Source organism: Vagococcus sp. 211 (genome assembly GCF_056322705.1).
Window position 1 is genome coordinate 2,145,001 of the sequence record NZ_CM150475.1, and the last position, 57,671, is coordinate 2,202,671.

The window sequence follows — 57,671 nt, forward strand, 5'->3', positions numbered from 1 at the left end:
GGATCTTATCACTCACTGTCTGACTCCCGGATATAAATGAATGGCATTCGGAGTTTATCTGAATTCGGTAACCCTAGATGGGCCCCTAGTCCAAACAGTGCTCTACCTCCATCATTCTTAATTCCGAGGCTAGCCCTAAAGCTATTTCGGAGAGAACCAGCTATCTCCAAGTTCGTTTGGAATTTCTCCGCTACCCACACCTCATCCCCGCACTTTTCAACGTACGTGGGTTCGGTCCTCCAGTGTGTTTTACCACACCTTCAACCTGGACATGGGTAGGTCACATGGTTTCGGGTCTACGACTACATACTAATTCGCCCTATTCAGACTCGCTTTCGCTACGGCTCCGCTTCTTCAGCTTAACCTCGCATGCAATCGTAACTCGCCGGTTCATTCTGCAAAAGGCACGCCATCACCCATTAACGGGCTTTGACTTCTTGTAGGCACACGGTTTCAGGTTCTATTTCACTCCCCTTCCGGGGTGCTTTTCACCTTTCCCTCACGGTACTGGTTCACTATCGGTCACTAGAGAGTATTTAGCCTTGGGAGATGGTCCTCCCGGATTCCGACGGAATTTCTCGTGTTCCGCCGTACTCAGGATACTCATAGGTGTGTTGTCAATTTCGTCTACAGGGCTTTTACCCTCTTCGGCTGACCTTTCCAGGTCGATTCGACTATTCACAACAGCTACCACAGCTGAGTCCTACAACCCCAACAAGCAAGCTTGTTGGTTTGGGCTGTTTCCGTTTCGCTCGCCGCTACTAAGGAAATCGATTTTTCTTTCTCTTCCTGCAGGTACTTAGATGTTTCAGTTCTCTGCGTCTACCTCTAACAAGCTATGTATTCACTTGAAAGTAACATCCTATTAAAGATGCTGGGTTCCCCCATTCGGAAATCTCTGGATCATAGCTTACTTACAGCTCCCCAAAGCATATCGGTGTTAGTCCCGTCCTTCATCGGCTTCTAGTGCCAAGGCATCCACCGTGCGCCCTTATTCACTTAACCTTTTCTAACCTACGGTTAGATTGTATTACTAATTTTTATCAATAGTTAGATAGCGATATCTAATCTATCGACACATTTCACAGTAGTTTTTAAAAAACAACTGTTCAACGCGGTGTTCTCGGTTTATGTTGATGTCTAACTTCAACTATCCAGTTTTCAATGAACAAATCGTTTGAGAGTAGACCTCTCAAAACTGAACAAAGTAAGTAACGGCCAATGTGTTTCCGTAATATTCCTTAGAAAGGAGGTGATCCAGCCGCACCTTCCGATACGGCTACCTTGTTACGACTTCACCCCAATCATCTATCCCACCTTAGGCGGCTGGCTCCCGAAGGTTACCTCACCGACTTTGGGTGTTACAAACTCTCGTGGTGTGACGGGCGGTGTGTACAAGGCCCGGGAACGTATTCACCGTGGCATGCTGATCCACGATTACTAGCGATTCCGGCTTCATGTAGGCGAGTTGCAGCCTACAATCCGAACTGAGAACAGCTTTAAGAGATTAGCTAAACCTCGCGGTCTCGCAACTCATTGTACTGTCCATTGTAGCACGTGTGTAGCCCAGGTCATAAGGGGCATGATGATTTGACGTCATCCCCACCTTCCTCCGGTTTATCACCGGCAGTCTCGCTAGAGTGCCCAACTGAATGATGGCAACTAACAATAAGGGTTGCGCTCGTTGCGGGACTTAACCCAACATCTCACGACACGAGCTGACGACAACCATGCACCACCTGTCACTTTGTCCCCGAAGGGAAAGCTCTATCTCTAGAGTGGTCAAAGGATGTCAAGACCTGGTAAGGTTCTTCGCGTTGCTTCGAATTAAACCACATGCTCCACCGCTTGTGCGGGCCCCCGTCAATTCCTTTGAGTTTCAACCTTGCGGTCGTACTCCCCAGGCGGAGTGCTTAATGCGTTAACTGCAGCACTGAAGGGCGGAAACCCTCCAACACTTAGCACTCATCGTTTACGGCGTGGACTACCAGGGTATCTAATCCTGTTTGCTCCCCACGCTTTCGAGCCTCAGCGTCAGTTACAGACCAGAGAGTCGCCTTCGCCACTGGTGTTCCTCCATATATCTACGCATTTCACCGCTACACATGGAATTCCACTCTCCTCTTCTGCACTCAAGTCTCCCAGTTTCCAATGACCTTCCTCGGTTGAGCCGAGGGCTTTCACATCAGACTTAAAAGACCGCCTGCGCTCGCTTTACGCCCAATAAATCCGGACAACGCTTGCCACCTACGTATTACCGCGGCTGCTGGCACGTAGTTAGCCGTGGCTTTCTGGTTAGATACCGTCAAGGTGGGAACAGTTACTCTCCCACTTGTTCTTCTCTAACAACAGAGTTTTACGATCCGAAAACCTTCTTCACTCACGCGGCGTTGCTCGGTCAGACTTTCGTCCATTGCCGAAGATTCCCTACTGCTGCCTCCCGTAGGAGTCTGGGCCGTGTCTCAGTCCCAGTGTGGCCGATCACCCTCTCAGGTCGGCTATGCATCACGGTCTTGGTAGGCCATTACCCCACCAACTAACTAATGCAGCGCGGGCCCATCCATCAGTGACACCGAAGCGTCTTTTATCATCTTCTCATGCGAGAAAACGAATTATGCGGTATTAGCACCTGTTTCCAAGTGTTATCCCCCTCTGATGGGCAGGTTGCCCACGTGTTACTCACCCGTCCGCCACTCAACTATCTTCGGTGGAGCAAGCTCCGGTGAAAATAGTTGCGTTCGACTTGCATGTATTAGGCACGCCGCCAGCGTTCGTCCTGAGCCAGGATCAAACTCTCAATAAAAGTTATGATAACATCCGAAGATGTTTAGCTCATTTTAAAACTTGCTAGCGATATTTCTTCACTATAATAATTCTGGTTATTTTTACTTTCGTAAAAACACCTACACATTTGGTTCGTCTTACTTTGTTCAGTTTTCAAAGGTCTAAATCGTTCGTTGCTCTTGCAACTTTTATATCATACCAAGTATTCGACAGAATGTCAACTACTTTTAAAAAATAAATATTTTTGTTTGTTATTTATTTCTTTTGGTACATGCTACAAAAACTTTGATGACAATAGGTTTAAAGTTCAAAGTCAATTTAATGAATGTTCTTTATTTCTGTTATGTCATCAGCGACATTTAATAATATACCAATTAAATCGTCATCCGTCAACACCTCTTCAAAATTCGTCTTTTGCGGTTATATAAATAAAAAAAAGTGTTTTTAGTTCGGGTATAAGAGGATTACGTTGCATGATGTTAACTATTTGAAAACATATAGGCTAATTTGTGAAAAACACTGATATTTTCATGAAAAAATAAATAAAAAAAAAGGAGAAATTTCTCCTTTTTTTGCTTTTTTATCTCATTGTAGGGAATAACAGGATATCTCTGATTGATTGAGAGTTAGTTAATAGCATGACTAAACGATCAATTCCGATACCTAAACCACCAGTTGGCGGCATACCATATTCCAAAGCTTCAATAAAGTCATCATCAATACCATGTGCTTCATCGTTACCTAAGTCTTTTTCTTTCATTTGTGATTCAAAGCGCTCACGTTGATCGATTGGGTCATTTAATTCAGTAAAGGCATTACCATACTCTTTTCCTACTATAAATACTTCAAAACGATCTGTAAAGCGTGGGTCTTCTGCATTTTTCTTCGCTAATGGCGAAATTGATACTGGGTGACCGTAGATAAAGGTTGGTTGAATCAAAGTATCTTCTACATATTTTTCAAAGAATTCATTGACCACGTGACCATAATCCATATGTTCTTCTATATGTACTCCATGTTCTTTAGCGATACTGCGCGCTTCTTCATCTGTCATCTCTGGCCAGAAGTCAACACCTGATACTTCTTTAATCGCTTCTACCATATGAATTCTCTTCCATGGGCCTTCTAAGTTAACTTGGTGCTCACCGTATTCGATTTGTAGTTTACCCAATACTTTTTGTGCCACACTTGTAATAATTCCCTCTGTTAAGTTCATAATATCTAAATAGTCTGTATAAGCTGTATACACTTCTAACATCGTGAACTCTGGATTGTGAGTTGTATCAATCCCTTCATTACGGAACACACGACCAATTTCGTATACTTTTTCCATGCCTCCAACGATTAATCGTTTTAAGTGAAGTTCTAAAGCGATACGTAAATAAAGTTCCATGTCTAACGCATTATGGTGAGTAATGAACGGACGGGCCGCTGCACCACCTGCCATGTTGTGTAATGTTGGTGTTTCTACTTCTAAGTACCCATTATCATTTAAATAATTACGGATTTCTTTAATAATCTCACTGCGTTTAACAAAGGTATCAAAACTATCCTTATTACTAATTAAATCTAAATAGCGTTGACGGTATTTTTGCTCCACATTTGTTAAACCATGATATTTGTCTGGTAATGGACGCAATGCTTTCGTTAAGAAAGTTAACGATGTCGGCTTAATGGTTACTTCACCCATATCCGTTTTCATTACTTCTCCAGTTACTCCAATGAAATCTCCCAAGTCAGCTTGTTTGAATAAATCATAATCTTCTTCTCCAACAGCATCTTTACGTACATAGATTTGGATTTGGCCTTCTCTATCTTGTAAATGAGCGAATCCTACTTTACCTTTACCGCGTTTTGTCATCATACGGCCAGCAATAGTAGCAACAGCTCCTACTTCTTGAAGTTCTTCTTTTGTTTTATCATCATACATGGCATGTAATTCGGCTGAGTTAGTTGTACGTTCAAAACGAGTACCAAAAGGATCTAGCCCCTTTTCGCGTAACTCCATCATTTTCTCTCTTCTAACTATTAACTGATCATTCATCTCAGTTTGTCCTTCTATCTCTTTTGACACGCTACTTCCCCCTATTCTAATTTTAATAACTATTCTTCTCTATAATGCCATATCAAAACAAAAAAAGGCAAGTCTATTTGCCTTTTCTTTCTATAAATTAAACCGCTAAACCCTTCTCTACCAAATTACTCAATAAATCATCTAGTATCTCAACCATCTCTGTTTGAGTTTCTGCTTTATTGATAGCGATTTTAGCTTTAGCAGCTCTTGGTACACCTTTTAAATAATACGCCGCATGTTGTCTAAATTCTAAACAACCAATTTTTTCCCCTTTTAATCGGATCAACCGATCTAAGTGAAGTTTAGCCGTAATCATTTTTTCACCAGGTTGTGGTTCTTCTAGTAATTCACCGGTCTCTAAGTAATGCTGCGTTCTATATATCATCCACGGATTACCTAAAGCGGCTCTTCCTATCATGACACCGTCACATCCTACGTGATCCAGCATGCGTTTCGCATCTTCTGGTGTTCTAACATCCCCATTCCCCATAAACGGAATGGTTAAAGCTTTCTTCACATCTCTTAGTACATCCCAATTAGCTTTGCCTTCGTACATTTGTACTCTGGTTCTCCCGTGCATTGCTACAGCGGCTGCACCTGCACTCTGAGCGGCTAGGGCATTTTCTACAGCGTAGACGTGTTCTTCATCCCAACCAATGCGTTGTTTCACTGTTACAGGGATACTCACAGCACTAGACACTGCTTCTACCATTTCATAGACTTTATCTGGATCCAGTAACCACCTTGCGCCAGCTTCAGCCTTTATAATTTTGTTAACAGGACAGCCCATATTGATATCAATAATGTCCGCTGTGGTATGCTCTTCTACGAATTTGGCTGCTTCTACTAAATTATCTTTATTCCCACCAAATATCTGTAAGCTTAAAGGATGTTCTGTTTCATCGATATACAGCATATCTAATGTTTTCTTATTACGCTGTTGAATGCCTTTATCACTAATCATCTCACATACTACAAGTCCTGCCCCAAATTCTTTCACTGTTACCCGGAAAGCAGAGTTACTAATCCCTGCCATTGGAGCCACAACAACTTTATTCGGAATTCCTACATTACCTATCTTCCACAAAAGTAATAGCCCCCTTTACTTCTTAATCGCTTCATCTCTGATAGCTGTTAATTCTTGTGCATCGTAGTTGTATTTTTCACCACAGAAATGACACACTGCTTCTGCACCTTCGTCTTCTTCAATCATCGCTGTCAGTTCTACTTCACCTAGTGTGGCAATCGCTGATGAGAAACGCTCTTTAGAACAGTCACAATGGAACTGAACTGGCATTTTATCTAAAATGTCTACATTTTCTTTACCAAGTAAACGCTCTAAGATGTTTTCTGGTGTTTCCCCTTGGTCTAATAGCGTGGACACTTGTGGAATATCAGCTAAACGTTTTTCGATTTCTACTAATGTTTCTTCTGTCGCGTTTGGCATCACTTGAATCATGAACCCTCCAGCTGCTTTCACACGGTCATCGTTTTCGTTATCTACTAACACACTTAGTCCAACAGCTGAAGGAACTTGTTCAGAGTTAGCTAAGTAATAAGTGAAATCTTCAGCAAGCTCACCTGATACTAGTGGCACTTGTCCCGTAAAAGCTTCCTTCAATCCTAAGTCCTTAATCACGCTCAATGAACCATTAGTTCCCACTGCCCCACGTACGTCAATTTTACCCACATCATTTGCTGGTAAGTTAACGCTTGGGTTTTGTACGTACCCTTTAACGTTACCTTTAGCATCTGCATCTACAACAATGGCACCTAAAGGACCATCCCCTTGGATCTTAACTGTTAGTTTGTCATTCCCTTTGTGCATTGAGCCTAGGAGTAATGATCCAGTCATTGTACGTCCAAGAGCCGCTGTTGCTGCACGCCATGTGTCATGTCTTCTTTGGGCTTCGTCAACAATGTTCGTTGTACGAACAGCCATCGCTCTAATCTCACCATTAAAACATAGTGCTTTTACTAAATAGTCTTCCATTATCTATCTTCCTTATCTATTAATATAAATGTAAGCATAAAAAAGTGGGTTACACTTTCGTATATCCCACTCATCATAACTTATTTGTAACGATCTTCAAAATTATTTTGCTCATAATCTGAGTCTTTTGCTTCTTTAGAATCCTCCACAACAGAAGTATCTGATTCACTTGATTCTTCTTTTGCTTCAGTGTCTGATTCAGCTTGTTGCTTCTCAGCATCTTTACGTTCTAACGCTTCTTTCGCTGCTTCAAAAGAACCTTCTTTTTCGCTTGGAAATTCTGTTTTTTCTTCGCTAACAGGCATCACACCCGTTTCAAAGATTGACGTAATTTCTTTTGCATTTAATGTTTCGTGTTCTAATAAAGCTTCAGCAATTAGTTTGTGTTGCTCAATGTGGGCGTTGATAATCTCAACAGCCTTAGCATGAGCTGATTTCAAGATACTGCGAACTTCTTCATCGATTTGGTAAGCCACTTGTTCTGAATAAGCTTTTGTTTGACCATAATCACGACCAACAAAGACTTGATGGTTTCCTTCATACTGAACAGGTCCTAATAAATCACTCATTCCGTATTCAGTAACCATTGAACGCGCTAAGCTTGTTGCTTGCTCAAAATCATTGCTTGCTCCTGTTGATTGGACACCAAAGACAATCTCTTCAGCGACACGTCCACCAAGTAAACCAACAATACGTTCAAACATTTCATTTTTAGTGATTAAGAATTGATCTTCTTTTGGAAGAGAAATCATGTAACCACCTGCACGACCACGAGGAACAATTGTTACTTTGTGGACGATGTTCGCATCATCTAATACTAACCCACAAATAGTATGCCCTGCTTCGTGATAGGCAACAAGTTCACGTTGACGTTTACTAATCACACGATCTTTTTTAGCTGGTCCCGCGATAACACGGTCTTGAGCCTCATCAATGTCACTTGCATCAATTTTTTTCTTATTACGACGAGCCGCTACTAAAGCAGCTTCGTTTAAGACGTTTTCTAAATCGGCACCAGCAAAACCTGGTGTTTGTTGTGCGACTACTTTCAAGTCTACATCTTCTGCTAATGGTTTATTACGTGAGTGAACTTTTAAGATTTGCTCACGCCCCTTAACATCAGGGGTACCAACTAGGATTTGACGGTCAAAACGACCTGGACGTAACAACGCTGGGTCTAGTACATCTGAACGGTTCGTTGCTGCAATAACAATAACACCTTCATTGCCCCCAAATCCATCCATCTCAACAAGTAATTGGTTAAGTGTTTGTTCACGTTCATCGTGACCCCCACCCATACCAGCTCCACGCTGACGACCTACTGCATCAATCTCATCAATAAAGATAATGGCAGGTGCTGCTTTTTTCGCATTTTCAAACAAGTCACGGACACGACTTGCCCCGACACCAACGAACATCTCAACGAAATCTGATCCTGAGATAGAGAAGAATGGTACGCCTGCTTCACCAGCAACAGCTTTAGCTAGTAACGTTTTACCCGTTCCTGGAGGTCCCTCTAAAAGGACACCTGCTGGGATACGAGCTCCAAGCTCTACAAAACGACGTGGGTCTTTTAAGAATTCAACCACTTCGACTAATTCCTGTTTCTCTTCTTCTGCACCTGCAACGTCTGAGAACCTTACAGTGATTGATTTTTGATCTGTTTCTTTTGTTTTTGTTTTACCAAAGTTCATGACACGGCCATTACCACCGCTTTGTCCACCTTGTCCCATTACCATGTAGAACAAGAAGACCATTAAGATAATTGGCAAGAAACTAAATAAAAGCGAGAACCACATACCACTATTTGATTGCTCTTTGACAACAAATTTTGTTTTTGTCTCTTTAGCTGCTTGACTGATTGTCTCAATTGTTGAGTCATTTGGTAAGACTGTTGTTGTAAAACGTTTAGATTTTACTTTTGTGTTACCAAACACAGGTAGCCCACCAGAATCTGTGATTTTTTGATCTTCAAAATACTCACCTGTGATTTTATAAACGCCATTGGATGGTTGTACACTAAAATCTTTTACTTGTTCATCTTTTAATTGTTGTTGAAACGTTGAATAGTTAATATTAGGTGATTGATCGCCACCTTGTCCAAAGAAGAAGTACACTACCATTAGCATTGATAAGAAAACAATGACATAATATAGCGAATTTTTCATTCCTGAATTTTTAGTATTCTTATTCTTATTATTCATACAAGTCCTCCTCTACCTAGTCTGTATTTTAATACTTTAAGTCGTTATTATAACATAGGTTAAACATAGGATACACGAGTTAACACAAATTTAATTGTTTTCGTATATTTCAGGTTTTAATACACCGATGTATGGTAAATTACGATAGCTTTCAGCATAATCTAAGCCGTAACCTACAACAAATTCATTCGGTACATCAAAACCGATGTAGTCTGCATTCATTTCTACAACGCGGCCTTCTGGCTTATCTAGCATTGTCACAATTTTAACAGATGCTGCTTTTCTATGTTTCAACATATCTACTAAATATCTCAATGTCCGACCACTATCAATAATATCTTCAACTAGGATAATATGGCGACCTTCAACCACCGTATCTAAATCTTTCAGAATACGGACTTCTCCAGAAGATACCATCGCATTTCCATAACTTGATACATCCATAAAATCCATTTCTAAATGAATATTAATGGCACGTGTTAAGTCTGATAGAAATGGGACAGCTCCTTTTAATACACCTACTACTAATGGGTTTTTACCTTCATAATCTTTACTAATTGCTTGACCTAAAGTGTTTACTCTCTCTTTAATTTGTTCCTCTGAGTAAAAAACTTTTTCTATATCTTTTTCTAACATCGGGATCTCCTTCCAAAATTACCTGTCATTTTTTGCGTAATAGACAAGCTTATACTGTATTTTATCAGTTTCATTAGGAATACTCAAATAAGATTCTCTAAAAGGAAGCAACCAAATGACATTCTCTTCACCATCTGTTACTACCCACGATTTATCACGGTTTGTTTGTGCTATTTTCTCGTCTATAAAATAACGAGAGACTTTCTTCTTCTGACCTTGTTTATTGAAGACGAATCGGTCACCCTCTCGTCTTTTTCTTACTATAATAGGAGTAACGATATCATCTGGCAGTATCATCTCTTTTGTTTCCCAATGACGGACATTTTTAGGAATAGTCAGTTCAGAAGGAATACCATAACCTAGCCATTCCTGTTCTGACAAAAATATCCCTTGATTGCGTTCTATTTGGTAAAGCGCATTGACCTTCTCCAACGATTCTTTTTTTACAATCCTTAGAACGTGATACTCTCTCATCATTACCCAAGGTTTTTTTAACATAGTTTCATGGGAAGGCTCACTCGACAATAACCGTTTTTCAATCTCTTTTAGTTGTCCTTGCCCAATCACTTCCTCCTCTTGTTGATTAAATCGGGTCATAAATTGCTGCAAAATAAAAAATTGTAGTTCTTCTGGTTGCTCTAAAAAGCGGTCACGCTGAATACACCACTGACTTTCTCTATAATGAACGCAAGTATCATAAACAGGCGCAATCATTTGTCGAAGTAACCTTTCGCTGTACTGAATTTCCTGACTCAATTCAGATAAGGACGTAGAAAATTGAGGGTTTTCTTTTTCTAACAAAGGAATAACACTTAGGCGTAAACGATTCCTAAGATAGTCCATCTCTTGATTCGTACTATCTTCAAAATAAGGGATGCCCTGCTCCTCAGCATACGCATATAATGCCACCTTCTTAATAGATAAGAGTGGACGCACAAGCCTACCAGAACTAAAGGGACGTTGCTGTTTAATCCCTGATAGATTAAACAAGGATTGTCCTGTGGTCAACCGCATCATGATTGTTTCAGCCTGATCCCCTTCATGATGTGCCGTCACAAGTACGGAATAACACTCTTTCGACATAACATCTGAAAAAAAAGAATACCGTACCTCTCGAGCGCAGGCCTCAACACCACTGGTTATTGTCTTGCCTTCTTCCCAATTTTTAGTATAAAAAGGATAGCCTTTTTCTTGGCAATAGGATTTAAGAAAAGATTGCTCCTTCTCAGAAGCCTTTCGCAACTGATGATTGACATGAGCCACACCTATCAATGGTTTTATCTCATTGGGCAAAGAATCAATTAAAGATAACAACACCATCGAGTCCACACCACCTGACACCGCCACCAAGACCCGTGTCTCTGATGTCCACCACTTATGGTGCCTCACCTCTTGATTAAATACGCCTTCTAAAGACATCTCTTCCCTCCTAAATACCATTAAAAAAAAGGATAAGACTTCTCAGCTTATCCTTTTATCTATTTTAATTACGACGGCCACCACGGCCACCACGCTTACCTTCAGTGTTACGTTTTAATGATGTCAAACGATCATCACTATCTTTCAAGAATGAACTCATCAATGTATCGAAGCTTTCTTTCTTTTGAGCGGCAACTGGCGGTTTACGGTTGTTACTTTGATTATCAGTACGGTTATTACTTGGACGACGTGGTTTGTAGTCACGACGTTCTCTTTGTGGTCGTTCTGGTCTTGCTTCTTCGTTGGCACGTTTGATTGACAAACCAATCTTACCATCGTCACCAACTGACATCACTTTAACTTCTACTTCGTCTCCAACACTTAACACATCGTTAATGTCTTTGACAAAACTGTTGGATACCTCACTAATATGTACCAGACCTGTTTTTCCTTCGCCCAGATCAACGAATGCTCCAAAATTGGTAATACCTGAAACTTTTCCAGATAGCTTTACCCCTACTTCAATTGACATAAAAAAATTTATCCTCCTTGAACCTTCTAAATATTTATTTTATTTCATTGTAACCAAATGATTAATTAGAACCGTTTAATTCAGGAATACTATAGATTTGTTCGCCTTCTTTAGAATAAAAGTATTTGGCACGGGCTACCTTCTCAACATACTCATCATCATTAAGTAAGTTAACTTCACGCTCTAGGACTTTTTTCTCTTTAGCGACCTCTTTATTTTCACTGGTAACGACTGCACGGTCCTCTTGTAAAGACATAAGATGTTGTCCGTTCTTAAATAGATTGATACCAATTAAGGAAAAAACAACAAAAGCGACAGCAAACATAATTGTTAAGCGACGGCGGCGAAAAATAACATGGTTGCTATCATTTTTCAGTTGCATCATTGACTTAGCACTATTGGATTGTTCTGTGTCATATGTGAGTAATTTTTGTTCCTTATCCATTGTTTGTCCAGACTCCATTCATCAAATATATGATTATTATACCAATTCCCCTGCAGCTTGTCTAATACTAATCCAAACTTTCATATACTGTGTCACGGGTCTCACTAATTATCTCGTACATTTTTGCTGCGTCTTCTTTTTTCGTTGAGTCTTTCAGTTGTAGGACTTTAATAACTAATGTCTTATTACCAAATAATAACTTCACTTCATCTCCGACTTTAACACTCGTTGACGATTTTGCTTGGTTACCATTAACTTGGATACGCCCTTTGTCTGCTATTTCTTTAGCTACTGTTCGGCGCTTAATAATTCGCGATACTTTTAAATATTTATCTAATCTCATCTCTTTTACCTGCTTTCTTATTTATCGTTTGTTTTGTTCATTTTTTTTACTATCTTTTTACCAAAAGGAACCATCATCCACTCCGCATCATTAAATAATTGATAATGTATCACACAGAGCAAATAACTGGTGAATCCTAATACCACTCCTAATAAAGTAATTAGTAAGCTCATCACTCTTCCATAAGACATCCAACTTAATTGAGACATTACCCCTCTATAAACGAGTAGTAACACACTCATCACGACCAAACTCTTCATCACCTTCAATAGATAACCTTTTTCAATTTTGAGCCTTGCTTGATGTCTAAATAAATAGAAGCGTAACAGTCCCCAGCATACGGCTAGACCTAATAGTGTGCTGATACTAGAACCAACTGTACCTAAATAAATAGTAAGGATAGGTGACATGATACCTTTGACGCTTAACCCCATTAACGCGGAGATAAATTGCCGTCTCACCAAGTTCTGGCTTTGATAAATCGTTTGATAGGTTTGAATCATTGAGACTAAAAAGACCGATAGTACAAACACGCTCAATGTTACTTCACCACTATTATCTTCAAATAGCGTCACATTAATATAAGGTAAGACAGCTGATAAACCTATGCTTGCAGCACTCCCAATAACCAGTGACACTTTGAAATAAGAATGGACGGTTTGTTCATATGCTTGATCCTCTTTCATGACGTAATACTTCGTTAAGAGAGGTAAAAAAGACGCCGTCATAGCAATTGCCACAACCACTCCTAATTGGACTAATGGTTGCCCGCGGTCAAAAACGCCTTTAGCCATCTTTGCCTCAAGTTCAGTAAGCCCTCCAAATTCCAATGCTTGTTTAACAACAAAGGAATCAATCAATTGGAATAACACAAGATAGGCACTAAAAAAGCAAAGAGTCCCTCCCTCTCTTAACAAGCGACGAGTAAAGGGACGCCAAGATGCTTTTGGCACATGACGCCACGAAACCCTAGGTAATTTAGGCTTTCTACCATATAAGAACAATATACCTAATCCCGCTACACCACCTACCAAGGAACCAGCTGTTGCTAAGCTTCCCATTTGGTACAATGTCAACCCGTAAGAGAGGTACGCACCTCCCGCTGCTAAAATAACAGCCACACGGACGCCTTGTTCAATGAGTTGTGAGATAGCTGTTGGTTTCATTTGTAACTGCCCTTGATAAAAGCCACGGTAAGTCGATAACCCGGGTACTAAAAGAAACATCATTGACACAATTTTTAACAATGGGGCTAATGACGCATCTCCCATCGCTCTACTGATCCCTTTCGCGCCAAAATAAAGCACTAAAAAGGCGATAAGCGATAGGCCTGTGACAACCACAAGGAACATCTTCATTAGCTCACCACGTTTTAGTTCTGATTTTTCAGCTGCAATCATTTTAGAAAAATACACGGGTAAGCCCGTCAAAGCTAAGGTCATTGCAATCCCATAAATAGGGTACACTTGCTGATAAACATAAAACCCCTCATCTCCCACCAAGTTCTGGAATGGGACACGATAAACGGCACTTAATATTTTAACAATGAAAGAGGTAACAGTTAAGATGACCGTCCCTCTCATCATGGTGACTTCTACTTTTGGTTCTGACATCGCCTTCACCTTTGTTTAAGCTTTCTTAGATTTTTGTACGTATTTCTGTTCTCTCAAAGCTCCAACAAATTGAGAGAGTTCTTGTAGCCATATTGCCACGCCTTGTTGTTTGGTTAATTTAAGCGTGACTGACAATTGTTCATCGGAACTGAGTTCTGCTTTAAGGATCGTTTTAGATAATGCTTTAAACAATTGTTCAATAGTGTACGTGTTCGTTCCTTCTTTGCTTAAGAGTACGGTAATTTTGTCTTGACGTTTCGTTATTTTAGAAATCAGAGCAAAATCACTATTCATCTTAATCAAACCAACCGTTAAGAGATTGGCTACTTCGTCCGGATACTCTCCGAAACGATCTAATAAGTCTCCCTCAAGCTCATCAAACATTTCTTGGTTTTCTAATTGACGAATTCGCTTATAAATTTCAATTTTTTGTCGCTCATCTTCTATATAATCCGTTGGAATGTACGCATCAATGCCTAAGTCAATTTCAGTCATCGTCTTAGTATCATTTTGTTCTTTCCCTTGTTTTCGGTTCACTGCCTCTGTCAACATTTGTGTATACATATCAAAACCAACAGAATCGATAAATCCGTGTTGTTGGGCGCCTAATAAATTACCTGCTCCCCTGATGGATAAATCACGCATCGCAATTTTGAAACCCGAACCTAATTCAGTAAAGTCCTTGATGGCTTGTAGGCGTTTCTCACTGACTTCATTCAATACTTTTTGTGGCTCATACATAAAGTAAGCATAAGCAATGCGATTACTTCGTCCTACTCGTCCACGCAATTGATACAACTGAGATAGACCCATATGATCAGCATTTTCGACGAATAATGTGTTCACATTCGGGATGTCTACACCTGTCTCGATAATGGTTGTGGTCACTAATATATCGTACTCCCCATTAATAAACTCTAACAACACATTTTCGAGCTGAACTTCTGTCATTTGGCCATGAGCGTAAGAGATTCTAGCGTCGGGTAACAGTAGTCTAAGCTCGTCTACTTTCTGTTCAATCGTGTCTACACGGTTGTACAAGTAAAAGGCCTGTCCACCACGAGCGATTTCTCTCTCACAAGCTTCTCTAATCGCTCCTGGGTTCTTCTCCATAACATAGGTTTGTACGGGATAACGATTAGCCGGAGGTGTTTCTATAACAGACAAGTCTCTGACACCAAGCATAGACATATGAAGGGTTCTAGGAATAGGTGTTGCCGTTAAAGTTAACACGTCTACTTGAGCCTTTAATTGTTTGAGGCGTTCCTTATGTTTCACACCAAAACGTTGTTCCTCGTCTACTATTAACAAGCCTAAATCCATGAATTCAACATCTTTAGACAAGATTCTATGCGTTCCGATGATAATATCCACTTGCCCTTTTTTTAAGAGCGCTAATGTTTCATCTTGCTGTTTTTTTGTTCTAAAACGGCTTAATAAACCAATATTAACAGGGAAATTAGCCATTCTATCTAGTAAGGTTTCGTAATGTTGTTGCGCTAGTATCGTTGTTGGAACTAGAAATGCAACTTGCTTACCATCTCTTATCGCTTTAAACACAGCTCTAAAAGCAACCTCTGTTTTACCGTAACCAACGTCCCCAACAAGCAACCGGTCCATAGGCCGTTCTCGTTCCATGTCTTTCTTGATTTCTTTGACACTTCTCAGCTGATCTTCTGTCTCAGAATAAGGAAAGGCATTTTCAAATTCCAGCTGGTAATCATCATCTGGCGCAAAAGCGTATCCTTTCTCGGACTCTCTTTGGGCATACAACTTAATGAGATCATCTGCAATGTCTTCTACCTTAGCAGAAACTTTGCTCTTAGTTTTTGTCCATTCCGTTCCACCTAATTTGTTTACTTTAGGTGTTTTGGATTCGGAGGCTACGTATTTTTGTATCAAGTCAAGCTGAGTCACAGGAATGAATAATTTATCGTTATTCTTGTAAACAATGGTCATGTAATCTTGATGGACGCCACCACTTTTCAAGGTTTCCATTCCAACATATTTACCAATCCCGTGATTCGCATGTACCACATAATCGCCAGGTTTTAATTCATTGTAACTCTTCAAGCGCTCTGCATTTGATATCGTTTGACGACGCGCTTTTTTTCTCGTTTTGGTATGAAGGATTTCTTTTTCAACTAAAACAACCAGTCGCTCTTCTGGTAACTCAAATCCTGTGGACAGCATTCCTGGTCTGATTTGTGTCTCTTGTTGTAGCAATTCTGAGCGATAATTAACGACAGCGGGAATCTCAAAATCAATAAATAATTCTTCTATTTTTTTTGTTCGTTCCTCATTTTCAGCTAACACGACCACCGTATATTTTTGTTTGTGCCAACGCGTCATCTCTGTTTTAAGGAGAGGCATTTGCCCAAAAAATTGTTGCATGCTTCGATACTCAAAGGGATGAATGCTTTGAAACCTTAAATTTCCCATACCTTTTTGGAATAAAGAGAAGTAAGTCTTAGACTGAGGGCTATCTTTTAAAATACGTCTGAAATCCCCACCTAATTCTTGTTGTTCAAATACAAGGTTTTCTTCTAACTTAAGCGTTAGCCACTCTGCTTCTTCTCTCAGTAATTCACGTTCTGATTCTATCATGCGACCATAGTCATCAACCATGACCACATCGTCCTCATTCAAATAGTCTAAGATAGAGTACTTATCAGGATATAGTAAGTCCGTGTACATTTTGACTTCTTCTGTTGGGTGTCCTTGTTCCCACTCTCCCACGACATAATCCCTATAAGCAGATGTTGCTCCCTTTTCTTCCCCAGGGGCCATCTTATTCAATTTATCTGTCATCTTTTCATTGAACACACTGGCTCCTTTAACCAAGTCTTCTTGGCGGATAAGCGTGTCAGTTGCTGGGGTGATCATCACCTCATCAACGGAATCCAACGAGCGCTGTGTCTCTACATCAAAATAACGAATAGAGTCCACTTCATCGTCAAATAAATCAATACGGAAAGGATAATCACTCGTCAGTGGATAAATATCAATGATACTACCGCGAACACTAAATTCTCCTGGTTTACCAATCATCTGTTGGCGGTCATATCCTAGTAACACCAATTCTTGTGGTAATGTTTCTAACTCTAAAGAATTCCCAACGGAGACTGTCTTCAAACTCTCTTGCCACACCTTAGGATTTGGGACAAACTTTCGTAACCCCGCTAGAGGAATAACTAAAATACCTGGTCCTTGACTCGTTAAAAAATTTAACGCTTCAATTCGGTCAGCCAGCGCTTCTGGTGACGAAAAAGACATCTCAACAGCAGCCACTTCATCTACTGGATAGAAATGAAGTAGCTCTTCGTTAATAATGTGTTGGAAATCATCTATTAATTTAGTCCCATAGTACAAATTAGGTGCCACAACCACGATTTTTTTTCCCTTTTCAAGCACACTTGCCATCGTTAACACCTTGGCTGAACCTGTTAACCCTGTTAGAAGGTGATTGGTATTGGGACCTAATAAGGATTGCCACTCTTTGATTTTTGAGCTACCTAGCATATGGCTCATTAGCCCTTGCTCTATGTACATCTCTTTTCTCATGTTCTCCTACCTACTTCTTACTATTATATTGGTTCATTGTATCCACAAACGTATGGCCATCTAACCAAAATGACACGGCATCAGCGGCAGTCTGTACAGAAGATAACATATCTTCATGTGTCGCTTTTGGGAACGTACTTAAAACATAGTTAGCAACGGATGCCCCTTTAGCTGGACGATCAATACCAATTTTAATGCGTTTAAAGGCTTGTGTTCCTAAATGGGCTATCAAGCTTTTAATTCCATTATGTCCACCAGCGCTTCCCTTTTCACGTAATCTTAATTTCCCAACTGGTAGATCAAGATCATCGTATATTACTACAATGTCTTCTTCATCTACATTATAGTAATCCATTAAAGGCCCAACGGAACGACCTGATTCATTCATATACGTTAGCGGCTTAACCAGTAGTACTTTTTCACCTTTCACAAAATATTCTGCGATATCCGCTTCACACTGATGCTTGTTGAACTGAATATTTTCTCTATAAGCTATTTCATCCAATGTAATAAAGCCAATATTGTGCTTCGTTTCTCTATATTGAGCGCCAGGATTACCTAGACCAACGATTATTTTCATTTCACTCACTCACTTTCCTCTATCTTAATTGTCTCTATATTTTTCTATCACGCGAAAATATCTGCGCATACAAAGATGCCCAGAATCTACTTTAGTATACCATAATTACTCTTTATTTCTTTTAAATTCACTTATCCCTGAAACAATTAAGCAATTTCTTAAACATCTAAAAGCATCTTTACAGCGAATAAGTGAGCCACAGACAGAAAAGCATTTCGTCCTCTCTTCTCCTCTTTCAGTGGTATACTAGATAAAAATAAATAGGGAGGTTTTTATATGTCACATGCACTAAAAGGTCATCAAAAAATTATCGTTGTAGGAAACGGAGCAGTAGGGTCCAGTTACACTTTTGCTTTAGTCACTCAAAACATCGCCCAAGAAATAGGGATTATCGATGTGGATCATGATAAAGCAGAAGGCGATGCCTTAGATTTATCTCATGCTCTGGCTTTTACCTCACCCAAAAAAATTTACGCTGCTTCTTATGCCGATTGTCATGATGCAGATTTAGTCGTTATTACAGCAGGAGCGGCCCAAAAGCCGGGAGAAACACGCTTAGATTTAGTCAATAAAAACTTGCGTATCTTCAAAGACATTGTACAAAGTGTCGTGGAATCTGGTTTTAATGGTATTTTCCTTGTGGCCTCTAACCCTGTTGATATTTTAACTTATGCTACTTGGAAATTCTCAGGTTTTCCCAAACACAAAGTCATTGGCAGTGGTACATCTCTAGACTCTGCTAGATTTAGACAATCCATTGCAGAACTTGTAGGAGTAGACGCTCGAAATGTTCATGGTTATATTTTAGGTGAACACGGTGATACTGAGTTTCCTGTTTGGTCTCATGCTAATATTGCAGGACTACAAATTTATGAATGGGTAAAAGATCACCCAGAAGTAGACGAAGAAGCTCTTGTTAATCTGTTCTTCAATGTCCGAGATGCCGCTTATACTATTATTGATAAAAAAGGAGCGACCTTCTATGGTATCGCTGTGTCCTTAGCAAGAATCACCACAGCCATTTTAAATGACGAGCATGCGGTGCTGCCGTTGTCTGTTTATCTAGACGGGCAATATGGATTGAATGATGTGTATATCGGGGCCCCAGCTGTAGTCAACAGACAAGGTATCAGTCAGGTGATTGAAATTCCTCTCTCAGATGCCGAAAAAGAAAAGTTTGAAGCCTCTTCTCAAAAATTAAAAGATATCATGGAGACCGCTTTTGATAACCTAGGCTTTAATTAATGAAAATTATAGGGTTTTGACGGGTTTTGGGAACCCCTTTCTTGTATTTTTAGTTGTATATGTTACAATTATGTTACAATTTTTTGATGAAGGAGTTCTGATATGAAGAAAAAACGTTGGTTATTGTTACCTTTACTAGCCGTTCTTGTTGTTGTCGCTTATTACAGTTATGAGGTGCTTCATTTCCAAAAAACTTTTGTTAATAAAACTACAATTGGAAATGTGGACGTGAGTCAGTTATCTAAAAGCGAGGCTAAGGTAAAACTGACAAAGAATGTGGAAGACGAATTTTTCACAATTACTGATAAAGAAAAAGAGTGGAAAAAAATACCAACCAAAGAGTTAGGCCTGTCTTATGACATGGATAAAACCGTGGATAACGCCCTATCTCAACAAAACCCACTACTTTGGTTCACTAGCTTCTTTAAAACTCAAACCCATTCCCTTGTTGCCAATTCCATTAATAGTCAATCTCTTGATGCTTCTATCACCAAACTAGAAAAAGACATGACAGAATCAAATAAAAAGAGAACTAAAACAGAGAATGCTTCCATCCAATCTAAAGACGGAGCCTTTGTGATTGTCCCAGAAGTAATTGGCGATACCTTAGATGTTAAAAAAGCCTCTGCAGAGTTAAAAAAAGATATTTTAGCAGGGAAAAATAGCTTTGATTTAAGTAAACATACGCAAAAACCAACTATTTTAGCCAGTGATGCTTCTTTAAAAAAAGAACTTGATGCGGTAAAAGATATTGCAGAAATTGATGCTTCTTATAGCATTGGTGGTGAAGAGGTTGTGATTCCTAAAGAGGAACTCGCTTCTTGGGTGATGTTCAAAGACGGAGAAGTCACATTAAATGACGACTTGGTCCGTAAATACGTGACAAAACTTGGCGATAAATATAATACCAGTACAAACCCAACGAATTTTAAGAGCACAAAACGCGGAGAAGTATCTGTTCCATCCGGTGCTTATAGTTGGACCATTGCCACTGATTCCGAAGTGGAACAATTAAAAGAAGTTGTGTTACAAGGTGAAAGCTTCAGCGGTCGCGTACCTGCTTTCGTGGGAAGTGGTACTCCTGCTGCTCCTATGGTAGGAAACACCTATATTGAAGTTGATATCCAAGCCCAACATATGTGGTATTACAAGGATGGTAAAGTAGCACTTGAGACACCTGTGATTACAGGGAAGCCAAGTACTCCTACGCCGCCTGGGATGTTTTATGTTTGGAACAAAGTCAGAGACACCGTCTTAACAGGTGGTGAAATTCCATCTCCTGTTGATTTTTGGATGCCTATTGACTGGACCGGTGTTGGTATTCACGATTCAGATTGGCAAGCACCAGGTTCTTATGGTGGAACTTCTTATAAAACAGTCGGTTCTCACGGCTGTATCAATACACCACCATCTGTTTGTAAAGAATTATTCAATATGATTGATGTTGGCGTGCCTGTTGTGATATTTTAAAATAATTCAAAAGGAAGGATGATTAGTAATCATCCTTCCTTTTTTGGTATTCTTTTGAAACATCCATAATGCTTTGAAACGTTGCAAGTAATGCCTCTTCGTACTCTTTATGGGTAATAACCTCTGCTAAACGACTCAGTACAGCTTGTTCACGTTCTGTATCTAAAACGTCTAGATGTGTCTTTCTCTTTATTCTCACCACTTCATCAACTTGTAAGAAACGCTGTTCTAATAGCTTTATCAGCTCTACATCAATCTTGTCTATTTCTTTTCTAGGTTTGTCTAACATTGTCTACCTCACTTAAACATACTATGATTAAAAAAGCGCTCGGCTGATTCTTCTATCATTAGATGATCCCCGTACAAACCGATGGCTTCTTTATTTATCACAAGAATGTCGCTATCTTTATCCCTATATTGAATCAAACCACTGAACGGATACACTTTAAATGTCGTCCCTATGATCATGATTAAATCTGCCTCTTCCATTGCTTCTATAGCACGACGAATATTATCTTCTGATAACCCCTCTTCATACAATACGACATCCGGTCTTACCTGACCTCCACATTGTTGATGTCTGTCAGACTCTAAATACGCTTCTACAGAAATGCTTTGGCCACAAGACATACAGTAACAATTATACAAAGTCCCATGAAAATTGACGACATTACGGCTGCCTACTGCGTCATGTAAGCCATCAATGTTTTGCGAAATCACTGTCACATGATGTTTACTTTCTAATGATTTAATTGCCTCATGAATCACGTTTGGTTTTGCTTCTGGGTGATAGAGTTGTTGAACAAAGGTATAAAACTTATCTGGCTCTTTGATTAAACAACTGTGACTTAACAAATACTCCGGTTCCTCAATTCCATGATAAACACCTGTCATCGAACGATAATCTGGAATACCAGAAGGCACAGACACGCCGGCCCCTGTCATAACGACAATGTTTTTACTATCATGAATCAATTGATACGCTTGTTCTTTCATCTTTGCTCTCCTCCTATACCTCTAGTCTATCATTAGCCATCAAAGAATCCTAGAATAGCAATCGATATAATAATAGCTAGAATCATTAGATATTGTTTACGACTTAATGTTTCTTTTAGAAAAATACGGGACAAGATCACAGACACAATACTATAAGAGGCAATCATAGGAGCCACAACAATCGCATTTTGCGAAATGGCACCAACATAGAAGAATTGACCCAATGTTTCAAAAATAGCTGCTAATCCTTTTGTTTTTTCTCTGAAAATAAAGACTTTTTCTTTTTTTACCCATCTTAAGTAACCCCGCACGATGATACCCACTATAAGGAAGGTTAACTCATAACTCATGTTTGCCTCAGATTCAGGAAGAATTTGAGCATATTCTAAATAATAACCATCTAAAAAGGTTCCTAAACCATCGATCACACAATATAAGATAGGAAATAAGATGGCCAGTGTACTTACACGGTATTTACGTTCTACTTTTGTTCCTTCCCTTACAAGTTCTTGGTCTAATGACTGCTTTTCAAACACAGATAATAAGAAAATGGCCACCGAAATAACGGCTACAGCTACAAACTGAATCCATACCATCTTGCCTCCCAATAAAAGAAAGGTAAGTAAAGCCGAAACAGCACCAGATGAGTTACTTATTGGAGAAGATACAGATAATTCAATGTAACGTAACCCAACATAGCCAATAGCCATAGACAAAATATACATGCTGGAGACAGGTAGATATACTAAGAGATTAGACCAACTAAAAGGAATCCCTTCATACCATCCATAATAAACAATCCCGTGTAACCCCATAACAAGACCAACCATAATGACTGTTTTCTCTGCACTGTGCGGATCTCTTTCGTTATTTCCGATTTTATAAAATAAATCGGCAGTCCCCCACGCTAACAGCACTAATAATCCTTGTAAAAACCACATACACACTCTCTTCTCTCTTTCTTTTTCTGTTCTAAAAATAGCTTAAAATACCTAAGTCGTCAATCTTTTTAAATAGAATAACTCGCCCTATTTTCCCTTTAGAAACTCTTTATGAAAATTAGTCATGACTTTTCAATTTATCTATGATATGATTGTTTGCAAGAAGAAAAAGAACAACTTAATATATAATTTAGAGGTTGCGATGAACTATGACAGTCAGTGGAGTATGAGGATACGTTGATGCTGATGTTGCGGAGTTGTCGCCGAAATGATAAAAAAGGTCCTTACCTACGTTTATTGTTGGGGCTATAGTGAATAACTATAGAACTGTCTCAGTCTATTCTGAGGTGCGCTAATATTTAATAAATAATGTCGATGACTTATCTTATTAAAGAAGCAACCTTCAAAATGGGTTGCTTCTTTTTTTATTTCACAAAGGAGAGAATACATATGACAACACACACAAGACACATTAGACAACTAGTAACAACGTTCATTTTATTTATTGGGAGCTTCATGTTCCTGACATCTACCACTCAAGCAGAAGGAACCTTTACTGTTGGCATGGAAGCTGGATATCCCCCTTTTAACTGGACTCAATACGATGACAGTAACGGGGCGGTCCCAATCAAAAACTCTAGAGACTTTGCTGGTGGGTATGACGTCGAAATTGCTAAAAGAATGGCAGAAGACTTAGGGAAAGAACTGGTTATTTTCAAAACAGAATGGGATGGACTAGCTCCTGCCTTAACATCTGGTAAAGTAGATGCCATTATTGCAGGCATGTCACCAACAGAAGAACGTAAAAAAACCATTGATTTTTCAGATGTCTATTATAACTCCGACTTAGTATTACTTGTTAAAAGTGATGGTGACTATGCCGATGCTACTAGTTTAGAAGATTTCAAAGACGCGAAAGTAACGGCTCAATTAAGCACGCTCCATTACACAGTGATTGATCAAATCGATGGCGTCAACAAACAAACAGCCATGGATAACTTTCCTGCTATGCGTGTGGCTCTAGAATCAGGAAAAATTGATGCCTACGTAACGGAACGACCTGAAGGCATTGTCGCTGAAAAAATTAACCCTAAATTCAAGATGATTGCTTTTGACGAAGGGAAAGGCTTTACAACATCTGAAGATGACACAGCCATCGCTGTGGGTCTAAGAAAAAATGACCCTAATAAAGAAGCAATCAATCAATTACTTGGAACTATTTCTAAAGACGAACGAAATGATATCATGGATAACGTATTAGCTATCCAATTGAAAACAAACATTGCTGAGGATTCAGAAGAAGAAACAACCACAGAGACAACCAATGATACTACTGAAAAACAAGAATTATGGGTAGTAAAAATTATTCGTGAGAATGGCTCTGCTTTTCTTAGAGGCGCTGGTGTCACATTACTTATTTCCTTAGTTGGTACTGTGGTTGGTACAGCGATTGGTTTAGGTATTGGTATTTTCAGAACTGTCCCAACTCCTAAAAAACCATTCCCAAGAATGCTGGTTAAATTGTTAAATGGCTTTTTCTCAGTCTATATTGAAATTTTCCGTGGAACACCAATGATTGTCCAAGCGATGGTTATCTACTATGGCTCTGCTCAAGCTTTTGGCATTGATGTGAACCCACTTGTTGCTGGTTTATTTATTGTTTCGATTAACACTGGGGCATATATGACTGAAATTGTTCGTGGCGGTATTTTCGCTGTTGATAAAGGGCAATTTGAAGCGGCAGCAGCGATTGGAATGACTCACGCTCAAACCATGTGGAACGTGGTTATTCCTCAAGTCTTTAGAAACACATTGCCTGCTATTGGTAATGAGTTTGTTATTAATATTAAAGATACTTCTGTACTAAACGTTATTGCTGTATCCGAGTTATTTTTCCAAGCCAAAACAGTGGCTGGTGGTAACTTACGATTCTTTGATACCTTCTTTGTTGCCTGTGTGCTTTACTTTATCATGACCTTTACTGTCACTCGCATCTTACGTTCTGTTGAAAAACGGTTGGATGGGAATAGACACTACGCACCTTACGCTAATCAAATGCAAACATCAAAATTAGAAAGAAAGGATGACTAAGCATGAGTTCATTCATCGAAATTAATCACTTACAAAAACAATACGGGGATAATCTAGTATTGAAGGATATTAATGTTAGTATCGACAAAGGAGAAATCGTGAGCATTATCGGCCCTTCTGGTTCCGGTAAATCAACTTTTCTAAGATGTATTAATCTCTTGGAAGAACCCACAGCAGGAGAAATACTGTTCCAATCTGATAATGTTTTAGGGGATCACTTTAATCTTCCTAAATACCGAGCAAAGGTCGGTATGGTGTTTCAACAATTCAATCTCTTTGATAACCATGACGTCTTAACGAACTGTGTTGTGGGGCAAGTCAAAGTATTAGGTCGTAGTAAAGAAGAAGCAGAGCAAATTGCCTTAGCAAACTTAGAAAAAGTTGGACTTAGTCAATTCGCACATGCTAGACCTTCCCAATTATCAGGTGGGCAAAAGCAACGTGTCGCTATTGCTAGAGCTATATCTATGGATCCAGATGTGCTACTCTTTGATGAACCAACTTCTGCTTTAGATCCTGAAATGGTTGGTGAAGTATTAAAGATTATGCGTGATTTAACAGAAACAGGCCTAACAATGATTATCGTAACCCACGAAATGACATTTGCTCAAGAAGTATCTGACCGTGTCATCTTTATGGACAAAGGATACGTCGCGGAAGAAGGTCATCCAGATAAAATGTTTAACCATCCATCAAATGAAAGAACCAAAGAATTTTTACAACGTGTGCTAAATAATTAGACTACCAAACCTCTTGTGGATAAGACTCATCTTATCCCGAGAGGTTTTACACATGTTTATAGATTGTCACGACAACCTTTTAAATAGTTATACACACTATCCACAGACTTATCCACAGAATTTCTGGGGATATCCCCTCTTTTAAAGCCCTTTCTTTTTGTATATCCACAGGTTTTCAACAAAGTTATCCCTGATATTATGTCTCTTTTTATTTGTGAATTTTCTATCTAAAGCTTGTCTTATCAAGGTTTTCAATTTACCTACACTTTTTATCTTATTCTCTTTTTCTCTCTCTCTTCTACCTATTCTAGATACTATTCATTAAGTTGTTCTAGAAAGCTCTTCAAATCATAATTCTTTCAATAGATGTCTTTTAAAATAAGTTATCCACTTATCCACATTATGCCTGTGCATAACTTTCCCAGTCATTGTAACGACAAAAAAACCCAAAGTCCAGGGACTTTGAGTTTTATACATCTTTTTATTTAATTAAACGGTAAATCGCATCTGCATAAATGACTGTCGCGTTGATTAAATCATCCACTGCAATAAATTCATTCTTTTGATGCATCGTATCGATACTATCTGGGAACATCGCGCCATAAGCAACACCACGTTCTAATAAACGACCAAATGTACCACCACCGATAACTTGTTCATGCCCTTTTAGACCTGTGTGATCTTCATATACAGCTAACAGTGTTTGAACCAATGGATCTTCTGGTGAGACATAATGAGGCCCTTTTCCACCAGGTACTAAAGTAACTTCTACTTCTTCTTTGTTGATGGTTTCTTTTATCGTCGAAACGATAGTGTCTTCATCCGTTCCTTTTGGATAACGGAAGTTCAAGGTAATGCTATTAGATACGCTATTAGCATCAAAAGAGAACACACCGGCATTCATCGTTACTTCACCCATAATCTCATCAGAATGATACACACCTAATTTTTTACCTTCTGTATCTGCGTGAACAAAATCAGCAATTGTTGTAACAAAATCTTTCGCTGGTCCAGAAAAATCATAATAGCTCAAGAATTCAGCCAGATATGTTCCAGCATTAATACCACTACTTGGTGATGCTCCGTGCGCTGCTTTACCATGTAAAGCTAAAGCCACTTTATTATCTACCACTTTGGCTTCACCTGTCACAGGTTTACCTTCTAAGAACTCAATGTATTCATTTGCAAAAGCTTCTGCATCACCTGTCACGATGACACTTGCTTCTGCCAATTCAGGTACCATATTGGCACGTTGACCTGAAGCAAAAGTAACTAATTGAACCGTTCCTTCATTTTTACCGCCAACTTTTAATAGGATCGTTGCATTCCCTTTTTCACCATTGATAATTGGAAATTCAGCGTCTGGTGAAAAACCAAAATCTGGTGTTTCTTCTACACTTAGGTAGTGATCCATACATTTCCATTCACTTTCTTCATCGGTTCCAATAATTACTCGTGTTCGTTTAGAAACAGGTAATTCTAATTCTTTAATTATTTTTAGAGCATAGTAAGCGGCCATTGTTGGCCCTTTATCATCACTCGCGCCACGAGCGTAGATACGTCCGTCTCTTTCTTCTGGTTCAAAAGGATTTGAATCCCAACCTGGTCCCACTGGCACTACGTCCACGTGACCAAAAATACCTAATGTTTCGTCACCACTACCATATTCGATGTGGCCTGCATAGTTATCAACATTTTTAGTTAGGAAACCATCGCGTTCTCCAACTTCTAAAAATTTCAGTAAGGCTGCTTTAGGGCCAGGTCCTACTGGTGCCTCTTCCGTTGCTTTATCATCTTCACGAACGCTAGGTACTCTTAGTAAATCAAATAAGTCTGTCATCAAGTCTTCACGACGAGCTTCGACTTCTTTTCTCCAATCAATTGTCATATCTTCATCCCTTCCTACATACTTTCTTCTTTAATCATATCATTTATTTCTCATTTTTGTTAAGAAATTCCGATTTATTCTATTAATCTTACCTTTGATTAGTCTGTCCCGTCAAGCTCATTAACTCATCTAATTCTAATTTTGTTAAAGGACGGTAATTTCCTCTCTCCAAGCTGTGATCTAAGCAAAGAGATCCCATCCTTAACCGCTCTAATTCAACGACTTTCTTACCTACAGCTTCTACCATTCGCTTCACTTGATGGAATTTACCTTCCATTATTTCTAGATGAATCATGGATTGCTCTTTCACTTCATCTCTGGAGATAATCTTTAAGGTAGCCGGTAAACAAGCTTCCCCACTCTTTAGTATTATCCCTTCTGAAAAGGTTTGAATGTCTTCCTCTGTCATTAAACCAGCAACTTTTGCTTCGTAGAGCTTTGTCACTTTCTTTTTGGGCGATAACAACTGATGAGCTAAATCCCCATCATTTGTCAACAACAGTAATCCCGTTGTATCCTTGTCCAAACGCCCTACGGGAAATACCGACCAAATATTATCTTCTGGGGTTATCAAATCAATGACTGTCCGTTGATGGTTGTCCTCTGTGGCAGATAAAACACCCTTCGGTTTATTCATCATATAGTAGACAAACTCTTGATAGAATACATCTTTTCCATCTACTTTAACACGATCAGCCCCTTGATTTATGTTGCATTTTCCATCTTTCACCAACACATCATTCACAGATACTCGCTTTTTCTTTACGAGTTCTTTCACTTCTTTACGGCTACCAAATCCTGTGTGACTTAAAAATTTATCTAATCTCATCTCTTTCACCTCAAAAAGAAAAAACATCTAAACAGATGTTCTTTCTACTTTATTTTAAATTTGCGTCGTAACTTGCTTACCTTTGGCCCTAGTAACTGATCAGCTAATCTTGTTTTTAAAATTAACCAACCATAGACCATAACTCCAGCCATGGCTCCAATCATAACAATGATAAAGGCTTGGAATTTACGAGTAGGATCTAACATAAGGTATAACCCATTCTTGACAATATTCGTGAATCCCACCATGACCAAACTAAAGATAAAAATCAGTAATGTTCGTCGTAAGGTAATAGAATAATCAAAGGCCGTTTCCTTGTATATTTTCCAAATCATCAAAGCACTCATGACGGTAAAACCAATACCTGAAGCGAGTAACGGACCATAAACTTCAAACATTTTCACCATCGGGTATTGTAACATAAACTTAATCACTAACCCTACACCTAAATACAAGATAGCGTGCTTATTATTATACAACCCTTGTAAGATACTCGATGCTAGTATAAAAATACCCATAATCAGTCCAACACAACTGGCTTGGATTAAGACACTGACCCCTAAAGCATCTGGTTGATAAAACAAGACGTACATTGGTTCTGCTAAAACAATCATACCAAAGGTTGCAGGCATCATAATCAAGAGCAACAACTGGAAGTTATCACTAATTAACTTAGATAGTTCTTCCTCATTTTTAACGGTAAAATACTCTGTTACAAGAGGTAAACTGGTCATAGCAAGACCTGTCGCTAACGAAATCGTAATCATGACTAATTTATCCGGATTGGCACTAAAAATACTAAATAGCGCGGATAACTCATTATCCGTGTAATTCGTAAAGCCACGCATAATTCGTTCAAATGTAAATTGATCTATTAATTTAAAGAAGGTAATACCCGATCCCACAATAATAAATGGAATGGCCTGTTTAATCATTTCTTTAATCAAATGATTTTCTGAAATCGTGACTTCATTATGACTCGTTGCAACCAATTGGTCCATCTGTGGTTTTTGTTTCAAATAAAACCACAAGAGAGCTCCAAAGGCTCCAATCATACCAACAAACGCGGCAAATGTAGACTGAACCACTGCGTCAACATAATCTCCTTTATTCACTTTCATAATAATAAAGGTCATAAGTAACATATAAAACACACGTATCACTTGTTCTATAATTTGTGATACAGCAGAAGGCATCATGTCCTGATTTCCTTGGAAATACCCACGTATGACACTCATACTAGGGAAAATCAAAATGGCCCAACTTAACGCGCGCATGACTAAAATTAAATCCTTGTCCCCTTCGGCTAGAATAGGTGAAATACCATACATCACACCTGCAAATAATAAACCTAAACCGACCATGATGACAAGCGTTCTCTTGAACAGTCTCTGACTAATACCATACTCATTTAATGAATTGTAATGTGCAATTTGTTTCGCGATTGCTCCTGGAATTCCTGCGGTGGCAATCATTAAAAATAAAGCATAAACATTATATCCTTTATTAAATAATGCATTAGCAACATACCCGTTGCTTCCCATCCAGACATACCAAGGGATGATATAGACAGCACCCAACAAACGTGAAATCACGCTGCCGGCTGTCATCCATATCGAACCGCGAACCATTTTTTCTTTGGCATTTAATTCCTTATGCCCAAAAGAATTTGTTTGATCCGACATCCTTTTATCCAACTTTCTACAATATACTGCTATAATTGTAGCCATTTTACCTAGGTTATGCAATCAAATTTAAAGCGATTTAAGTCTTTTTTGATAAATTTGATTAATTGGCAACAATGTTAACTAATTTATTAGGTACTACAATCACTTTTCGGATAGTTTTCCCTTCAATTTGAGCTTGGACTAACTCATGTGCCATAGCTGTTTTCTCTAATTCTTCCTTAGCTGTGTCCCTCTTAAATACGGCTTTTCCACGTACTTTACCATTGACTTGGAAAATCACTTCAATATCATCTTCCACTAACTCTTTCTCGTCAAAAGTTGGCCATGCTACATAACTAATATCTCCAGTATTACCCATGCGTTCCCATAGTTCTTCGGAAATAAATGGCGCAATAGGTGCTAACAATTGTAAGAACCCGTTCATGTATTCAACAGGTAAAGCTTCTGCTTTGTATGCTTCGTTCACAAATGTCATTAATTGTGACACGGCAGTATTGAAATGGAGAACCTCATAATCTTCTGTTACTTTCTTAACCGTTTGATGGTAAATTTTTGTTAAAGTACCGTCATTATGCGTTGTTATTCTGTCACGTAATACAGCATTATCATCAATAAATAAACGCCACACACGGTCTAAGAATTTACGACTACCTTCTAATCCTTTATCACTCCAAGCAATAGAACCGTCTAAAGGTCCCATGAACATTTCGTATAAACGTAATGTATCAGCACCAAAGTCATTCACGATATCATCTGGGTTAACAACGTTGCCTTTAGATTTAGACATTTTTTCGTTGTTTTCACCTAAAATCATCCCTTGGTTAAATAATTTTTGGAACGGTTCTTTTGTATCTACTACACCGATATCGTATAGGAATTTGTGCCAGAAACGAGCGTATAGTAAGTGAAGAACCGCATGCTCTGCGCCACCTAAGTAAATATCAACAGGCATCCATTCTTTTAGTTTCTCTGGGTCTGCTAACATTTCTGTGTTGTGTGGGTCGATGAAACGTAAGTAATACCATGAACTTCCTGCCCATTGTGGCATAGTGTTTGTTTCACGGCGACCTTTCATTCCTGTTTTCTCATCCACGACATTGATCCATTCTGTCATGTTCGCTAATGGTGATTCACCTGTTCCACTTGGTTTAATGTCATTTGATTTTGGTAACACTAGAGGTAACTCTTCTTCAGGAACAGCCGTCATTGTGCCATCTTCCCAATGAATAATTGGGATTGGTTCACCCCAATAACGTTGACGAGAGAATAACCAGTCGCGTAATCGGTAACTCGTTTCCTTCTTACCGATGCCTTTGTCTTCTAGCCATGTTAACATCTCTGTGATGGCTTCTTCTTTGTTTAAGCCGTCTAAGAAGTCAGAATTAATGTGAACACCGTCTTCTGTGTATGCTTCTTCCGTAACATTGCCACCTTCCAAGACAGGGACAATCTCTAAATCAAATGTTTTAGCAAAATCGTAATCACGTTCATCATGAGCTGGAACAGCCATAATTGCACCTGTACCATACGTTGATAAGACATAATCAGCAATCCAAATCGGCATTTTTTTGCCGTTAACTGGATTAATCGCATAGGCACCTGTAAACACACCTGTCTTGTCTTTAGACAATTCTGTACGATCTAAATCAGTCTTTTTCTCAGCTTCTTTAATATATGCTGTGATTGCTTCTGATTGTTCTTCTGTCATAATCTCTTTGACTAACGGTAATTCTGGTGCTAATACAGCATACGTTGCACCAAATAGAGTATCTGGTCGTGTCGTAAATACCGTAAAGTCTTTGTCTGTACCATCAATAGCAAACGTCACATTTGCCCCTTCAGAACGTCCAATCCAGTTACGTTGCATTTCTTTAATGCTATCTGGCCATTCAATCAAATCTAAATCATCAATTAAACGATCCGCATACGCTGTGATTTTCAACATCCATTGTTTCATTGGCACACGGTAAACAGGGTGGTCTCCACGCTCTGACTTGCCATCAATAACTTCTTCATTTGCTAATACTGTTCCAAGGGCTGGACACCAGTTAACTGGTACTTCTGCTTCGTAAGCTAAGCCTTTTTCAAATAACTTCGTAAAAATCCATTGAGTCCATTTGTAATATTCTGGATCCGTCGTATTGATTTCACGGTCCCAATCAAAACTAAAGCCTAGTGCATCAAATTGACGTTTAAAAGTTAAAATATTTTTTGCTGTAAATTCAGCTGGGTCATTACCTGTGTCTAACGCGTATTGCTCAGCCGGTAAGCCAAATGCGTCCCAACCCATTGGGTGTAATACATTAAATCCTTGCGCTCGTTTCATACGAGACAACACATCTGTTGAAGTATAGCCCTTAGGATGTCCTACGTGTAATCCTTGTCCAGACGGATATGGAAACATGTCTAATGCGTAAAACTTCGGTTTAGATGATGTTTCTTCTGTCTTAAAGGTTTGGTTCTTGTCCCAATATTTTTGCCACTTTTTCTCAATCTCTAAATGATTGTATCCCATTTCTTTTCCTCCTAAAATATGATAATAAATATAAAAAAAGCCCTATAAAAGCCATAAACATAGCTTTTATAGGACGTTGTATCTAACGTGGTACCACCTATTTTTAGATAACCTCTGGCTGAGCAGAAGGGATCTCTTCATCGACCATGATAACGGATTGATTCCGGCATATTGCAAACTCTAAGATAAGTTCAAATGTTCCTCCTATGCATTCTCAGCCCCATGCACTCTCTAAAAAGATTTCCATTTTACTACTTCTCGTCTTTGTTTTCATATATTGGATTTATCATAACAGATACAAAGGTAACTTTCAACTAGCCACAATGATTCTTATCCCTAGCTTACTCGGATGCTTTGACCTTTATAAATAATATCAGATGACAAACTATTCCAGTCTTTCAGTTGCTTCACATTAGCGTTATATTTACTAGCTAGTCCCCACAATGTATCACCTGAAGAGACCACGTGCCTTGTTTGTTTCCCAACTTTTTGTGTGTGAGATTTTGCAACGCTTTGATTTAATGTCAATGTTTGTCCGACATGGATCAAATCACTGCTAAGACGATTCGCTTTCTTAAGTTCTGATACTGTTGTTTTGTTGGCTCTAGCAATGCTGTACAGGCTGTCGCCAGATTTTACTACATAGCTCGACTTGTTCTGCTTCACGGGCTTACTTGCTGGTTTTGAAGGTTTCACTGCAACCGTCTGCTGTTTAGCAGGTGTTGTACTCTGACCCTTAATTGCTAATTTTTGGCCCGCATAAATCATGTCAGTTGATAGACCATTCCACGCTTTTAAGTTAGCAACACTTACGCCATACTTAGAACCAATACCATATAAAGTGTCTCCTCTTTGAACCGTATGCTTTTTATTTGCCACTTGATTGGTTTTTGGCTTCGTTGTACTTGGCTTCGGTTGAGGTTTAGACGCTGTTTGCTTTTGACCTTTGATGCTCAATTTCTGACCTGGATAAATCATATCACTGCTTAGATTGTTCCATGCCTTGAGATTCGCGACACTCACGCCTTTGGCCGAACTAATTCCATACAACGTGTCCCCTCTTTGAACCGTGTGTGTTTGACCAGTAGCTGTCTGATTCGGTTTGGCAGTCGGTTTTGTGACAGGTTTTGGTTTTGGCTTAGGCGTCACTGGTTTTGAAGGTTTTGAAGTTGCACCAGTCAATACTAGTCTTTGCCCGACATAAATCATATCGCTATTTAGATTATTCCACGCTTTTAAACTCGCGACACTTACCCCTTGCGCTAAACTAATACCGTACAATGTATCCCCTGATTTAATAACATAATCACTGCTCTTAGATGGCTTAGGTTTCGGTTTTGCCTCTGGCTTCGTCACTGGTTTTTCTGTTGGTTTAGGCTTTGGTTTTTCAACAGGTTTCGATGGTTTTGTGGGTGTGTTCGTGTTTTTAACCGCTAATTTTTGACCCACATAAATCATGTCACTGTTTAGATTATTCCACGCTTTTAAATTCGCGACACTTACCCCGTAAGTTAAAGCAATACCGTATAATGTATCCCCACTTTTAACAGAATATTGTCCCCCAGTATTTGTTTGTGGTTTGGTTTCTGGTTTAGTTTGTGGTTTATTATTTGTGTTCCCTGGTGTTCCCTGATTTGAACCAGTATTCTTTCCATCATATTGTGTCAAATTATGAGTAACAATCAAATGATTCAGTTTATTATTATAGTTCGGGTCTGTTGCATACCTACCTGTTAGCCAGGCAGTGGCATCTTGATACGAGTTAGTATTAGACTTCCATGCCCCTGAATAGTAGTAATTTCCTGGTGAAAAAGAAGTGTTTTTAATAACTCTGGCATTGTCTTCAAAAGATTCCTTATAAGATGGGTACTTTCTAAACTGAGCATTGATTGTCACGTCTTGTCCATTAAAATGTTCCCATGTCTTCATGGTCACACTTTGGCCATTATAACTTCCTTTAATACCAAACAAGTTATAATTCGGTGCAGAAGACAACCCACTCGTACCATAACCACTCTCTAAAATTGCTTGAGCAATCATGACTGAAGCGTATAGGTCGTTTCTACCTGCGACGGCCTGAGCGTGAACAGCAGTATCCTCAATAAATCTTCCTTGTGGAGTCACTGAGTACGTTGATGCCATCGTTCTCTCTCTTTTCGGTTGCTCTACGGCTCTTTGTTTAACTGGAGCATTCATTTTTAAAGAATCATTAGCTACAGTAGCTGTCGCTGCTTTTGCTTGACTTGGTTTCTCTGTCACACCGTCTTCTTTAGGTGTGACTGTTTCTTCTATTTCTTTTTTTGTTTCTTCAGGTACTGTGACCGCTGTCTCTGATTCAACCTCTTCTGTTGTTTCTTTTTCAAGACTCTCACTTGTTTCTATGGTTTCCTCTTCGGAACTGTCACTTGTTTCTAAATCAGTTGATGGAATGTCTGTATCGCTCTCAGAACTAACAACTTCCTCTTTTTTATCTTCTGAAACCTCTGTCTCTTCCGTCTCGTTTTCCGTCTTTTCTGTATCGCTCTCTGTACTCTTATCCTCAACAAACGTTGAATTTAAAGTGTTAGATTCGTCTGTAACATCGTCTTGGTTTGTCTCTTTTTCGTCTATATCGTCTAGAGGTGGTTCTTGATTTTCTACTGTAACGGCGTGTTTAACCATGTTAGATGCAATGGATAAAACAATGGTTTGTTCCGACATATCAGTCTTTTTCAATCCAACGAGTGCCTCGAATGATGCTTTGGTAAACCCACTTTCTGAGAAGACCATTTTTATTTGATTCAGAGTCGTATCTACTTCATACTCTCCTACTTTTTTCCCTGTCTCATCTAGAATATCTCTGTCCTCTTCCTCAGGCACATACAATAACGCATTCGGTGATACTTGAATGATTGTATCTAACTCTGTTGACCGAGTGGCGTCTAAATCCACTGATAACTTCAACTCATTTTTTTGAGCATCAATCAGTGTGTCAGCTTCTACAGATGAAAGAAGCAGTCCTGCTCCCTCATTAGGTGGTGTTTCTACCCCTTGTAAATGACTATCCTTCACATCATCCAAGTTATCTGCCGCTGCCTTCACTGATAATCCAGGCGCAACAAATGACGAGGACAGCATCAGCGTTGTTCCTAATACAGATACGTTCTTTATAAACATAGGGTTGTTCTTTTCTGATGTTTTTTTCATTCTCATTCCTCTTTCTTATGGACCTAAATTTTCATCAATCTTTTCAGTTCCTTCTATATACCCCTCTATTAAAACATCTCTTTGGAGACAATACAAGGATAGTACTCATTGAATCCCCTTTTCTGATTAAAAAATAAGTCCTCTAGACGTTGCCACCTCTCATACTTTAGCCCGATTTTCACTGTAACATCTTGTTATGACTAAAAATACAAGGTATATTGACTGTAATAACTACAGTGAAGAGGAAAAATTATGAACAGAGAGCATTTTTTTATCGAGTTAAAATTATATCTCAGACAATTATCTCAATCCGATCAACAAAATGTGATCGATGAATACCAAGCTTTATTTGATGAAAAATTGGCTGAGGGGTTAACTGAATTCGAAATTACCAAAGGATTAGCTACACCCAAACAGATTGCCCAAGACATCTTAACAGATCTTAATTTACCTTTTGATATTCCAAATACACCCAATCAAGACTGGGTAGAATTTTCATCTTCTGGCTCTGATAATGAGCATGATCATCCATACCAACCATCAGCCCATTATACCGAAAATTCAGCCACAGCATTTACTCGATTCTTTCAGGTAGCAGGCATTATCTCTTTGAACGCACTGTTTATGATATGGGCTATTTTGTCATGGGCGTTATTACTATTTTCTGGCTGGCTAGTATCGTTAACCTTTATACTTAGTCCATTAATTAGTCTCTATTTACTTTTACAATTAAACAGTGCCTATAGCATGTTTCAATTTTTTATGACCTTGGTCTTATGTGGGGTTGGTCTTATTATATTTGTCATGTTGAAACCTTTAACTAATGGCTCACTTAAGCTATTAAATTACTACACTAAATGGAACTTATCTGTTCTTAAAGGAGGTCGACACGCCTAATGAAGAAGAAGACCTTATTCATCCTTAGTTTAGCCATCCTACTTATGATTACTGGTGGAATTGGGGCCACGATTTTTTACCAACGATTAGAAGCTGAACGTAAAGCCAGCGAAGTTAGCGAAAAATTTAAATACGATGGAACAAAAGAGCTAGAGCTTGTCTTTAAAAATGGGGCAAACGTCAATATCTCCACTTCTGAAGATGATTACATTCGTATGAATAAAAATGGCATTAACTTTGGTAAACAGCCTAAACAATCAGCCACTTGGGACATTCAAACAAAAAATGATAAGACGATTGTGACGATTGATAACAATATCAAAGAACAACAAATTGAGCGACGCTTTTTCTCATTTGGCAGTATTACAGAAGATTCGATCTACTTGCGACTCCCAGATAAGTATGACTCGATTAAAATAGCTGGTAATAATGTCAATGTTAACGTTGATAGACTCTCAACTCAAACCCTCTCTTTGGAATCAAAAAGAGGCTATATCAGTGTGTACGACAGTAATGTTCAAAATCTAGCTGCTGAAACAAAATATGGGGACATTGATATCAACGGGGTAAAAGCTGAAGAGGCGATTACATTAACGTCCCTTGCCGGTAATATTTCTGCCCAAGATTCCCGTTCTAATGCACTAACTATCACCTCGAAAAATGGAGACATCTTCTCAGCTAATACTAAAGGGAATTTGACGATGGCCTCAGATAACGGTTTTATTAGTGTTAACCACACTATAGGATTGACTGATATCAAAAATAAAAACAATGACATTTTTTACCATACGGATAAAATGACGACAGACGTGACACTAGAAACAACCCATGGTGATATTGCTATTGAAACAGATAAACCATCTATTGAAAAAAATAGCGTTAAGTTTGATACGACAAATGGTGTCATCTCTATTTTTAATAAAAACTTATCATCTGAAACGGAGTATAAACAAACAAAAGGAGACGCTACTATTAGCGCTATCTCTAAGAATGGAAACATTAATGTGGATGAACTCGAGGACGATGATGACCATTACTAGTCACTTAAAACATGTTATACTAAAGAAAACCTATATATGGGTTTTCTTTTTTATTTACGCTATATTCTAGGAGGCTTTTATGACAAAAAACAAACTATATTGGCACTACGGAGCAAGTATCTTTTTACTCATGTTCACTGTGATTGCCTACTTCGTTAAAGGTAATATTGCCGTACTGGCAGGTATTGATCAGCCTATCATCCAATTAATCAGAGGAAGCTTAACGCCATCGAAAACGACTTATTTCTTATACATCACAAAGTTCGGTAATACTGTGACAGTTATTTTACTAACCGCATTAATTGCTGGTGTGCTTTATTATTACAAACATACAATAGCTGCTTATTGGCTACTATTAAACATTGTGATTATTCAAGGAATCGGTAATTTTTCATTGAAATTAACCTTTGACCGACCAAGGCCAACCGTAGAACATCTTGTTCAAGCAAGCCATTCTAGTTTTCCTAGCGGTCATGCTATGGGAAGCGTGTTACTTTACGGGACACTAATTCTTTTACTTCCAAAACTCATCGAACACCGTGGCATGAGATACACTTGCCAAATTATTCTCGGCATACTGATTCTTATGGTCGGTACCAGTCGCATCTATTTGGGTGTACATTACCCTACAGACATTTTAGGTGGGTTTTCACTTAGTTTAGCTTGGCTATGTTTTTCATACCCATTCTACAAAAAATATGACTTTATTGAGTCATTCGAAGGGAAAAAATAACCATGTTTCAGTTTAAGGAAGGACAAAATAAACGTTACTACACTTGGAATGATGCACTGAGAGAAACTTTCTCTGAAAAAATATTTAAAGTGCCCATTGATGGTGGGTTTGATTGTCCTAATCGAGATGGCACTGTCGCAACAGGCGGTTGTACGTTCTGTAGTGTTTCTGGATCTGGCGACATGATTGTTGCTCCTTCTGATCCACTACCTATTCAGTTTCAAAAAGAAGTTGAGCAAATGCACCGTAAATGGCCAAGTACAACACAGTATATTGTCTATTTTCAAAATTTTACTAACACCCACGCTCCCATTGATGTCATCAAACATCGCTTTGAACAAGTCATTAATGAAAAAGGCGTTGTTGGGTTGTCTATTGGAACCCGTCCAGACTGTCTACCAGATGAGGTTGTGGAGTACTTGGCAGAGTTAAACCAACGCCTATATCTGTGGGTAGAACTTGGGTTACAAACAACCTATGAAGAGACGAGTAACAGGATTAACCGAGCCCATGATTACCAAACTTATTTAGACGGTGTTGCTAAATTAAGACAACACAATATCAATGTTTGTACGCATCTTATTAATGGCCTACCAGGTGAGACTCCTGAGATGATGATTGAAAATGTTCGTCGTACTGTGGTCGACTCGGATATCCAAGGGATTAAATTACATCTTCTACACTTGATGACGAATACTCGAATGGAAAAAGATTATATTGAAGGAAAATTACAGCTGTTAACTCAAACAGATTACACTAATATTATTTGTGATCAACTTGAAATTATTCCACCAGAAATCATTATTCATCGTCTAACAGGAGATGCTCCTAGAGACACAATTATTGGACCCATGTGGAGTCTCAAAAAATGGGAAGTATTGAATGCTTTTGACCATGAATTACAAAGACGACAAACCTATCAAGGAATTTACAACGCTAGAAAGAGTGAAAAAAAACATGCTTAAACCCGCACTAAGATACAGCCACGAATTACTTTCAGACTGTGTTGAGACAGGAGATATTGTTGTAGATGCGACCATGGGTAATGGTCACGACACGTTATTTTTAGCAGAATTAGTCGGTCAAACAGGACGTGTTTTTGGCTTTGATATTCAAGAAAAAGCCTACACTTCTACCCTACAAAAAATCACACAGGCTGATTGTCTTAACCAAACAACCTTATGTTTAACTGGACATGAACACCTTGGACAACATATTCCTTTAGACACACCTATAAAGGCGGCTATTTTCAATCTAGGTTACTTACCAAAAGGGGATAAGACACTTGTCACAACAAAGGATACAACCTTAAAAGCACTTGAAGAATTATTGATTAGACTCATGCCGAAAGGACGTATTATTCTTGTCTTGTACGATGGTCATGACGAAGGAAAACCAGAGAAATCTGCTGTCTTACATTTTGTCTCATCTTTAGATCAGACAATTTTTAGTGTCATGCATTATCAATTTATTAATCAAAAAAACAATCCCCCATCTCTTATCTGTATCGAAAAAAAACGACCTAAACATTAAGTTAGGTCGTTTTTTTATTAGGCAATTCCTTCTTCTTTTTGGAAGTAATTTAAAACAAAAGATAAGACAACTAGAACAATTCCTACAAGATATACTTGGTGTAAATTATTATAGAGAATCTCACGCAAACTGCCAATTAATTCTTGTGGTAGATTACCTGCTGTATGAGGATTAATTAACTCATTCATCATGTCTTTGTTTACGCCTAGATCACTTTTAGACGCTAAACCTTTGTTCATCGAACTGTTTAAAACAAGACCAAAAATAGAAATCATAATGGTTTGTCCAATGGTTCTAGACAAAGTAAAGAAGGATGTAGCTACCCCTGTGAATTTTTGTGGTACTGAACTTTGTGCCATCACTGTTAAAATAGTCATCGTCATACCAAACCCAATCCCCATGATAGCTGAGAAGATATAAAAGATACCATATTGTGTGGTCATAGTTGCGAGACTTAAGAAAATTGCCCCAATTAAAATTGGTATCATACTGACAAAGATTAATTTACGGCTCTTCATTTTTTGCATTAAACGCCCACCAGCGAAAGAACCGAACATCCAAATAACTGACATCGGTGCAAGGACAATGCCCCCAAGAGCAGCAGATTTACCAAGAACACCTTGCATCCACATTGGAATATACACTTCTACTCCCATTAAAAATCCACTGATCAACGCCGCAATTAAGTTCACAATGACAAAAGTTCTGTTATTAAATAATTCTAAAGAAATAATCGGATCTTTTGCTCGTTTTTCAACTTGGACAAACCCTACAAAGGAACCGATGAATAAGACAAAAGAACCAATGGTCATCAGTGTGACACCTTCACTCAACTGTTGGAAGCCGTAAAGAAGGGCCATCAAGGTCATTACTAGGAATAAACTTCCTAAATAATCAATCGGCGCTTTATCCACTTCTCGTTTTTCTTCCACTAAGAAAATCCAAATTAAAACCATTAGAATAATGCCAATCGGCACGTTAATTAAGAAAATCCAGTGCCAACTCAACACATCTACAATAAATCCGCCCGCTAAAGGACCAATGATACTCGCAATCCCCCACGCTGCACTATTTAAACCTAAAATACTCGCACGCTTTTCTATTGGATAAATATCCGCAATAATCGTTAAAGATACTGGAACAATAGCTCCCGCACCAATCCCTTGAATCGCTCTAAAAATGATCAATTGCATCATATTTTGACTTAGACCTGATAAGGCAGACCCAACGATAAAAATAGATACCCCCACTAGATAAATTGGTTTTCGACCAATCTTATCTGCTAACTTGCCATAAATAGGTGTCATCATAGCGTTGGTTAGTAAATAGATAGAAAATACCCAGTTCATAATAGAGATCCCTTTTAACGATCCCACAATCGTAGGCATCGCTGTTGAGACAATTGTTCCTTCTACTGCTGTCATGAAAGTCGCGATAAAAACACTAATCGTAACAATTTTGACGTTTGTTTCTCTTTGTTTCATTGTTTGACTCCTCCTTTTCATAAATAAAAATCCTTATTAAAGGGTTAGCTTTAATAAGGACCATAGATTGTTAAACATGCAAGAGTTGTTTCAACTCTTCAACTTTATCTGTCTTCTCCCAAGTAAAATCAGCATCATCTCTTCCGAAATGGCCGTAAGCTGCTGTTTTTTGGTAGATTGGACGCTTCAAATCAAGCATCTTAATAATACCCGTTGGTGATAAATCAAATGCCTGACGAATCCCTTCTATTAAAGCAGATTCTGATACTTGACTTGTCCCAAATGTTTCGACAGAAATGGATACAGGTTGCGCTACCCCGATCGCATAAGCTAATTGGACTTCACATTTTTTAGCTAAACCAGCTGCCACTATATTTTTTGCAATATAGCGTGCGGCATAACTTGCGGAACGATCGACTTTTGTCGCATCTTTCCCAGAAAAAGCACCCCCACCGTGACGAGCATAACCACCGTAAGTATCTACAATGATCTTACGTCCTGTTAAGCCTGAATCACCTTGAGGCCCACCGATCACAAAGCGACCCGTTGGATTGATAAAATATTTCGTTTGTTCATCTAATAGATCAGCTGGAATTTCCACTTTAATGACAGATTCCAACACATCTTCCTTAATTTGGTCTAACGTTACCTCTTCATCATGCTGTGTACTAATAACCACTGTATCCACACGTAGAGGATTTCCATCTTTGTCATACTCAACGGTTACTTGAGATTTAGCATCCGGTCTCAGATACTCTAATACCCCGTCTTTTCGTAATTGAGCGAGGCGATACGTTAAGCGATGACTTAAAGCAATTGGTAGTGGCATTAATTCCGGTGTTTCATCAATGGCAAAACCAAACATTAACCCTTGATCTCCTGCACCTAAATCTTCTTCCTTACCTTCTTGCTCTTTTGATTCAAATGAAGCATCTACACCTTGAGCGATATCTGGTGATTGTTCATCAATAGCTACCATAACAGCACATGTGTCACCATCAAACCCATATTTTGCTCGTGTATACCCAATCCCTTTGATTGTGTCACGCACAACCTTTTGAATGTCTACATAAGCCGTTGTTGTAATTTCTCCAAAAACTAAGACTAAGCCTGTTGTTACTGATGTTTCACAAGCCACTCTGGCATTTGGATCTTTTGCTAAAATAGCATCTAAAATAGCATCACTAATTTGGTCTGCTACTTTATCTGGATGTCCTTCTGACACCGATTCTGATGTAAATAATTTCTTTTCTACCATTTCTATATTCCCCCTGATTTCTATTGGTTACAAGGCATCTTTACAAATCTGATGTAAATCCTATCGGGAATCTTGCACCATTGACAGTATAACAGATTTGGAACTTTTTACCATCATTAATTAACTAACGTCTTGACGTGGCCCAGTTATTACCATAAAGTAAATGAAACAACACTTAAACGTAAGGAGTCATTCCATTGAAAAATAAAACCTCTCTATCATTTGTTTTTATTATTATGTTAACCTTGCTGCAAACAGCGATTTCTTTAACACCTGGTATCTTATTCTTAAGTAGCAGTAGTCAAGGGCCGGCGATTGTCACCTATATGATTATTTACTTATTAGTCAGTGATTTTTTTCAAATATTTGGAAAACTAGCTTACAAGAAAGGAAAATTCATTTCCTTACCCGCTTATGCCGTAAAATTAGGAATTAGTGCGGTTCTTGTTTTTATGATAGCTAAACACACTGCTCCTCAATTTGCCATTGTCTTAATTGCTTATGAACTGTTTCAAATCCTTATTTTCTCAAAACAGTTCTTCTATATTGATTCATTACTTTATTCTATCACTAACGCTTTTTTTAAAGGCATTGTCTTTAATCAGCTACTGACGATCAATTACCCATTCAATTATCAATTTGATCTCATGAAACCCTTTATTTTTGCCTTTTTCCTTATTTTAGTTCTGACGATTTTGTCTCAAGGCATGTATTCCTTTTTATCTAAACAAGTGCTATTTTTAGTCTTAACTATTCTCGGAACCATCATGGTTTATTATCTATTGATTCAACAATTTCTAGGTAATGAACTGACTTTACTTAAGCTCATCTTATTTATTCTTTGTCACATTGCCTCGTTTTACTTTTTCTTACGCTCAAAAAATGCCAAGAAAAAAGAACTCATTTTAAATCTGTTTACCTTAATCGGTTTAATCATTTATTATATATAAAAAAACACTCGCTATCCCCATTAGCGAGTGTTTTTTGGTACAAAAGGTTTCAGATTATTCGGCTCCTAATATTTGATTAATCTCTTGACTATAAAGATCTGCTTTCCCGCCAAAGACAGCTTGGATACCACCGCTTAATTCTAAGACAGCTGCAGCACCTAGTACTTTGAACGGTTCCTTATTGACAACACTACTGTCTTTAACAGACACTCTTAGACGTGTTGCACAGGCTTCTACAGACGTAATGTTATCAGCACCACCTAAAGCATCAATAATGATTAATGACTCATCATGTAAGCTTTGGTTCCCCTTTTTCGGTGCTTCTACAACGTCACCCGTTGTTGTTTCCATCCCTGGAATAGACACATTGAACTTGCGTAAAAAGAAACTAAAGACAGCATAGTACACAAACGCCCAGATAAGACCTACTGGAATAACATATAGCCAGTGTGTTCTTGCTTGACCTTGGAATACCCCAAACAGTAAGAAGTCAATTAGACCTCCTGAGAATGAGTTCCCAATACGAATATTTAATAAATCAGCGACAAGGAATGAACACCCATCTAAGAAAGCATGAATCACATATAACCATGGTGCGCTGAATAAGAACATGTATTCAATTGGTTCTGTAATCCCTGTTAAGAAAGAAGTTAATGCACCACTGGCGTACAATCCACCTGTTTTTTTACGATTTTCTTTTGGAATCGCATGATACATGGCTAAACAGGCTGCCGGTAAACCAAACATCATTGTTGCAAAACGACCGGCAAAGAAACGTGTACCATAAGTAAACAAGCCTGTATGATTAGGATCACCTAATTGAGCAAAGAAAATGTTTTGAGCCCCAACAATTGTCTCCCCAGCTACCACTTCTGAGCCGCCTAGAGACGTATACCAGAACATTGGGTAAATAGTATGGTGAAGTCCTACAGCCCCTGTTAGACGTAATAAGAAGCCATAAAGGAAAGTCCCCAAACTTCCCATTTGTGCTACTGCTTCACCTGTTGTTGTCATCACTGATTGGATCGGTGGCCAAATTAAGAAAAAGAGCACACCAATAAAGATAGAGGCAAAAGATGACACGATTGGAATAAATCGTGACCCACCGAAAAAGCCTAAAAAGGTTGGTAATTCAATCTTACGATAACGGTTATGTAAGAATGCCACCGTTCCACCAATAACAATTGAACCAACAACACCTGTATCAATCGCTGTGTCGGGTGAAAATAATTGCAATAAACCACTAATCGTTGCCGTATAAACTAAGAACGATACCCCACCAGCTAAACCAGCTGTTCCTTTATCTCCATTAGCCAGCCCTACAGCTAAACCAATAGCGAAAATTAAAGCTAAATTACCAAAAACAGCACTACCAGCATTGCTCATCACTGTTAAAATAGTTTGTAACCAAGCTTGATCTAACCAAGGATAGGCTTGAATCGCGCTTGCATTAGATAAAGCCCCACCAATACCTAATAACAAACCTGCTGCGGGTAAAATAGCGATAGGTAACATAAACGCTCTACCTAATTGAGAAAACTTCTTAAACATACTTATTCCTCCTATTTAACTAAATTCCTTTTTTATTGTAGTGCGTCGATAAATCTTGCTGTAATTTCTTTTGGTCTTGTTATAGCCCCACCTACAACAATTCCTGCCACACCCATCTCTTGAATACGACGTGCTTGCTCTGGTGTATAAATCTTACCTTCAGCAATCACATCCATCCCAGCATCCACTAGTTGTTGAATCAAGGCATAATTTGGTCCATCAATGACTTCGCTTTCTGCAGTGTAGCCAGCTAAAGTCGTCCCAACAAAATCAACTCCTGCTTCAAACGCTGCTAACCCTTCTTCAAAAGTAGCAATATCAGCCATTAACAACACATCTGGGTATTTTTCTTTAATGAGGCGAATGTTATCTGGCATAGACACGCCATCAAAACGCTCACGTAAGGTACAATCAAGTGCTATTACTTCCACACCTGTTGCATATAATTCATCCACTTCTTTCATCGTCGCTGTTATAAACGGCGCTTGTGGGGGATAATCACGTTTAATAATCCCAATAATTGGTAAATCTGTTACTTCTTTAATTTCTAGAATGTCTCTTACAGAATTAGCACGTAATCCTTTTGCTCCACCTAATTCAGCAGCTTTTGCTAATAAAGGCATCACGCCACCCGTTTCAGTGTATAAAGGTTCCCCAGGTAAAGCTTGGCATGAAACGATTAAACCGTTTTCAACTTGTTTTAAAAATGTCTCTTTTTCCATAACTCTCCACTTTTCCTCCTTAAAATACAAATTGGAGTTATTCTCCAATTAGAATATAGCACTTTCCTCCAAAAATGTAAAGTTGGAGAAAACTTTAAATTGACTTTTTTTTATTTTCTAGGACAATAGAATGGAAGAAACTAAATTAAAAGGATGAATACGGGATGAGTTATTTAGAAAACATACATAACAACTACGATTTCCTAACAAAATCAGAAAAAAAGGTCGCTGATTTTATTGTCTCTTCTGGAGAGAAGACACTCCATCAAACACTCCAAGACATAAAAAAAGCGACCATGGTGGGGGATGCAACCATCGTAAGATTTTGTCAAAAATTAGGGTACAGTGGTTTTTCAGATTTAAAAATAGACATTGCTAAACAAGGATATGCTACAACTGAACAAGCAACTAATTCATTCATCTCTTCCATCGAACAACGCTTGATCCAGTCAATTCATGACACAAGTGCTGTGGCTGATGAAGAAAAATTAGCAGAAGCAGCTAGTATCATCCATCAAGCGAAACGGATTTATATTTTTGGTGTTGGATCAAGTGGTATTACAGCGCAAGACATGCAATCTCGTTTCTTACGAGGGGGACTGAGTGCTCAAGCCATCACAGACCCTCACTACCAAGCCATGACAGCGGCTCTTTTTAATGAAGAAGATGTGGTTATCGCCTTTAGTTTAACAGGCAAAACCCAAGACGTTTATGATGCTCTGGTTGTAGCCAAAGAAAATAAGGCACGCATTATTTCGGTGACTAACTACGTTCTATCACCTATTGCTCAGTTAAGCGATGTGGTATTACAGACCGCGATTGAAGAATACTTACTTAATGGCGGTTCCCTTACAGGAAAAGTATCTCAAATTTTTACAATGGATTTGTTGATTACTTACTATGAAAAAACTTACGGCATCAATGAGTTAACTATGCGTGAAAAAATTGCCCGCTCCATTGTTAATAAACAGATCAACTAAAAAAAGAAGCTTGGAATCATAGATTCCAAGCTTCTTTTTATTTTTATTCTTTGATTAAGGTTTCTAAACCAACAATCATCATTTCATCAAACGTTGATTGACGTTCTTCTGATGACGTTTCTTCTCCTGTAATCATGTGATCACTAACCGTCATTAAAGCCAGTGCTTGAACACCGTATTTAGAGGCTAAATAGTAAAGCACTGCGGCTTCCATTTCAACACCTAAAACACCGTAATCACCTAGTTTAAATGTATCTGATAAATCATCTTTATAGAAACTATCATCAGATAGTACATTTCCTACATGAATATTAAATCCTTTTTCTTTACCAATGGTGTGCGCTGTTTGTAACAAATCAAAATCTGCAATAGGAGCAAATGTATGATTTGGGAAATCAGCGTTCATGAAGGCTGAATTTGTCACGGCTGCTTGACCTAAAACAAGATCACGCACATGAACATCTTTTCTTAACGCGCCACATGTTCCCACGCGTAATAATTTTTTAACATCGTACTCACGAATTAATTCGTTGATGTAAATTGACGCAGAAGGAATTCCCATACCTGTTCCTTGAACAGACACTTTATGTCCTTTATACGTCCCTGTATAACCTAACATGCCACGAACTTCGTTATAACACACTGGATTTTCTAAAAAAGTTTCTGCGATATATTTCGCTCTTAGTGGATCTCCAGGTAATAAAATTTTATCTGCAATCTCGCCTTGTTTTGCTCCAATATGTACGCTCATTTAGATAATCGCTCCTTAAATTCTTTCTAATGTTAATTTCACTAATTGTTTAAAGTCTGCTTTCACGCGTTCTGTTGTTTCCACTACTTCTGCATGGTTTAAGTTAGCTTGCATACCTGCTGCTAAGTTTGTCACACATGTAATTCCTAGAACACGCATTGACATATGGTTGGCAACAATCACTTCAGGAACTGTTGACATACCAACAGCATCTGCCCCTAATAAACGAGACATACGGATTTCTGCTGGTGTTTCGTAAGTAGGTCCTGAGTAACCCATGTAAACCCCTTTTTGTAAAGTGATTTTCAATTCGTCGGCTACTTTTTTCGCTTCAATACCATAAGCTTTATCGTAAGCTTCTGACATATCAGGGAAACGTGGTCCTAAGTCATCTTCATTTAAACCAATCAATGGGTTATCAAAAGTGTAGTTAATTTGATCTGTGATTAACATTAAATCTCCTGGTGAGAATGATGTGTTCACACCACCAGCTGCATTCGTTACGATCAATGAATCCGCTCCTAAAGCTTTCATCACACGTACTGGGAATGTCACTGTTTGCATTGAATGACCTTCATAGTAATGGAAACGACCTTGCATTGCTAATACTTTTTTACCTGATAACGTACCATAAACTAATTGACCCGCATGACCAACCACTGTTGATACTGGGAAATGTGGAATATTTTCGTAAGGAATCGCAATTCTATCTGTGATTTCATCCGCTAATTCACCTAAACCTGAGCCTAAAATCAACCCAAAATCAACCTTGCCTACCCCTTGTTCTTGAATATATTGTGCTGTTTCTTTTAATTGTGTGCTTAATGACATGTGTTTTATCCCCTTACTTTAATTGATCTAAAAAACTAATTCCGTTTTCTGTTGCTGGTACACCAAAGTTCTCAGCAATCGTTGCTGAAATATCAGAGAAATGACCTTGCTTAATGGTTCCTTGACCTGTCATGTTCTTGCTGTAAGCTAATAATGGTACATACTCTCTTGTGTGGTCTGTTCCTGGATACGTTGGGTCATTACCATGGTCTGCTGTGATAAGTAACAGGTCATCCTCACCCATTGCCTCGTAAATTTCAGGTAAGCGTGCATCAAAATCTTCCAATGCTTGAGCATACCCTTTCACATCACGACGGTGACCAAATAATGCGTCAAAGTCAACAAGGTTAGTAAAGCTTAACCCAGTGAAATCCTCTTTCATCACGTTCAATAATTGATCGACACCATCCATATTAGATTTAGTACGAACAGCATCTGTGATACCTTGTCCGTTAAAGATATCGTTGATTTTACCAACAGCAATCACATCTTTACCATTGTCTTTCAATGAATCTAGTACTGTTTTACCAAATGGATCTAACGCATAATCATGACGATTTGGTGTTCTTGTGAAGTTGCCTGGTTCACCGACATACGGTCTTGCGATAATACGACCAATCATGTAAGGATCATCTTTGGTAATCTCACGAGTATACTCACAAATACGATACAACTCATCTAATGGAATAATATCTTCATGAGCCGCAATTTGTAGCACAGGATCCGCTGATGTGTAGATAATTAATGAGCCTGTTTCCATTTGTTCTGGACCAAAGTCATCAATAACTTTCGTACCACTATAAGGTTTGTTTGCTCCCATAATGATGTTACGTCCTGAAAATTCAGTAATTTTATCTAGTAAATCTTGTGGGAATCCTTCTGGGAATACTCTAAAGGGTGTTTGAATGTCTAATCCCATAATTTCCCAGTGACCTGTCATTGTATCTTTTCCAACAGAAATTTCTTCTAATTTTGTCACATATCCTTTATGATCTTCTACCGCTTTTACGCCTTTCAACGCTTCAATGGTTCCAAGTCCTAATTGTTCCATTTCTGGCACAACAAGTCCTGCTTCTTCTGCAATATGACCTAACGTATGACTACCTGCATCACCAAATTTATCTGCATCTGGTGCTTCACCAATTCCCACAGAGTCTAATACCACTAAATGAATACGTTTATACATTAAAGTCGACCTTCTTCCAAAAAATTTAATTTATAACAAACGTGCCAAAGAATAAAGACTTTGGCACGTTCTTGGGCTTATTTTGATTTTACATAAGTTTTTCCAATTGCCTTTGGTCCTTGTGATTTACCGATAAATGCTACTAATACGATAATTGTTAATACATAAGGTGCCGCTTGTAAGTAAACAGCTGGTAATTCTCTGATACCGGGAATCGAGTTTCCGATAACAGCCAAACTTTGAGATAAGCCAAAGAATATCGCTGCTAACATAACACTGATTGGGTTCCACTTACCAAAAATCATCGCTGCCATGGCGATAAAACCTTGACCTGCAATCGTTGAGATAGAGAACTGACCTGATATTGATTGAACCGCAACGGCTCCCCCCATACCACCTAATAAACCAGAAAGAACCACACCGGCATATTTCATACCATACACGTTGATTCCTAATGTATCTGCTGCTTGAGGGTTTTCACCTACAGCACGTAAACGTAAACCAAATTTTGTTTTATAGATAACAAAATAAGAAATAAACGCAATCACAATCGCTACATAAGCTGGAGCAGAGGTTCCTGTGAAGAAAATAGGTCCTACAACAGGAATATCTTTTAGAATTGGGAAACTGAATTTCCCGAATGTTTGTTTGATCATGTCTGTTTGACCGTGTCCATCAAAAATCATTTTTGTTAAGAACACTGTTAAACCAGGAGCCATCAAGTTGATTACTGTACCACTGACAATATGATCCGCTCTTAAATTAATTGTTGCAACAGCATGAATTAATGAGAACACTGCTCCCACTAATCCACCAAACAACATAGAAACCCAAGGCGTCATACTACCGAAAGTATCAACAGTAAAGAGGTTAAAGACTGTGGCACTAAAGGCACCAATGGTCATAATCCCTTCCAAACCAACGTTAACGACACCACTTCGTTCAGAGAAAGTTCCTCCTAAAGCTGTAAAGATTAAAGGAGCAGAATACACCAAGGCTGATGAGACAATTATTGATAACATTGAAACCATACTAGGCATCTCCTTTCTTAGCAGCTTTTTCTTTTGTATTCATTTTATCTAAAATAAAACGAATCGCATAACTAATTCCGATGAAGAAGATAATAGAAGCGATCACGATTTCTACAATCTCATTAGGTACTCCTGCACTACCAGGCATACTCAATCCACCAATTTTCAGAACCCCAAATAATAGAGCTGAAATTAAAATACCAATTGGGTTACCTCCACCTAGTAGAGATACCGCCATACCATCAAATCCAATAGTAGGTACCGAACCTAGTACGTAAAGGTTTTGGAATGTTCCTAGACCCTCTACAACACCACCCATACCTGCTAATCCTCCAGAAATTAACATTGCTAAGACAATGTTTTTCTTAGAGTTCATCCCTGCATACTCAGATGCATCAGGGTTCAAACCAACAGAACGTAATTCAAATCCGACTGTTGTACGATTCATTAATACCCATACAACAAAAATCATCGCAATGGCTAAGAAGATACCCATATTCAATCGAGAACCTTCTGTCATTTGTGTTAAGAAATTGGCTCTTAAACTAGCATTTTGACTAATTTGTTTTGTTGCATCAGCATCATCTGTAAAGACATAACGAACCAAATGATTACTAATATGTAAAATAGTATAATTTAACATAATTGTGACAATAACTTCACTGGTACCGAATTGAGCTTTTAGGTACCCGGCAATTCCTGCCCATAATGCCCCTGCAATCGTTCCTGCAATGATACATAATGGTACTAAAAGGATTTTTGGTAAATCAGGGAATGTCATTGCTAACCAGATTGAAACAATCCAACCACACAATGCTTGACCTGAAAGACCAATATTAAAGAATCCTGCCGTGTAAGCAACTGAGAATCCTAACCCTGTTAAGATTAGCGGTGTTGCTAAACGAATCACTTCACCTACGTTATAAGGACGACCAAAGGCCCCTTGTAACATAGCGCCATATCCTGTAAAAGGATTGTAACCAAAGGCTGCCATGATAATTGCGCCTAATAATAAACCGAATAGTACGGAAAGTACTGGCACTGATATATTTTTAATTGTTGAACGATGTTTACTCACTATCCGTCGCCCCTTTCCTTACTTCCTCAAGAGGTACACCGGCCATTAATAGACCTAGTTCTTGTTCATTGGTTTCTTTTGCATCTACAATACCTGTAATATTTCCTTCAAACATTACAGCAATACGATCTGACACATTTAAAATTTCATCTAATTCAAAACTGACAACTAAAACACCTTTACCATTATCACGTTGTTCAATCAGGCGCTTGTGAATATACTCAATCGCCCCAACGTCTAACCCACGAGTTGGTTGAGACACCATTAATAAATCTGGGTCTCGGTCAATTTCACGAGCAATAATCGCTTTTTGTTGGTTACCACCAGATAAGGCACTAGCTGGTACTAACTCGCTTGGTGTTCGAACATCAAATTCTTCGATTAATTTTCTTGCATGAGTATTAATCTCTCCATAATTCAAGAGACCATTTTTACTCAGTGGTTCTTTGTAGTATGTTTGTAGCGCAATGTTCTCAGATAAAGTCATTGGTAGAACTAACCCATAACGATGTCTATCTTCTGGAACATGTCCCATACTATTTTCAGTAATTTGACGTGGACGTAAATTAGTCATGTCTTTGCCATTGATTTCAATGGTGCCAGATTCTACTTTACGCATACCAGCAATCGCTTGTAATAATTCACTTTGACCATTACCATCGATTCCGGCAATCCCTACAACTTCACCGGCTCTTACTTCTAAGTTCAAGCCCTTCACTGCATCTAACCCACGATTTTCTTTTACCACTAAATCATTGATTTTTAAGACTGGAGTTGTTGGATGTGCTGGTCCTTTCGGTGTCTTAAATGACACCGAACGGCCAACCATCAAATCAGCTAAATCTTGTTGTGTCACGTCAGCAACTTCTACTGTTTCAATACTCTTACCTCGACGGATAACCGTACAACGGTCAGCCACGGCTTTAATCTCATCTAACTTATGTGTGATTAAAACGATTGACTTACCTTCATTAACCAAACCATGCATAATCGCGATTAACTCATCGATTTCTTGAGGTGTTAATACAGCTGTTGGCTCATCGAAAATTAAAATCTCCGCCCCACGATAAAGGGTTTTTAAGATTTCAACACGTTGTTGCATCCCTACAGAGATGTTACTAACAAGTTCTTTAGGGTCAATCTTGAATCCATATCTATCCGAAACAGCCATAATGTCTTCGTAGGCTTTCTTTTTATCAAGAACGCCTGACTTTGTTGGTTCGCTGCCTAGGACAATATTTTCTTCTACTGTAAAGTTATCAATCAACATGAAATGTTGATGAACCATCCCAATACCTAAATGATTTGCGACAGTAGGATTCGCGATTTTTTCTTCTTTCCCATTAATAAGAATTGTTCCAGAAGTAGGTTCTAACAATCCAGATAAGATGTTCATTAATGTTGACTTACCAGCACCATTTTCGCCCAACAACGCGTGAATTTCACCTTTTTTTACGTTTAAATTAATATTGTCGTTGGCTTTAAATGTTCCAAAAGCTTTTGTAATGTTCTTCATTTCAATCACAGACTGTGATTTATTCACTTTCTTCACTTCCTAACTATTTCGGATAAATACTTTGAACGAGACGACTGACTAAAAACCTAATAATAATTATTTAATTATTTTGCTGGTTTTTCTGGAACTTCTACTTTACCATCTTTAATTTCTGTTTTAGCATCTTCTACTGCTTTTTTAACATCGTCTGTTAATTGACCTTCTGTTAAATCAACACCACCATCAGCTAAACCGTAAACTAATGTTTCACCACCAGGGAATTCACCAGCTTCTGCTTTTGTTGCGATATCTTTAACAACAGTACCTACACCTTTAAGTGTTGATGTTAATGTTACGTTACCACCGTCGTATTTACCTTCTTCTTCTTGGTCACGGTCAACTCCGATTACCCATACTGGATCAGCTGGTTTAGTTTTCATGATGTCACGAGCTTCTGAGAATACACCGTTACCAGTATCTCCTGAAGCGTGGAAGATTACGTCAACGCCACCTTTGTACATTGCTGCTGCGATTGATTTACCTTTAGCTGCATCACCGAATGAACCTGCATATTGAACGTCAACTTTGATATCTGGATCAACTGATGCTACTCCAGCTTCAAATCCTGCTTGGAAACGACCAATAACTTCGCCCTCTTGTCCACCAACAAATCCGATTTTTTTCGTTTTTGTTGTTTGAGCTGCTGCAATACCTGCTAAGTAAGATGCTTCGTTATCTTTGAAGACAACTGATGCTACGTTATCTTTACCTTCTACTACTGAGTCAATAATAACAAATTCTGTGTCTTGGTTACTTCCAGCAATGTCTTCAATAGCTGGTTGTAATTTAAATCCGATACCAAATACTGCTGAGAAGCCATCATTTACTGCTGTGTTTAAGTTAGGTAAGAATTCTGCATCTGAGTTAGATTGGTAATAGTTAAATCCGCCTTTACCTTTTTCTTTTCCGTTTTCAGAACCCCACTCTTGTAAACCTTCCCAAGCTGATTGGTTAAATGATTTATCATCTACTCCACCTAAGTCGGTAACTAGTGCTGCTGAGAAATCATCTGTTTTAGCGTCGTCTTTCTTATCATTTCCACCACATGCTGTTAATGTTAATCCTAGAGCTAAAACTAAACCTGATTTAAAAATAGTACTTTTTTTCATTATGTTGTTCCCTCCACTATTTATCTTATTTTTTTTAACACCTAAATTAATTACATTTGATCTTTATCAAATGAGTATGGCAGTAAGGATGCCACGGTTGTTTCTTTTGTTTCTCCTGATTCGCTGACAAGAGTCACAGGCATATCTGGCGAACAAAATTCAGCCATAACCTGACGACACGCGCCACAAGGTGATATGGGAGCTTCTGTGTTACCTACAACAACTAGGTGTTGAAACTCCTTGTTTCCTTCAGATACAGCTTTGAAAAAGGCCGTTCTTTCTGCACAGTTGGTTAAACCAAACGATGCATTTTCAATATTACAACCTTCATAAACCTCTCCTGTTTTTGTTACAAGGGCCGCTCCTACCGGGAATTTAGAGTAGGGAACGTAAGCATTGTTACATGCATGTATTGCCTGAGCAATCCATTGCTCTTTTTCACTCATCGTCATGACTCCTATCTTTATTTAACTTTGTATCCAACGTTCATCATGATTTAAAACAGAGAAAGTTCCATTTACTGCAAAAGCGAACCTCCTTCCACCTTTTATAGTCTTAAATACCCTACCTATATATTACTATTTTTAGCTTCATTATGGGAGAATAATTTGGAAATTTTTACTTTAAAGCAATAAAAACATTTCTTTTAATTCTTAACATTAAAAAACTACCGTTCTGGTATAGGCTCTCATTAAATTAGGTAAAAAAGACTTAAAAAAGATTGTTCTAATCCTATAATAAAAGATACTATCTTTCACAAAAATAATCAACATATTATTACATAATATGAACGTTATTGATGGATAGTATTTTTTTATTCGGTTATTACCTTATGAATCAATGTTGGCTCTTCGCCGCTTTCGCCTATCGTGATATTGTTATAAATAACATCCATCACATCTTGAACCTCTTCTCGGTTCGCTTGAATCGTTACTAAAGACTCCCCAACTTCTACTTTGTCCCCTACTTTTTTGTTTAAGTATAGACCAACTGCGTAATCAATTGGTTCTTCTTTTGTTCGACGCCCTGCGCCTAGCATCATAGCAGCAATCCCAACTTGGTCAGCTACAATTTTAGAAACAATACCACTTTCTTTTGCTGGTACTTCAATAATGTATTTCGCTTGAGGTAATTTTTCTGGATGATCGACAACACTGTCATCCCCACCTTGATTGCGAATCATTTCTTTGAATTTCTCAATCGCTTTACCGTTAGCAATGCTTTCTTCTAACATGCTGCGTGCTTCTTCTAACGTTGTCGCTTTTTCAGCAAGTACAACCATTTGGCTTCCTAAGGTGTAAACCATTTCCATTAAATCTTCAGGACCTTCACCACGAAGAGCATCAATGGCTTCTTTAATCTCATTCGCATTACCGATGGCGTTACCTAAAGGTTGTGACATGTCTGAAATGATTGCCATGGTTTGACGGTTCGCTAATTTACCAATACGTACCATTGTGTGCGCCAATCTTTCAGCGTCTTCAATGTTCTTCATAAAGGCTCCATCGCCTGTTGTTACGTCTAGTACAATCGCATCAGCACCTGAAGCAATTTTTTTACTCATAATAGAACTTGCAATCAACGGGATTGAATCCACTGTAGCGGTTACATCTCGCAACGCGTATATTTTTTTATCAGCTGGTGCTAAGTCTCCAGATTGTCCTGTAACAGCCACACAGCTTTCATTAACTAATTTTAAAAATTGTTCATTTGGAATTTCCACTTGGAAGCCTGGAATTGCTTCTAATTTATCAATCGTTCCACCTGTATGACCTAATCCACGACCACTCATTTTGGCTACAGCAGCATCAACAGAGGCAACTAAAGGTGCTAGTACAAGTGTGGTTGTATCACCAACGCCACCAGTTGAATGTTTATCGACCTTAATCCCTTTGATATCAGATAAATCGATCACATCTCCTGATTGACTCATCGCCATAGTTAAGTTAGTAATTTCTTCATCTGTCATATCTTTGAAAAACACAGACATTAAAAAAGCACTCATTTGATAATCCGTTACATCACCCGTTGTGTAGCCCGTTACGATGTAATCGATCTCATCTTTCGTTAAAACGTCTCCATCTCTCTTTTTCTTGATTAAATCTACCATTCTCATTATACTCAGTCCCCAATTCCTTTAAGTAAACCGATTTACGTCCAGTAGTAAACGTTAGTAAATCGGTTTACTAAATAATGTTTTACAAGTACAGCGCTTACATATACAGAATAACATAGGTTTTATGCCCCGTCAATCACTGATACGCTATCTCTTTCAATAAATTTTGTCTCAAAAGTTTTATTCGGAATCGGCTGTTCTGGATGCTCTATAGCACCCAGTAGGTACGTTGCTGCAGTGTAGCCGATATCAAAAGTTGGTTGTGCCACGGTTGTCAATGGAGGATTCAAATAAGAGACGATTTCTATATCATCAAACCCAATAATCGATAAGTCTTCTGGAATACGTAAGCCTTTTTCATAAGCGGCTCGGTACGCACCAATTGCCATTTGATCATTACCACAGCAAAGAGCTGTTACTTCCGTTTTTTCAAGTAATCGCTTGGCTGACGTATAGCCCCCTTCAATCGTCACTGGCCCATCTTCAATGTAAGTCTTATCCACCACTACTTCATTATCAACCAAACAATTAGCATAGGCTTGATATCTCTCCGTCATCTCATAGTAACCGGATTCATTTGTCAGCATGCCAATTTTTTTATGCCCGTTATCAATCAGATGTTGAATCGCTTCATAGACACCTTCGTATTCTTTTACCAACAAGTTACCTTCTTCTCGTGTGTTAATCCCTCTATCAATCAAAATATAAGGACTATCCTTTAAATTACTCTCTAACTCAATAGAATTCGGACTTGCCAAAATGATACCCGCAACAGAACGATTACGCAATTGCTTAATGTAATTTTTTTCCCTCTCTGCTGAGTGGTTCGAATTACACAGTAGAATCATGTAGTCTTTTTTGGTTAGGTACGTTTCGACCCCTTCAATAACCTTAGAGAAGAAAAAATCTGTGACATCTGGGACAATCATACCAATGGTTTTTGATTGACGCTGCACCATATTTTTAGCAAAATAATCCGGATTATAATCATGTTCTTCTACCGCTTTTAATACTTTTTGACGCGTGTCTTCACTAAAGCGTTCCCCTTTGTTATTCAAAATTTGAGAAACCGTGGTCGTTGAAACCCCTG

45 protein-coding genes, 2 rRNA genes, 2 riboswitches and 1 other annotated feature (2 of these 50 only partly in view) are annotated in these 57,671 nt (G+C 38.5%); of the genes, 11 read left to right on the top strand and 36 right to left on the bottom strand.

The features are described 5' to 3' along the window. From ACVWM0_RS10260 to pth, 14 genes are all read right to left on the bottom strand, one after another. Positions 1-1,005, bottom strand: a 23S ribosomal RNA gene (locus ACVWM0_RS10260); it reaches 1,908 nt to the left of the window's first position. 240 nt (positions 1,006-1,245) lie between these two features. Further along, positions 1,246-2,803: ribosomal RNA gene (locus tag ACVWM0_RS10265) — 16S ribosomal RNA — on the bottom strand. Together the 16S and 23S rRNA genes form the textbook arrangement of a ribosomal RNA operon. Positions 2,804-3,364: 561 nt before the next feature. Then, positions 3,365-4,828: a lysine--tRNA ligase gene (gene lysS / locus ACVWM0_RS10270; RefSeq protein ID WP_476473704.1), complete on the bottom strand. Its 1,464-nt coding sequence runs from the start codon at positions 4,826-4,828 to the stop codon at positions 3,365-3,367. Positions 4,829-4,955: 127 nt separating this feature from the next. After that, a complete protein-coding gene (gene dusB, locus ACVWM0_RS10275) occupies positions 4,956-5,894 on the bottom strand; it encodes a tRNA dihydrouridine synthase DusB (RefSeq protein ID WP_476473705.1) in 939 nt (312 codons plus the stop codon). A 66-nt stretch (positions 5,895-5,960) separates the two neighbouring features. Beyond that, on the bottom strand, positions 5,961-6,851 hold the full coding sequence (hslO, locus tag ACVWM0_RS10280) for an Hsp33 family molecular chaperone HslO (RefSeq protein WP_476472526.1): 891 nt from the start codon (positions 6,849-6,851) through the stop codon (positions 5,961-5,963). An 80-nt stretch (positions 6,852-6,931) separates the two neighbouring features. Then, positions 6,932-9,055 (bottom strand): ATP-dependent zinc metalloprotease FtsH, encoded by a 2,124-nt coding sequence (ftsH, locus tag ACVWM0_RS10285; protein WP_476472527.1) that lies wholly within the window; start codon positions 9,053-9,055, stop codon positions 6,932-6,934. A 90-nt stretch (positions 9,056-9,145) separates the two neighbouring features. Beyond that, positions 9,146-9,691: a hypoxanthine phosphoribosyltransferase gene (gene hpt, locus ACVWM0_RS10290; protein ID WP_476472528.1), complete on the bottom strand. Its 546-nt coding sequence runs from the start codon at positions 9,689-9,691 to the stop codon at positions 9,146-9,148. Between the two features lie 18 nt (positions 9,692-9,709). After that, positions 9,710-11,110 (bottom strand): tRNA lysidine(34) synthetase TilS, encoded by a 1,401-nt coding sequence (tilS, locus tag ACVWM0_RS10295; RefSeq protein ID WP_476472529.1) that lies wholly within the window; start codon positions 11,108-11,110, stop codon positions 9,710-9,712. A gap of 64 nt (positions 11,111-11,174) precedes the next feature. After that, on the bottom strand, positions 11,175-11,642 hold the full coding sequence (locus ACVWM0_RS10300; protein WP_476472530.1) for a S1 domain-containing RNA-binding protein: 468 nt from the start codon (positions 11,640-11,642) through the stop codon (positions 11,175-11,177). Positions 11,643-11,703: 61 nt separating this feature from the next. Beyond that, on the bottom strand, positions 11,704-12,087 hold the full coding sequence (locus ACVWM0_RS10305; protein WP_476472531.1) for an FtsB family cell division protein: 384 nt from the start codon (positions 12,085-12,087) through the stop codon (positions 11,704-11,706). A 67-nt stretch (positions 12,088-12,154) separates the two neighbouring features. Further along, the gene (locus tag ACVWM0_RS10310; RefSeq protein WP_476472532.1) at positions 12,155-12,430 is read right to left on the bottom strand and encodes an RNA-binding S4 domain-containing protein; all 276 of its coding nucleotides are present in this window, start codon (positions 12,428-12,430) and stop codon (positions 12,155-12,157) included. Between the two features lie 17 nt (positions 12,431-12,447). After that, positions 12,448-14,043 (bottom strand): putative polysaccharide biosynthesis protein, encoded by a 1,596-nt coding sequence (locus ACVWM0_RS10315; protein WP_476472533.1) that lies wholly within the window; start codon positions 14,041-14,043, stop codon positions 12,448-12,450. 15 nt (positions 14,044-14,058) lie between these two features. Next, positions 14,059-17,607: a transcription-repair coupling factor gene (gene mfd, locus ACVWM0_RS10320; protein ID WP_476472534.1), complete on the bottom strand. Its 3,549-nt coding sequence runs from the start codon at positions 17,605-17,607 to the stop codon at positions 14,059-14,061. 10 nt (positions 17,608-17,617) lie between these two features. Next, positions 17,618-18,187, bottom strand: a complete 570-nt coding sequence (pth, locus tag ACVWM0_RS10325; RefSeq protein ID WP_476473706.1) for an aminoacyl-tRNA hydrolase — start codon at positions 18,185-18,187, stop codon at positions 17,618-17,620. A 276-nt stretch (positions 18,188-18,463) separates the two neighbouring features. Between pth and ACVWM0_RS10330 the strand changes: the two genes are divergently transcribed. Both ACVWM0_RS10330 and ACVWM0_RS10335 read left to right on the top strand, forming a co-directional pair. Further along, positions 18,464-19,432: an L-lactate dehydrogenase gene (locus tag ACVWM0_RS10330; RefSeq protein WP_476472535.1), complete on the top strand. Its 969-nt coding sequence runs from the start codon at positions 18,464-18,466 to the stop codon at positions 19,430-19,432. A 102-nt stretch (positions 19,433-19,534) separates the two neighbouring features. Then, positions 19,535-20,902 (top strand): L,D-transpeptidase family protein, encoded by a 1,368-nt coding sequence (locus tag ACVWM0_RS10335; RefSeq protein ID WP_476472536.1) that lies wholly within the window; start codon positions 19,535-19,537, stop codon positions 20,900-20,902. A 22-nt stretch (positions 20,903-20,924) separates the two neighbouring features. Here ACVWM0_RS10335 and ACVWM0_RS10340 read toward each other — a convergent pair whose 3' ends face one another. The 3 genes from ACVWM0_RS10340 to ACVWM0_RS10350 are packed head-to-tail and all read right to left on the bottom strand — an operon-like array spanning position 20,925 to position 22,839. After that, positions 20,925-21,191 carry a chorismate mutase gene (locus tag ACVWM0_RS10340; protein WP_476472537.1) on the bottom strand — a complete coding sequence of 89 codons (267 nt, stop codon included), beginning with the start codon at positions 21,189-21,191 and terminating at the stop codon, positions 20,925-20,927. An 8-nt stretch (positions 21,192-21,199) separates the two neighbouring features. Then, positions 21,200-21,898: an NAD-dependent protein deacylase gene (locus ACVWM0_RS10345; RefSeq protein WP_476472538.1), complete on the bottom strand. Its 699-nt coding sequence runs from the start codon at positions 21,896-21,898 to the stop codon at positions 21,200-21,202. 32 nt (positions 21,899-21,930) lie between these two features. After that, entirely contained in the window at positions 21,931-22,839 is a 909-nt protein-coding gene (locus ACVWM0_RS10350; protein WP_476472539.1) for an EamA family transporter, read from the bottom strand. Between the two features lie 183 nt (positions 22,840-23,022). Beyond that, positions 23,023-23,202: riboswitch (Lysine riboswitch) on the top strand. Positions 23,203-23,289: 87 nt separating this feature from the next. Between ACVWM0_RS10350 and ACVWM0_RS10355 the strand changes: the two genes are divergently transcribed. Both ACVWM0_RS10355 and ACVWM0_RS10360 read left to right on the top strand, forming a co-directional pair. Continuing rightward, positions 23,290-24,930, top strand: a complete 1,641-nt coding sequence (locus tag ACVWM0_RS10355; protein WP_476472540.1) for an ABC transporter permease subunit — start codon at positions 23,290-23,292, stop codon at positions 24,928-24,930. Positions 24,931-24,932: 2 nt separating this feature from the next. Next, positions 24,933-25,670, top strand: a complete 738-nt coding sequence (locus ACVWM0_RS10360) for an amino acid ABC transporter ATP-binding protein (protein WP_476472541.1) — start codon at positions 24,933-24,935, stop codon at positions 25,668-25,670. 481 nt (positions 25,671-26,151) lie between these two features. On the opposite strand, the gene pepV is transcribed toward ACVWM0_RS10360, so the two are convergent. From pepV to ACVWM0_RS10385, 5 genes are all read right to left on the bottom strand, one after another. After that, entirely contained in the window at positions 26,152-27,558 is a 1,407-nt protein-coding gene (gene pepV / locus ACVWM0_RS10365; protein ID WP_476472542.1) for a dipeptidase PepV, read from the bottom strand. Positions 27,559-27,646: 88 nt separating this feature from the next. Next, positions 27,647-28,387, bottom strand: coding sequence for a pseudouridine synthase (locus ACVWM0_RS10370; RefSeq protein ID WP_476472543.1), 741 nt, complete (start codon positions 28,385-28,387; stop codon positions 27,647-27,649). Between the two features lie 44 nt (positions 28,388-28,431). Further along, entirely contained in the window at positions 28,432-30,072 is a 1,641-nt protein-coding gene (locus tag ACVWM0_RS10375) for a putative polysaccharide biosynthesis protein (RefSeq protein ID WP_476472544.1), read from the bottom strand. Positions 30,073-30,175: 103 nt separating this feature from the next. Further along, positions 30,176-32,590 carry a leucine--tRNA ligase gene (leuS, locus tag ACVWM0_RS10380; protein WP_476472545.1) on the bottom strand — a complete coding sequence of 805 codons (2,415 nt, stop codon included), beginning with the start codon at positions 32,588-32,590 and terminating at the stop codon, positions 30,176-30,178. Between the two features lie 66 nt (positions 32,591-32,656). Further along, positions 32,657-32,864: a binding site (T-box leader), on the bottom strand. Positions 32,865-32,926: 62 nt separating this feature from the next. Continuing rightward, positions 32,927-35,776, bottom strand: coding sequence for a LysM peptidoglycan-binding domain-containing protein (locus tag ACVWM0_RS10385; RefSeq protein ID WP_476472546.1), 2,850 nt, complete (start codon positions 35,774-35,776; stop codon positions 32,927-32,929). Positions 35,777-36,028: 252 nt separating this feature from the next. On the opposite strand from ACVWM0_RS10385, the gene ACVWM0_RS10390 reads away from it, so the two are divergent. The 5 genes from ACVWM0_RS10390 to mnmM all read left to right on the top strand — a co-directional run bounded on the left by ACVWM0_RS10390 (position 36,029) and on the right by mnmM (position 39,979). Next, positions 36,029-36,673 carry a DUF1700 domain-containing protein gene (locus ACVWM0_RS10390; protein WP_476472547.1) on the top strand — a complete coding sequence of 215 codons (645 nt, stop codon included), beginning with the start codon at positions 36,029-36,031 and terminating at the stop codon, positions 36,671-36,673. Next, positions 36,673-37,713 carry a DUF4097 family beta strand repeat-containing protein gene (locus tag ACVWM0_RS10395; protein ID WP_476472548.1) on the top strand — a complete coding sequence of 347 codons (1,041 nt, stop codon included), beginning with the start codon at positions 36,673-36,675 and terminating at the stop codon, positions 37,711-37,713. Before ACVWM0_RS10390 ends, ACVWM0_RS10395 begins: the two co-directional genes overlap by 1 nt. A 79-nt stretch (positions 37,714-37,792) precedes the next feature. Beyond that, a complete protein-coding gene (locus tag ACVWM0_RS10400) occupies positions 37,793-38,446 on the top strand; it encodes a phosphatase PAP2 family protein (RefSeq protein ID WP_476472549.1) in 654 nt (217 codons plus the stop codon). 2 nt (positions 38,447-38,448) lie between these two features. Then, complete coding sequence (mnmL, locus tag ACVWM0_RS10405; RefSeq protein WP_476472550.1) at positions 38,449-39,411, top strand: tRNA modification radical SAM protein MnmL/YtqA; 963 nt, start codon at positions 38,449-38,451, stop codon at positions 39,409-39,411. Beyond that, positions 39,404-39,979 carry a tRNA 5-(aminomethyl)-2-thiouridylate-methyltransferase MnmM gene (mnmM, locus tag ACVWM0_RS10410; RefSeq protein ID WP_476472551.1) on the top strand — a complete coding sequence of 192 codons (576 nt, stop codon included), beginning with the start codon at positions 39,404-39,406 and terminating at the stop codon, positions 39,977-39,979. The genes mnmL and mnmM overlap by 8 nt, the downstream gene beginning before the upstream one ends. A gap of 17 nt (positions 39,980-39,996) precedes the next feature. Here the strand turns inward: mnmM and ACVWM0_RS10415 are convergent, their stop codons facing one another. After that, complete coding sequence (locus ACVWM0_RS10415) at positions 39,997-41,463, bottom strand: MDR family MFS transporter (protein WP_476472552.1); 1,467 nt, start codon at positions 41,461-41,463, stop codon at positions 39,997-39,999. Between the two features lie 70 nt (positions 41,464-41,533). Continuing rightward, positions 41,534-42,721 carry a methionine adenosyltransferase gene (metK, locus tag ACVWM0_RS10420; protein WP_476472553.1) on the bottom strand — a complete coding sequence of 396 codons (1,188 nt, stop codon included), beginning with the start codon at positions 42,719-42,721 and terminating at the stop codon, positions 41,534-41,536. Further along, positions 42,719-42,804: riboswitch (SMK box riboswitch) on the bottom strand. Its footprint overlaps the gene before it by 3 nt. 114 nt (positions 42,805-42,918) lie before the next feature. On the opposite strand from metK, the gene ACVWM0_RS10425 reads away from it, so the two are divergent. Next, complete coding sequence (locus tag ACVWM0_RS10425; RefSeq protein WP_476472554.1) at positions 42,919-43,671, top strand: hypothetical protein; 753 nt, start codon at positions 42,919-42,921, stop codon at positions 43,669-43,671. A 54-nt stretch (positions 43,672-43,725) separates the two neighbouring features. Here ACVWM0_RS10425 and ACVWM0_RS10430 read toward each other — a convergent pair whose 3' ends face one another. Next, the gene (locus ACVWM0_RS10430; RefSeq protein ID WP_476472555.1) at positions 43,726-45,222 is read right to left on the bottom strand and encodes a PTS transporter subunit EIIC; all 1,497 of its coding nucleotides are present in this window, start codon (positions 45,220-45,222) and stop codon (positions 43,726-43,728) included. Positions 45,223-45,254: 32 nt separating this feature from the next. After that, positions 45,255-45,944 carry an N-acetylmannosamine-6-phosphate 2-epimerase gene (locus ACVWM0_RS10435; RefSeq protein ID WP_476472556.1) on the bottom strand — a complete coding sequence of 230 codons (690 nt, stop codon included), beginning with the start codon at positions 45,942-45,944 and terminating at the stop codon, positions 45,255-45,257. A 164-nt stretch (positions 45,945-46,108) separates the two neighbouring features. On the opposite strand from ACVWM0_RS10435, the gene ACVWM0_RS10440 reads away from it, so the two are divergent. Continuing rightward, positions 46,109-46,924, top strand: coding sequence for a MurR/RpiR family transcriptional regulator (locus ACVWM0_RS10440; RefSeq protein WP_476472557.1), 816 nt, complete (start codon positions 46,109-46,111; stop codon positions 46,922-46,924). A gap of 43 nt (positions 46,925-46,967) precedes the next feature. On the opposite strand, the gene deoD is transcribed toward ACVWM0_RS10440, so the two are convergent. The 10 genes from deoD to ACVWM0_RS10490 all read right to left on the bottom strand — a co-directional run. Next, complete coding sequence (gene deoD, locus ACVWM0_RS10445) at positions 46,968-47,675, bottom strand: purine-nucleoside phosphorylase (RefSeq protein WP_476472558.1); 708 nt, start codon at positions 47,673-47,675, stop codon at positions 46,968-46,970. A 15-nt stretch (positions 47,676-47,690) separates the two neighbouring features. Then, the gene (locus ACVWM0_RS10450) at positions 47,691-48,506 is read right to left on the bottom strand and encodes a purine-nucleoside phosphorylase (protein WP_476472559.1); all 816 of its coding nucleotides are present in this window, start codon (positions 48,504-48,506) and stop codon (positions 47,691-47,693) included. A 13-nt stretch (positions 48,507-48,519) separates the two neighbouring features. Beyond that, complete coding sequence (deoB, locus tag ACVWM0_RS10455; protein ID WP_476472560.1) at positions 48,520-49,692, bottom strand: phosphopentomutase; 1,173 nt, start codon at positions 49,690-49,692, stop codon at positions 48,520-48,522. Between the two features lie 77 nt (positions 49,693-49,769). Further along, a complete protein-coding gene (locus ACVWM0_RS10460) occupies positions 49,770-50,723 on the bottom strand; it encodes an ABC transporter permease (protein ID WP_476472561.1) in 954 nt (317 codons plus the stop codon). 1 nt (position 50,724) lies between these two features. Further along, positions 50,725-51,801, bottom strand: coding sequence for an ABC transporter permease (locus tag ACVWM0_RS10465; RefSeq protein ID WP_476472562.1), 1,077 nt, complete (start codon positions 51,799-51,801; stop codon positions 50,725-50,727). Next, a complete protein-coding gene (locus tag ACVWM0_RS10470; RefSeq protein ID WP_476473707.1) occupies positions 51,794-53,317 on the bottom strand; it encodes an ABC transporter ATP-binding protein in 1,524 nt (507 codons plus the stop codon). Before ACVWM0_RS10470 ends, ACVWM0_RS10465 begins: the two co-directional genes overlap by 8 nt. A 104-nt stretch (positions 53,318-53,421) precedes the next feature. After that, positions 53,422-54,465, bottom strand: coding sequence for a BMP family lipoprotein (locus tag ACVWM0_RS10475; protein WP_476472563.1), 1,044 nt, complete (start codon positions 54,463-54,465; stop codon positions 53,422-53,424). Between the two features lie 50 nt (positions 54,466-54,515). Further along, complete coding sequence (locus ACVWM0_RS10480) at positions 54,516-54,917, bottom strand: cytidine deaminase (protein WP_476472564.1); 402 nt, start codon at positions 54,915-54,917, stop codon at positions 54,516-54,518. A gap of 362 nt (positions 54,918-55,279) precedes the next feature. Then, entirely contained in the window at positions 55,280-56,581 is a 1,302-nt protein-coding gene (locus ACVWM0_RS10485; protein ID WP_476472565.1) for a pyrimidine-nucleoside phosphorylase, read from the bottom strand. A 122-nt stretch (positions 56,582-56,703) separates the two neighbouring features. Next, on the bottom strand, positions 56,704-57,671 hold the 3' portion of the coding sequence (locus ACVWM0_RS10490) for a LacI family DNA-binding transcriptional regulator (RefSeq protein WP_476472566.1). It continues 34 nt past the right edge of the window; the window shows 968 of its 1,002 coding nt (coding positions 35-1,002); its start codon lies off the right edge, out of view; the stop codon is at positions 56,704-56,706.

Bases quoted from the DNA above. Each gene is read 5' to 3' on its own strand.
- lysS (WP_476473704.1), bottom strand. From the start codon at position 4,828: ATGAATGATCAGTTAATAGTTAGAAGAGAGAAAATGATGGAGTTACGC.
- dusB (WP_476473705.1), bottom strand. From the start codon at position 5,894: ATGGCAGGGATTAGTAACTCTGCTTTCCGGGTAACAGTGAAAGAATTT.
- hslO (WP_476472526.1), bottom strand. From the start codon at position 6,851: ATGGAAGACTATTTAGTAAAAGCACTATGTTTTAATGGTGAGATTAGA.
- ftsH (WP_476472527.1), bottom strand. From the start codon at position 9,055: ATGAATAATAAGAATAAGAATACTAAAAATTCAGGAATGAAAAATTCG.
- hpt (WP_476472528.1), bottom strand. From the start codon at position 9,691: ATGTTAGAAAAAGATATAGAAAAAGTTTTTTACTCAGAGGAACAAATT.
- tilS (WP_476472529.1), bottom strand. From the start codon at position 11,110: ATGTCTTTAGAAGGCGTATTTAATCAAGAGGTGAGGCACCATAAGTGG.
- ACVWM0_RS10300 (WP_476472530.1), bottom strand. From the start codon at position 11,642: ATGTCAATTGAAGTAGGGGTAAAGCTATCTGGAAAAGTTTCAGGTATT.
- ACVWM0_RS10305 (WP_476472531.1), bottom strand. From the start codon at position 12,087: ATGGATAAGGAACAAAAATTACTCACATATGACACAGAACAATCCAAT.
- ACVWM0_RS10310 (WP_476472532.1), bottom strand. From the start codon at position 12,430: ATGAGATTAGATAAATATTTAAAAGTATCGCGAATTATTAAGCGCCGA.
- ACVWM0_RS10315 (WP_476472533.1), bottom strand. From the start codon at position 14,043: ATGTCAGAACCAAAAGTAGAAGTCACCATGATGAGAGGGACGGTCATC.
- mfd (WP_476472534.1), bottom strand. From the start codon at position 17,607: ATGAGAAAAGAGATGTACATAGAGCAAGGGCTAATGAGCCATATGCTA.
- pth (WP_476473706.1), bottom strand. From the start codon at position 18,187: ATGAAAATAATCGTTGGTCTAGGTAATCCTGGCGCTCAATATAGAGAA.
- ACVWM0_RS10330 (WP_476472535.1), top strand. From the start codon at position 18,464: ATGTCACATGCACTAAAAGGTCATCAAAAAATTATCGTTGTAGGAAAC.
- ACVWM0_RS10335 (WP_476472536.1), top strand. From the start codon at position 19,535: ATGAAGAAAAAACGTTGGTTATTGTTACCTTTACTAGCCGTTCTTGTT.
- ACVWM0_RS10340 (WP_476472537.1), bottom strand. From the start codon at position 21,191: ATGTTAGACAAACCTAGAAAAGAAATAGACAAGATTGATGTAGAGCTG.
- ACVWM0_RS10345 (WP_476472538.1), bottom strand. From the start codon at position 21,898: ATGAAAGAACAAGCGTATCAATTGATTCATGATAGTAAAAACATTGTC.
- ACVWM0_RS10350 (WP_476472539.1), bottom strand. From the start codon at position 22,839: ATGTGGTTTTTACAAGGATTATTAGTGCTGTTAGCGTGGGGGACTGCC.
- ACVWM0_RS10355 (WP_476472540.1), top strand. From the start codon at position 23,290: ATGACAACACACACAAGACACATTAGACAACTAGTAACAACGTTCATT.
- ACVWM0_RS10360 (WP_476472541.1), top strand. From the start codon at position 24,933: ATGAGTTCATTCATCGAAATTAATCACTTACAAAAACAATACGGGGAT.
- pepV (WP_476472542.1), bottom strand. From the start codon at position 27,558: ATGACAATTGATTGGAGAAAAGAAGTCGAAGCTCGTCGTGAAGACTTG.
- ACVWM0_RS10370 (WP_476472543.1), bottom strand. From the start codon at position 28,387: ATGAGATTAGATAAATTTTTAAGTCACACAGGATTTGGTAGCCGTAAA.
- ACVWM0_RS10375 (WP_476472544.1), bottom strand. From the start codon at position 30,072: ATGTCGGATCAAACAAATTCTTTTGGGCATAAGGAATTAAATGCCAAA.
- leuS (WP_476472545.1), bottom strand. From the start codon at position 32,590: ATGGGATACAATCATTTAGAGATTGAGAAAAAGTGGCAAAAATATTGG.
- ACVWM0_RS10385 (WP_476472546.1), bottom strand. From the start codon at position 35,776: ATGAAAAAAACATCAGAAAAGAACAACCCTATGTTTATAAAGAACGTA.
- ACVWM0_RS10390 (WP_476472547.1), top strand. From the start codon at position 36,029: ATGAACAGAGAGCATTTTTTTATCGAGTTAAAATTATATCTCAGACAA.
- ACVWM0_RS10395 (WP_476472548.1), top strand. From the start codon at position 36,673: ATGAAGAAGAAGACCTTATTCATCCTTAGTTTAGCCATCCTACTTATG.
- ACVWM0_RS10400 (WP_476472549.1), top strand. From the start codon at position 37,793: ATGACAAAAAACAAACTATATTGGCACTACGGAGCAAGTATCTTTTTA.
- mnmL (WP_476472550.1), top strand. From the start codon at position 38,449: ATGTTTCAGTTTAAGGAAGGACAAAATAAACGTTACTACACTTGGAAT.
- mnmM (WP_476472551.1), top strand. From the start codon at position 39,404: ATGCTTAAACCCGCACTAAGATACAGCCACGAATTACTTTCAGACTGT.
- ACVWM0_RS10415 (WP_476472552.1), bottom strand. From the start codon at position 41,463: ATGAAACAAAGAGAAACAAACGTCAAAATTGTTACGATTAGTGTTTTT.
- metK (WP_476472553.1), bottom strand. From the start codon at position 42,721: ATGGTAGAAAAGAAATTATTTACATCAGAATCGGTGTCAGAAGGACAT.
- ACVWM0_RS10430 (WP_476472555.1), bottom strand. From the start codon at position 45,222: ATGTTTAAGAAGTTTTCTCAATTAGGTAGAGCGTTTATGTTACCTATC.
- ACVWM0_RS10435 (WP_476472556.1), bottom strand. From the start codon at position 45,944: ATGGAAAAAGAGACATTTTTAAAACAAGTTGAAAACGGTTTAATCGTT.
- ACVWM0_RS10440 (WP_476472557.1), top strand. From the start codon at position 46,109: ATGAGTTATTTAGAAAACATACATAACAACTACGATTTCCTAACAAAA.
- deoD (WP_476472558.1), bottom strand. From the start codon at position 47,675: ATGAGCGTACATATTGGAGCAAAACAAGGCGAGATTGCAGATAAAATT.
- ACVWM0_RS10450 (WP_476472559.1), bottom strand. From the start codon at position 48,506: ATGTCATTAAGCACACAATTAAAAGAAACAGCACAATATATTCAAGAA.
- deoB (WP_476472560.1), bottom strand. From the start codon at position 49,692: ATGTATAAACGTATTCATTTAGTGGTATTAGACTCTGTGGGAATTGGT.
- ACVWM0_RS10460 (WP_476472561.1), bottom strand. From the start codon at position 50,723: ATGGTTTCAATGTTATCAATAATTGTCTCATCAGCCTTGGTGTATTCT.
- ACVWM0_RS10470 (WP_476473707.1), bottom strand. From the start codon at position 53,317: ATGAAGAACATTACAAAAGCTTTTGGAACATTTAAAGCCAACGACAAT.
- ACVWM0_RS10475 (WP_476472563.1), bottom strand. From the start codon at position 54,465: ATGAAAAAAAGTACTATTTTTAAATCAGGTTTAGTTTTAGCTCTAGGA.
- ACVWM0_RS10480 (WP_476472564.1), bottom strand. From the start codon at position 54,917: ATGACGATGAGTGAAAAAGAGCAATGGATTGCTCAGGCAATACATGCA.
- ACVWM0_RS10485 (WP_476472565.1), bottom strand. From the start codon at position 56,581: ATGAGAATGGTAGATTTAATCAAGAAAAAGAGAGATGGAGACGTTTTA.